This is a genomic window from Pseudoalteromonas sp. SR44-2, from assembly GCF_014163745.1.
GTDB lineage: Bacteria > Pseudomonadota > Gammaproteobacteria > Enterobacterales > Alteromonadaceae > Pseudoalteromonas > Pseudoalteromonas distincta.
Genome location: NZ_JACJDW010000002.1, coordinates 173,014 through 230,684 on the forward strand (window position 1 = coordinate 173,014; position 57,671 = coordinate 230,684).

The 57,671-nt window shown below is 40.0% G+C and carries 45 protein-coding genes and 1 pseudogene (1 of these 46 running past the window's edge); 26 read left to right on the forward strand and 20 right to left on the reverse strand.

Annotated features, from left to right (window positions below; all coding sequences use genetic code 11):
• The first annotated feature begins 218 nt into the window (after nt 1-218).
• Both H5115_RS02040 and H5115_RS02045 read left to right on the forward strand, forming a co-directional pair.
• Nucleotides 219-962, forward strand: coding sequence for a FadR/GntR family transcriptional regulator (locus H5115_RS02040; protein WP_182671067.1), 744 nt, complete (start codon nt 219-221; stop codon nt 960-962).
• 232 nt (nt 963-1,194) lie between these two features.
• On the forward strand, nt 1,195-2,058 hold the full coding sequence (locus H5115_RS02045; RefSeq protein WP_182681551.1) for a DMT family transporter: 864 nt from the start codon (nt 1,195-1,197) through the stop codon (nt 2,056-2,058).
• Nucleotides 2,059-2,139: 81 nt separating this feature from the next.
• Here H5115_RS02045 and H5115_RS02050 read toward each other — a convergent pair whose 3' ends face one another.
• Nucleotides 2,140-3,336, reverse strand: coding sequence for an MFS transporter (locus H5115_RS02050; protein WP_182681550.1), 1,197 nt, complete (start codon nt 3,334-3,336; stop codon nt 2,140-2,142).
• A 75-nt stretch (nt 3,337-3,411) separates the two neighbouring features.
• Nucleotides 3,412-4,506 carry an NADH:flavin oxidoreductase/NADH oxidase gene (locus H5115_RS02055; RefSeq protein WP_182753372.1) on the reverse strand — a complete coding sequence of 365 codons (1,095 nt, stop codon included), beginning with the start codon at nt 4,504-4,506 and terminating at the stop codon, nt 3,412-3,414.
• A 478-nt stretch (nt 4,507-4,984) separates the two neighbouring features.
• Between H5115_RS02055 and H5115_RS02060 the strand changes: the two genes are divergently transcribed.
• The 4 genes from H5115_RS02060 to H5115_RS02075 all read left to right on the forward strand — a co-directional run bounded on the left by H5115_RS02060 (nt 4,985) and on the right by H5115_RS02075 (nt 11,132).
• Nucleotides 4,985-7,402: a TonB-dependent receptor gene (locus H5115_RS02060; protein ID WP_182753374.1), complete on the forward strand. Its 2,418-nt coding sequence runs from the start codon at nt 4,985-4,987 to the stop codon at nt 7,400-7,402.
• Nucleotides 7,403-7,487: 85 nt separating this feature from the next.
• Complete coding sequence (locus tag H5115_RS02065) at nt 7,488-9,071, forward strand: sulfotransferase (RefSeq protein ID WP_182753376.1); 1,584 nt, start codon at nt 7,488-7,490, stop codon at nt 9,069-9,071.
• A 325-nt stretch (nt 9,072-9,396) separates the two neighbouring features.
• Nucleotides 9,397-10,104, forward strand: a complete 708-nt coding sequence (locus tag H5115_RS02070) for an AraC family transcriptional regulator (RefSeq protein WP_182671234.1) — start codon at nt 9,397-9,399, stop codon at nt 10,102-10,104.
• 101 nt (nt 10,105-10,205) lie between these two features.
• Complete coding sequence (locus tag H5115_RS02075; RefSeq protein ID WP_182671062.1) at nt 10,206-11,132, forward strand: DMT family transporter; 927 nt, start codon at nt 10,206-10,208, stop codon at nt 11,130-11,132.
• A 362-nt stretch (nt 11,133-11,494) separates the two neighbouring features.
• Here the strand turns inward: H5115_RS02075 and H5115_RS02080 are convergent, their stop codons facing one another.
• Both H5115_RS02080 and H5115_RS02085 read right to left on the reverse strand, forming a co-directional pair.
• Nucleotides 11,495-12,472: a helix-turn-helix domain-containing protein gene (locus H5115_RS02080; protein ID WP_182753378.1), complete on the reverse strand. Its 978-nt coding sequence runs from the start codon at nt 12,470-12,472 to the stop codon at nt 11,495-11,497.
• 589 nt (nt 12,473-13,061) lie between these two features.
• Complete coding sequence (locus H5115_RS02085; protein ID WP_182672899.1) at nt 13,062-14,036, reverse strand: transposase; 975 nt, start codon at nt 14,034-14,036, stop codon at nt 13,062-13,064.
• Between the two features lie 85 nt (nt 14,037-14,121).
• Between H5115_RS02085 and H5115_RS02090 the strand changes: the two genes are divergently transcribed.
• The gene (locus tag H5115_RS02090) at nt 14,122-15,021 is read left to right on the forward strand and encodes an IS4 family transposase (RefSeq protein ID WP_182753380.1); all 900 of its coding nucleotides are present in this window, start codon (nt 14,122-14,124) and stop codon (nt 15,019-15,021) included.
• A 252-nt stretch (nt 15,022-15,273) separates the two neighbouring features.
• Here H5115_RS02090 and H5115_RS02095 read toward each other — a convergent pair whose 3' ends face one another.
• Entirely contained in the window at nt 15,274-16,155 is an 882-nt protein-coding gene (locus H5115_RS02095) for a LysR substrate-binding domain-containing protein (protein WP_182672897.1), read from the reverse strand.
• A 159-nt stretch (nt 16,156-16,314) separates the two neighbouring features.
• On the opposite strand from H5115_RS02095, the gene H5115_RS02100 reads away from it, so the two are divergent.
• The gene (locus H5115_RS02100) at nt 16,315-16,992 is read left to right on the forward strand and encodes a pirin family protein (protein WP_182753381.1); all 678 of its coding nucleotides are present in this window, start codon (nt 16,315-16,317) and stop codon (nt 16,990-16,992) included.
• Nucleotides 16,993-17,134: 142 nt separating this feature from the next.
• Entirely contained in the window at nt 17,135-17,674 is a 540-nt protein-coding gene (locus H5115_RS02105; RefSeq protein ID WP_149604845.1) for an NADPH-dependent FMN reductase, read from the forward strand.
• 363 nt (nt 17,675-18,037) lie between these two features.
• Here the strand turns inward: H5115_RS02105 and H5115_RS02110 are convergent, their stop codons facing one another.
• The 3 genes from H5115_RS02110 to H5115_RS02120 form a co-directional block, all read right to left on the reverse strand.
• Complete coding sequence (locus H5115_RS02110; protein ID WP_182753383.1) at nt 18,038-18,709, reverse strand: hypothetical protein; 672 nt, start codon at nt 18,707-18,709, stop codon at nt 18,038-18,040.
• Nucleotides 18,710-19,001: 292 nt separating this feature from the next.
• Nucleotides 19,002-19,349: a hypothetical protein gene (locus H5115_RS02115; RefSeq protein WP_182753385.1), complete on the reverse strand. Its 348-nt coding sequence runs from the start codon at nt 19,347-19,349 to the stop codon at nt 19,002-19,004.
• Between the two features lie 432 nt (nt 19,350-19,781).
• Entirely contained in the window at nt 19,782-20,186 is a 405-nt protein-coding gene (locus H5115_RS02120) for a hypothetical protein (protein ID WP_182753387.1), read from the reverse strand.
• 267 nt (nt 20,187-20,453) lie between these two features.
• Between H5115_RS02120 and uvrA the strand changes: the two genes are divergently transcribed.
• Nucleotides 20,454-23,012: an excinuclease ABC subunit UvrA gene (gene uvrA / locus H5115_RS02125; protein ID WP_182753389.1), complete on the forward strand. Its 2,559-nt coding sequence runs from the start codon at nt 20,454-20,456 to the stop codon at nt 23,010-23,012.
• 52 nt (nt 23,013-23,064) lie between these two features.
• Here the strand turns inward: uvrA and H5115_RS02130 are convergent, their stop codons facing one another.
• The 5 genes and pseudogenes from H5115_RS02130 to H5115_RS02150 form a co-directional block, all read right to left on the reverse strand.
• Complete coding sequence (locus H5115_RS02130) at nt 23,065-23,253, reverse strand: DUF2798 domain-containing protein (RefSeq protein WP_231615234.1); 189 nt, start codon at nt 23,251-23,253, stop codon at nt 23,065-23,067.
• A 293-nt stretch (nt 23,254-23,546) separates the two neighbouring features.
• Nucleotides 23,547-23,819, reverse strand: a complete 273-nt coding sequence (locus H5115_RS02135; protein WP_223231579.1) for a DUF2798 domain-containing protein — start codon at nt 23,817-23,819, stop codon at nt 23,547-23,549.
• 80 nt (nt 23,820-23,899) lie between these two features.
• Nucleotides 23,900-24,517, reverse strand: a complete 618-nt coding sequence (locus tag H5115_RS02140) for a LysE family translocator (RefSeq protein ID WP_182673667.1) — start codon at nt 24,515-24,517, stop codon at nt 23,900-23,902.
• Between the two features lie 71 nt (nt 24,518-24,588).
• A pseudogene (locus H5115_RS02145) lies at nt 24,589-24,813 on the reverse strand (alpha/beta hydrolase family protein); the annotation flags it as partial.
• Between the two features lie 50 nt (nt 24,814-24,863).
• The gene (locus tag H5115_RS02150; protein WP_182753391.1) at nt 24,864-27,326 is read right to left on the reverse strand and encodes a S9 family peptidase; all 2,463 of its coding nucleotides are present in this window, start codon (nt 27,324-27,326) and stop codon (nt 24,864-24,866) included.
• Nucleotides 27,327-27,492: 166 nt separating this feature from the next.
• Between H5115_RS02150 and H5115_RS02155 the strand changes: the two genes are divergently transcribed.
• The 3 genes from H5115_RS02155 (at nt 27,493) to H5115_RS02165 (ending at nt 31,057) form a co-directional block, all read left to right on the forward strand.
• Entirely contained in the window at nt 27,493-28,488 is a 996-nt protein-coding gene (locus H5115_RS02155; protein ID WP_182753393.1) for a LacI family DNA-binding transcriptional regulator, read from the forward strand.
• Nucleotides 28,485-29,714, forward strand: a complete 1,230-nt coding sequence (locus H5115_RS02160) for a glycosyltransferase (RefSeq protein WP_182753395.1) — start codon at nt 28,485-28,487, stop codon at nt 29,712-29,714. Before H5115_RS02155 ends, H5115_RS02160 begins: the two co-directional genes overlap by 4 nt.
• Nucleotides 29,715-29,830: 116 nt before the next feature.
• Complete coding sequence (locus H5115_RS02165) at nt 29,831-31,057, forward strand: threonine/serine exporter ThrE family protein (protein ID WP_002960134.1); 1,227 nt, start codon at nt 29,831-29,833, stop codon at nt 31,055-31,057.
• A 64-nt stretch (nt 31,058-31,121) separates the two neighbouring features.
• On the opposite strand, the gene H5115_RS02170 is transcribed toward H5115_RS02165, so the two are convergent.
• Both H5115_RS02170 and poxB read right to left on the reverse strand, forming a co-directional pair.
• Entirely contained in the window at nt 31,122-31,493 is a 372-nt protein-coding gene (locus H5115_RS02170) for a hypothetical protein (protein WP_259396304.1), read from the reverse strand.
• 260 nt (nt 31,494-31,753) lie between these two features.
• A complete protein-coding gene (poxB, locus tag H5115_RS02175) occupies nt 31,754-33,478 on the reverse strand; it encodes a ubiquinone-dependent pyruvate dehydrogenase (RefSeq protein ID WP_182753397.1) in 1,725 nt (574 codons plus the stop codon).
• 315 nt (nt 33,479-33,793) lie between these two features.
• Here poxB and H5115_RS02180 point away from each other — a divergent pair, with 315 nt between their 5' ends.
• Nucleotides 33,794-35,449, forward strand: a complete 1,656-nt coding sequence (locus H5115_RS02180) for an RluA family pseudouridine synthase (protein ID WP_182753399.1) — start codon at nt 33,794-33,796, stop codon at nt 35,447-35,449.
• Nucleotides 35,450-35,626: 177 nt separating this feature from the next.
• Nucleotides 35,627-37,546: a GGDEF domain-containing protein gene (locus H5115_RS02185; RefSeq protein WP_182753401.1), complete on the forward strand. Its 1,920-nt coding sequence runs from the start codon at nt 35,627-35,629 to the stop codon at nt 37,544-37,546.
• A 36-nt stretch (nt 37,547-37,582) separates the two neighbouring features.
• Here the strand turns inward: H5115_RS02185 and H5115_RS02190 are convergent, their stop codons facing one another.
• Genes H5115_RS02190 through H5115_RS02200 form a run of 3 tightly spaced genes read right to left on the reverse strand, consistent with a single transcriptional unit; the run spans nt 37,583 to nt 38,399 of the window.
• Nucleotides 37,583-37,801 carry a DUF6500 family protein gene (locus H5115_RS02190; protein WP_007377212.1) on the reverse strand — a complete coding sequence of 73 codons (219 nt, stop codon included), beginning with the start codon at nt 37,799-37,801 and terminating at the stop codon, nt 37,583-37,585.
• A gap of 29 nt (nt 37,802-37,830) precedes the next feature.
• Entirely contained in the window at nt 37,831-38,085 is a 255-nt protein-coding gene (locus tag H5115_RS02195; protein ID WP_182753403.1) for a hypothetical protein, read from the reverse strand.
• Between the two features lie 59 nt (nt 38,086-38,144).
• Nucleotides 38,145-38,399, reverse strand: a complete 255-nt coding sequence (locus tag H5115_RS02200) for a hypothetical protein (RefSeq protein ID WP_182753405.1) — start codon at nt 38,397-38,399, stop codon at nt 38,145-38,147.
• Between the two features lie 331 nt (nt 38,400-38,730).
• Between H5115_RS02200 and H5115_RS02205 the strand changes: the two genes are divergently transcribed.
• Complete coding sequence (locus H5115_RS02205) at nt 38,731-39,156, forward strand: hemerythrin domain-containing protein (protein ID WP_182673675.1); 426 nt, start codon at nt 38,731-38,733, stop codon at nt 39,154-39,156.
• Nucleotides 39,157-39,249: 93 nt separating this feature from the next.
• Here the strand turns inward: H5115_RS02205 and H5115_RS02210 are convergent, their stop codons facing one another.
• Nucleotides 39,250-39,663 carry a hypothetical protein gene (locus H5115_RS02210; RefSeq protein WP_002960120.1) on the reverse strand — a complete coding sequence of 138 codons (414 nt, stop codon included), beginning with the start codon at nt 39,661-39,663 and terminating at the stop codon, nt 39,250-39,252.
• A 418-nt stretch (nt 39,664-40,081) separates the two neighbouring features.
• Between H5115_RS02210 and H5115_RS02215 the strand changes: the two genes are divergently transcribed.
• The 10 genes from H5115_RS02215 (at nt 40,082) to H5115_RS02260 (ending at nt 56,610) form a co-directional block, all read left to right on the forward strand.
• A complete protein-coding gene (locus tag H5115_RS02215) occupies nt 40,082-42,442 on the forward strand; it encodes a TonB-dependent siderophore receptor (protein WP_182753407.1) in 2,361 nt (786 codons plus the stop codon).
• Between the two features lie 10 nt (nt 42,443-42,452).
• Nucleotides 42,453-44,606 carry an FAD-dependent oxidoreductase gene (locus tag H5115_RS02220; RefSeq protein WP_182673677.1) on the forward strand — a complete coding sequence of 718 codons (2,154 nt, stop codon included), beginning with the start codon at nt 42,453-42,455 and terminating at the stop codon, nt 44,604-44,606.
• A 2-nt stretch (nt 44,607-44,608) separates the two neighbouring features.
• Complete coding sequence (locus H5115_RS02225; protein ID WP_182753409.1) at nt 44,609-45,427, forward strand: DUF547 domain-containing protein; 819 nt, start codon at nt 44,609-44,611, stop codon at nt 45,425-45,427.
• Entirely contained in the window at nt 45,414-46,748 is a 1,335-nt protein-coding gene (locus H5115_RS02230; protein WP_182753411.1) for an ABC transporter substrate-binding protein, read from the forward strand. The genes H5115_RS02225 and H5115_RS02230 overlap by 14 nt, the downstream gene beginning before the upstream one ends.
• Entirely contained in the window at nt 46,745-48,499 is a 1,755-nt protein-coding gene (locus H5115_RS02235) for an ABC transporter permease (protein ID WP_182753413.1), read from the forward strand. Before H5115_RS02230 ends, H5115_RS02235 begins: the two co-directional genes overlap by 4 nt.
• Before the next feature lie 55 nt (nt 48,500-48,554).
• Nucleotides 48,555-49,193: an ATP-binding cassette domain-containing protein gene (locus H5115_RS02240; RefSeq protein ID WP_182753415.1), complete on the forward strand. Its 639-nt coding sequence runs from the start codon at nt 48,555-48,557 to the stop codon at nt 49,191-49,193.
• A gap of 32 nt (nt 49,194-49,225) precedes the next feature.
• Nucleotides 49,226-49,906, forward strand: coding sequence for a CDP-alcohol phosphatidyltransferase family protein (locus tag H5115_RS02245; protein WP_182753417.1), 681 nt, complete (start codon nt 49,226-49,228; stop codon nt 49,904-49,906).
• The gene (locus tag H5115_RS02250) at nt 49,899-50,690 is read left to right on the forward strand and encodes a sterol desaturase family protein (protein WP_182753419.1); all 792 of its coding nucleotides are present in this window, start codon (nt 49,899-49,901) and stop codon (nt 50,688-50,690) included. The genes H5115_RS02245 and H5115_RS02250 overlap by 8 nt, the downstream gene beginning before the upstream one ends.
• A gap of 260 nt (nt 50,691-50,950) precedes the next feature.
• Complete coding sequence (locus H5115_RS02255) at nt 50,951-53,611, forward strand: glycoside hydrolase family 16 protein (protein WP_182753421.1); 2,661 nt, start codon at nt 50,951-50,953, stop codon at nt 53,609-53,611.
• A gap of 65 nt (nt 53,612-53,676) precedes the next feature.
• Complete coding sequence (locus H5115_RS02260) at nt 53,677-56,610, forward strand: TonB-dependent receptor (RefSeq protein WP_182753423.1); 2,934 nt, start codon at nt 53,677-53,679, stop codon at nt 56,608-56,610.
• A gap of 51 nt (nt 56,611-56,661) precedes the next feature.
• Here the strand turns inward: H5115_RS02260 and H5115_RS02265 are convergent, their stop codons facing one another.
• Nucleotides 56,662-57,671, reverse strand: the 3' portion of a protein-coding gene (locus tag H5115_RS02265) for a S41 family peptidase (RefSeq protein ID WP_182753425.1). The gene runs 463 nt beyond the window's last position; 1,010 of the gene's 1,473 nt are visible here — the last part of the coding sequence; its start codon lies off the right edge, out of view; it ends in the stop codon at nt 56,662-56,664.

Below are 57,671 nucleotides of genomic sequence, written 5' to 3' on the forward strand. Positions count from 1 at the left end.
CACATAAAAACATTACCAATCAAGCTGGCCAATTACATTATTTTAAACTAAATTGGTAATACAAGAATACAACCGTTGGTGTATAGTGGTTTTTAACCCTAACATCGCGTTAGAATTTTGACATAATAGTGAATTTTAAGGTAACCTCTGATATTAACAGTTGGTTTTGACTTATAGGCCCCAGAGGCCATTATTCCTTAAGGTAATGAAGGTAAAGTATGGGTAATCGTCGCTTATTTTGGCGCATAGTTGATAAAATTGAGTCTTTAATAAATCAAGGCGAATTTTCTGCTGGGAGTCGTTTACCACCTGAACGTGAACTTGCAGAAATGTTTGATGTAAGCCGCCCTACCATTAGAGAAGCTATTATCGCATTAGAAGTACGTGGCCGAGTTGAAGTTAAAACTGGCTCTGGTGTTTACGTAGTAGAACAAAAAAATGCATCTATAAAATCAAAAGAGATCAGTGCATTTGAACTTACTCAAGCTCGCGCATTAATTGAAGGCGAAATTGCCGCTTTAGCTGCTCAAAGCATTACAGAAGAAGAACTAGAGCAACTAAATAAAACATTAATTGCCATGCAAAAAGGCCTTTATGTTGAGCAAGCCGACCGTGAGTTCCACGAAATTATAGCTAGAGCAACGCGCAATAAAGCACTTGAATTTGCAGTGTCTAACTTGTGGGATTTACGTTTAACAAACCCACAAATTGTTGCTGACTATGGCAGTGTGTGTAAAAACAATGACGAGTGCGTTATGGATGAACACACCGCTATTTATACAGCCCTAAAGTCGCATGATGCAAATGCAGCACGTACTGCAATGCATAAACATTTTAACCGCTTAATTAATGCTTTATTTGACGCTGTAGAATCGCGCGCACTTGAAGAAATTAAACGCAAAAATGATGAAAAACGAGGTCTTTACTCGCTTGATGGCTTAGTTAATAAAAGTGCCCACTAAGGCCTTTTAACCAACTGATTAAAGTTAGCAAACGCCTGTTTGCTAACTTTACCTCTTACTTTATTTACCTGCCCTATTTAATATACTTTTAATTGCGCTATTTTTGGTCGCAAACACTTACCTATAAATTAAAAAAAAGATACTATGCCGCCATTAATATCGGGCGGGTTTAGCTTTTATACTCCCTGCATTACATAACTAATTGATAGAGTTACTCAACTCAAGGATTAAAATGCAAGCATCTTCAAAAAGTTATTTACTGGCTATCGTGTGTGTACTGCTTGCCATGATGACCATTCAAACGGGCGCGTCATTTGCAAAGCAGCTTTTTCCTATTGTTGGCCCTGAGGGTACGACGGCCCTTAGGCTTGGTTTTTCTGCCTTTATACTTTGCTTAGTGTTTAAACCTTGGAAACACTTACCCACTACGGGTAATCGTATTCCTATAATTGTGTATGGTTTAAGTTTAGGCGGCATGAACATTTTGTTTTATTACGCTATTGAACGCATTCCACTAGGCATTGGTGTAGCACTTGAATTTACAGGCCCGCTTGCTGTTGCCTTATTTTCATCTCGCCGCAAACGTGATTTATTTTGGGTTGCCTGTGCTATTGCTGGTATTTTGCTTCTGCTTCCTGATATGAGCGGCCAAGATAGCCTTGATCCATTAGGTGTAGCGCTTGCGCTTGGTGCTGGCGCGTGTTGGGCAGGTTATATATTATTTGGTAAAAAAACCGGCACACAAAGTTCTGGTGGAGCCACTGTCGCATTGGGCATGACTGTTGCCGCTATAGTGCTAGTGCCTTACGGCGGCATTATGCAAAGCCCCGCGTTTACATGGGAAATTATCCCACTGGGTATTGGTATTGCTATTTTATCAAGCGCACTGCCTTACACACTTGAAATGGTTGCACTGCGTAACATGCCTTCACAAGGGTTTAGCGTAATGATGAGTTTAGAGCCTGCAATAGCTTCGCTCGCAGGGTTTATTATACTGGGTGAATTGCTTACTTTGTGGCAGTGGCTCGCTATTTTGCTTGTAATTATTGCATCTGTTGGTAGCTCGTTTTCAAACGCAAAAAAACAGGCTACTTAGTTAACTACCAAACTAACCTAAACAACACAATAAAGTCACCATACAACATGGTGACTTTATTGTGTTGTATCCGGTAATTTTTTAACTCACAGCCTTACTTTGCTTTTTAGTTGTAACCAAATAACCAATCAACGAAATAAGCGGCATACCCGTAGCCACCAGTGCAATACCAGTCCAACCACCCACTTCATATAATGGGCTGGCAATAAGCGAGCCTACTGCGCCACCTACAAATATGCTAGTCATATAAATAGCGTTTAAACGCGCACGGCTTTGTGGTTCTAGTGCGTACACTGCACGTTGACCCAATACCATATTGGCCTGCACAGAAAAATCAATAAACACACCGGTTAATGCCAATACTATAATGCCGTAAGGTAACTCAAATAAGCTTGGTAAAAAGCACAGTGCTGCAATGAGTTTGGCCAGTAACGATAACTGATGCGTATAGCCCTTATCAGCCAAACGCCCAACAATGGGAGCTGCTACAGCACCTGCGGCGCCCACTAGTGCAAACAATGCTATTTCTGATTGGGATAAACCATACTCACGGGCAAGCACAACCGGTACACTCGTCCAAAATAAACTGAACGATGCAAACATTAACGCTTGAAAAAGTGAACGTTGGCGTAGCACTGGCTGGCTTATCATTAATTGTTTCAGCGATTTTAATAACTTAAAATACGTTGTTTTATGGGTTGGTTGCCTACTTGGAATAGCAAAATAAATTACAGCAGCAATAAACACCATACACCCTGCTGCAAAGTAAAATACAGCGCGCCAACCAAAGTGATCGGCTATTAAGCTCGATATAGGTCTTGCTAGCAAAATACCTAACAACAAACCCGCCATAATATTACCAAGAACTTGTCCGCGTTTTTCGTCAGACGATAAATGCGCAGCAAGTGGAATAAGCACCTGAACAGAAACCGAACTTATACCTATCATCAAACACAAAATAAGCATTACATTAGGTGAATCAGCAAGTGCCGTACCCACTAAACTCAAAAACGACACACCAAGAGTGACCAACATAAGCTTTTTATTTTCAACTAAATCAGCTAGTGGTACTAAAAAAAACAACCCCAAAGCGTAGCCTATTTGTGTAAGCGATACGATAAGGCTAGCACTGCGTGAACTTAATCCAACTTCTGGGGCAAGTAACTCAATAATAGGTTGAGCGTAATAAATATTGGCAACAATAAGACCGCAACACAAAGCAATAATAGTAACGAGTGTATTGCTAAGAGGTTGCGCTGAAACGCCTGTTTGGGTCATGTGTGTCTCTACTTTATAAAAATAATAAAACCCAACCCGCAAACGCGGGTTGGGTTTCTACAAAAAAACTAAACTTTATTTTATTGGTGATGGCTGCCCATGTGGGCTTGAGCGTAAATACTGTTTAGGTGCAGTTACTGTAGCGCCAAGCTCTGCAGCTGCATGCCACGGCCAGTGCGGGTTATATAAAATACCACGCGCTAGTGCTACGCCATCGGCTTGCTGCTCACTAATAATATCTTCGGCTTGTTGCGCCTGTGTAATTAAACCCACCGCTATAACAGGCATTTTAACCGCTTCTTTGATGGCTGTTGCAAACGGTACCTGAAAATTAGGTTTTACTGGTATTTGTTGCTCAGGGCTTAAACCCGCCGTACTTACATGAATAAAATCACAACCTAGTTCATCAAGCGCTTTACTAAGCACTATCGATTGCTCTAAATCCCAACCGCCTTCAACCCAATCGGTTGCCGAAATACGCACACCTACCGCTTTATTACTGGGGAATACCGCTCTTACCGCTTTAAACACATCAAGCAATAAGCGCATTCTGTTTTCTAGGCTGCCACCGTAGTTGTCATCGCGCTTGTTTGAAAGTGGCGACAAAAATTGATGTAACAGGTAACCGTGCGCACCATGTAGCTCGATTAAATCAAGGCCGAGTTCATCAGCGCGTTTAGCTGCACTTACAAAATCTTTAATTAGTGAATCTATGTCAGATTGGCTCATTGCTTTTGGCACTGGGCTGTTAGCGTCGTACGCAATTGCCGAAGGTGCAAGCGTTTGCCAGCCATTTACATCATCAGGTGCAATGGCATCACCACCGTCCCATGGTTTTTCAGTTGATGCTTTGCGCCCAGCATGCGCTAACTGAATACCAATAGGCATAGGGCTGTATTGCCTTACTGCTTTTAGGCTTTTGTCTAGTGCTTGTTGAGTTTCGTTATTCCAAAGCCCTAAATCGCCGTAGCTAATACGCCCTTCTGGGTTAACAGCTGTTGCTTCTAAAATAAGTAATCCTGCACCACTTAAACTCAATTGGCCCAAATGAATAGTATGCCAATCGCTAGCAGCGCCATTGTTTGCTGAATACTGGCACATGGGTGCAATAATAATACGGTTATCTAACGTTACTTTCCCAAGTGATAAAGGCGAAAATAGTTGGCTCATTGTTAATCCTTAAAAACACGCACAAAAAAGTGCGGACAAAACAAAAAAAAGAATACGAAGCGGCAATCAAACACGCTCACTCAATAACTTACACAGTTATTTATAATTCCGACTTAACACTCTTAATGGGGATAAAAACATACTTTAATAGTGCTGATAAAAGCATAACTAATGACATTATAAACTATCAATTTTAATGTAATAATTTGTTTAACGAGCACATCATAAAGCCATTTTTAAAAAATGAATGACTATTTACCTTTAAACAAGAGTATAATTTTTAACCTAGCTGTACCTAATAGGACTAAGCTATTGCTTATATTGCCTATTAAATAAATAAAACCTACACAAATAAGCCATATTTATTCTATATAAGTGAATTAAAATTCAATTTAAATATTCCAAGCTACTTCACTCCCTGATAAACTGCTCAACTTAATTTACTAATGTAAAACATTTGAACTGGGGATCACTTTTTATGTTTAAACCAAGCTTGTTAACCTTGGCTATTTCGAGCGCTGTTTCCAGCGTATTTTTATTGCCTAATGCCGCACTTGCTCAAGAAGAAGTTGCAGCTAAAAACAAATCACTCGAAGTAATCGAAGTTACAGCAACAAGGCGCAGCGGCTCTGTGCAAAATGCACCGCTAAATATTACAGCCCTTGATGCAGATATTATGAAAGATCAAAATATCAATGAGCTTGCCGATGTAGCCCGCTGGGTGCCTGGTTTAACAATTACCGATCAAGGTGGTCGCTCAGGCTCGCCTATTATTGTTCGTGGTTTAAATACAAACTCGTCTGGTCCATCATCAGATGGCGGCACGGTATCTACTTACATTAACGAAATTCCGGTTTCGGTAGATATGCGCCTAGTAGATATTGAGCGTGTTGAAGTATTAATTGGGCCACAAGGCACCCTTTATGGTGCAGGCACATTAGGCGGTGCAATTCGTTACATGCTTAAACAACCTGAGCTCGATTTTACATCGCTTGAAATTTACGGCGACCTGTTTCAAACAAAAGAAAGTGACTCTCTAGGTGGCGAAGGCGGCTTTATATTTAACCTTCCACTCATTGAAGACAAACTTGCAGTACGCGCCAGCTTAAACGTATATGAAGATCCGGGTTTTATCGATTACGGTTACGTAGTGCGCGAGCCTGGCGTATCGTTACCAGATCCTGATTGGAGCGACAGCTCAGCAGTTAATAACAACCTTAAAAATGTAAAAGACGCCAACGGCGAAACCACCACTACAGGTCGCATTTCTGTTCGCTTTAAACCAAACGAATCGTTTGAAGGTACGCTTAACTACTTTTACCAAAACCAAGATAGCGAAGGCCGCTCGATTGTTCATTACAACAGCCTTAATTCAAACAACGGTTTAAGCGACGTAATAGGTAAATACGAATCGGCTTATCGCTTTGAAGAGCCGCGCGAGAAAAAAGACCAATTACTAAGCCTTGAACTAAAAGCCGACCTAGGTTTTGCAGAGCTAGTATCGGCTACTGGTATTTCGAGCTTTGATGCCGACGGTCAACGCGATCAAACAGATTTACTTATTCGCCTTGATTACGGCTATGAAGAATTCCCTTCGTTTTCAACGTTTACCCGTGAAATAGACGAAGAAGATACCTTCACTCAAGAGCTGCGTTTAGTATCGCAAAGCGACAGCGACTTTAACTGGATTGTGGGTGGTTTTTACAACAAAACAGAAACCGAAGCGTCAAGCAGAGAGTTTACCCCTGGGTTTGACCAATTCGCTATTGATAACTTTGGTGGCGAGCAGCTAAGACCTGACTCATTAGAATACTTAGAGCTTACAAAAAGTAAAGTCACTGAGTCTGCACTATTTGGTGAAGTTGGCTACCAAGTAACCGACAAATTAGATGTGACCATTGGTGCCCGTTTTTACAAGTACGATATAGAGTCGCAAGCGGCTTTTGACTTCCCGCTAGCAAATACATTGTATGGTGGAGTAGATCCTGACAAAATCACCGTTGCATACGAAAAAGACGAAGCAGGCGATAACGGTAACTTATTTAAATTTAATGCTAAATACCAGTTCACTGACTCTGTAATGGGTTATGTAACCGTAAGTGAAGGTTTCAGAATTGGCGGTTCAAACGGTTTAGTGTCTTGTCCTGATCCTATTGTTGAGGATCAACAAACAGGTTGTGGTAAACCTGACGAATTATTATATGAAGCCGACACCACAACAAACTACGAGCTAGGCTTTAAAAGTACATGGTTTAGAAGCCAGCTACACTTTAACGCCGCATTATTTAACGTAGATTGGGATGATGCACAAATTACAGGCGCTACAGATATAGGTCAATTAACGTACCTTTCAAACGCAGGCAGCGCTAATGCAAAAGGGGTAGAAATTTCGACCCGTGCCATTTTATCTGACTCGTTTTCAGTTTACGCAACTTATGCCTACACAAAAGCAGAGCTAACATCAGACGCACCATTTTTGTTTAATGCCGATGGTACCGATGGCGCAGAAGACGGCGACCGTTTACCAGGCTCACCTGAAAATCAATTTTCGATGGGTGTAAACTATCAAACAGACGTGTTTAACGACAAAACGCTTGATATTAACTACGGTTTAACTGCGCAAAGCGACGTGCTTTCAAGAGTAGGGCTTCGTGATAACGGTGAAACACTACCCGGTTACAGCTTAAGTAATATATCAGCTAAATTAACAGCTGATGCATGGTCAACTACCCTATATGTTGATAATCTATTCAACAAATACGCGGTTACATCCGTTCGTCGTTCAGATGCCGATATAACATCAGCAAATGGTGCCGACATACAACGTAACTACGGCCATTACATTAATCGCCCGCTTACGGTAGGTGTTAAATTTAACTACAAATTTGAAATATAATTTATAGTAATTTTTAAACAATGTTTTAAGGCTCAAATTTATTTGAGCCTTTTTATTTTCTTTCACAAAATAATTACCAAAAACCATGCAGCCAAATTTAAAGCAACTTCATCAAAGCGCAATACACTCCCTAAACCAAGGTAAAATAGAGCAAGCACACAAAGCCCTAGTGGAGTTAGTTACACTCAAACCAGACTTTGCTGATGGGTATTTTTTGCTGGCAATGGTTAATTTAACTGTTGGGCAAATACACAAAGCAATAAAGCTCATCGAAAAAGCCCTCACCCTTGGCCAAAGTATTGAATACACCGCGCAACTTGCTAAATGTTACGCACTTACTGGCGAATTACAAAAATCAAAAAACACCGCACTATCGGTGCCATTAAAGCAAATAACTAAAGCACTTGATGCCGACACACTCGGCGTTGCACTTACTCAAGCAGGTATTCACGAGCAAGCACTTAACTACTTTGAGCACGCTATTACACTGTCTACAGCAGCTAACAAAGCTCAGCCCCCGTTTTATTATAACTACGGTGTAAGCGCTAAGTTTTTAGGGCTATTTGATAAAGCCCAACACGCTTTTGAAAATGCCATAGCGCTTAACCCGCTGCACCACCAAAGTCATTTTGCATTAAGTGATTTAACTAAAGTAAGTACACAAAACAATCATATTGAGGGCTTAAAAAATGTATTTGAGCAAGTAACACACCCCGATGCAAAACTGCATATTGGCCATGCACTCGCAAAAGAGTATCAAGACCTTGGTGAGTTTACTCAGGCTTTTAACGCGTTAGAGCAAGGTAAAGTAGCAAAACGTGCTGTACAGCCGTTTGATCATAAAAGCTCAACTGAGTTATTTGAACACATTAAACTCTTAAGTGAGCAGCACACACAAGCGCTAACACAAGGTAACCCAACGGCCGAACCTATTTTTGTATTAGGCATGCCCCGCTCTGGCACCACATTGGTTGAGCGTATTTTATCGAGCCACAGCGACGTGCAATCAGCCGGTGAATTACAAGACTTTGGCCTAAGTGTTAAAAAGCTGAGCCAAACACAAACACCCCATGTGCTCGACACTCAAACGCTCAGTAAAGCCTACGAGCTTGATTTTAATCAGCTTGGGTCAACCTATTTAAACGCAACACGCGTAATAACAGGCAGCCATAAACACTTTATTGATAAGCTCCCGTTTAACTTTTTTTATATCGATTTAATAGCCAAAGCACTGCCAAACGCCAAAATAATTTGTATGCTGCGCGATCCAATGGACACCTGTATTGGCAACTATCGCCAATTATTTACCATTAATAACCCCTACTACGCGTACTCGCTCGATTTACTCGACACAGCAAAATTTTACAGCCGTTTTTACAAACTAATGCAGCACTTTAGTACCCTGCACAGCAATATAAAATTAGTAAAATACGAAGAATTAGTCGCACAGCCCGAGCAACAAATTAAAGAGTTAGTCAGCTTTTGTAACTTAGAGTGGCAGGAGCAATGTATAGATTTTCACTTAAACACCGCACCAGTTTCTACCGCCAGTAAAGTACAAGTACGCCAACCACTTAACAATAAAGCAATCGGCCGTTGGAAAGCATTTAAGCCACATACTAATAAAGCAGTGGAGTACCTTTTAAAGCAAGGTATTAGTATTGAGTAAACGCTTTATTTTACCGGTAAGAGACGCCAAATAAGAGGCTTTGTGTAAGTGTAGATCGGTTAAGCGAAGCGCCATCCGACACAGTAAAATACCTTGCCAATTATTATCTATATTTTATGTTGTGGAGTGGCGGAGAATGCCAACAGCAGATATTACCTTTCAAAGCCTTTGAGTGGGACTGCTAAGCCATGTGAATTCACACACCATTGCAGTCATTGAGGTTTAAGTTAAAGAGCCAATAAAACTAACACTTCACTTTGTCATCCATTGCTCTACTATGTATAACCAAAATCAGGATGAAATAAGGCCATACATTTCTGTTATTATGAAAAATCTATTATCCATTCGTTCTTATAGCACAAAACCAACCCGTCACTCACATCACTTTAATCAATTGGTTTTACCTTTACGTGGTGTCATAAATATATGCGTTGGTGATTTCAATGGTAAAGTTGCGCCAAGTGGATGTGTTGTAGTTAAAGCCAATGAAGAGCACTTGTTCACTGCAGATACTGAAGCTAGATTTGTAGTTGTGGACATGAAAAACCTACCCCTAAATATTTCATCTTCTCACTGTATTGTTTTTGCAATTAACTCATCCCTTAAAAGTTACTTAACCTTTATCGAAAACCAATTAGAAAATAAAGTTAATGCTCAATTAGAACAGGCGATGTTTGAAATGTTCAGTTTACTGCTTGCAGAGCAACCTTTATTGCCAAAAGTAGATAACCGTATTGGTACAGCAATATCCTTCATAGAGCAAAATATTGCAGAGCAACTTCACATTAAACGCCTGGCTGAATCTGCTTTTCTAAGCGAAACGCAGTTTAAGAAACTATTTAAGCAACAAACAAATATGACTGTGATGAAATACGTAACCAAACTTCGTATGGAAAAAGCGCAAGCTTTACTAACACACACAGATTATCCACTATCAATCATTGGTGAAAAAGTAGGCTGCAAAGAGCCGTCAGCCTTTAGCCGAAAGTTTTCACAATACTTTGGCCTACCACCTAATAAATTCAAAAAGTAAACTTAGTCTTTATTGTCAACGATAGCGTCTTAATTGTTAAAAACTCCTTTCATCATTAGCATACAATTTCTGGATTGAAATAATAAAAAACAGGTTTCACTATGCAAAGTCATCACGGAAGTTTTAAAGGTGTAATTGCTATCATTATTGCTAGTTTTTTGTGGGGAACAACAGGCACCGCAGCAAGCTATTCCCCTGATGTGAGTTCGTTTGCAATTGGTGCATTCTCTATGGGAACAGGGGGAGTGCTACTTGTTATTACAGCACGAAAAACGTTGTTTATAGATTATAAGCTCATGATTTCACAGCCTAAGGTATTACTTTTAGGTGCCGCTTCTGTCGCTATTTATCCATTAGCATTTTATACTTCAATGCGTTTATCAGGTGTTGCAATTGGCACTGTAGTTTCAATTGCTACGGCACCTTTTTTTGCTGCAATCCTTGAAAGCCTAATTAGTAAAAAAAATATATCACTGGAATGGGTACTGAGTTTTGTTATTGGAGCTATAGGTATTACTTTATTAACGTTAGGTAGAGATCAGAGTAATGATCCTTCATACAGTATTAATCAACAGAGCCTGGGTATTCTTTTGGGGTGTATTGCAGGATTAACCTATGCAGGTTATTCATGGGCAGCAAGGAGTTTAATTGAAAGTGGAGTTCATTCGAAATCGTCAATGTCAGGACTGTTCGGTTGTGCTGCTTTATTGTTACTCCCTTCATTATGGTTTACAGGTGATAACTTATTTTCAAGCGCAACCAATGCATTGGTATCTTTGTATATGGCAGTAATTCCAATGTTTTTAGGATACTTACTATTTGGTTTTGGCTTGAATTATATAAATGCAAGTAAAGCGACATTAATTACCTTAATAGAACCATTAGTTGCAACTGTTTTAGCCGTTTTCGTTATTGGTGAAAGGTTTAAGATAATTGGTTGGATAGGTGTGGCTTTGGTATCACTATGCCTATTAATGCAAACCATCAAACCTCAAAAGCAATTAAGAGTACCTATTAAATCTATGTAGCTTAAGAGCATTGACAATGCTTTTAAAAGCTTACCATAGGGTATAATTCATTTATATAAAGTAAAAAACATGAACGCTCGTAACGAACGTTCATAAAATGTAATAACCAAGGAGACGAGTATTGACTTCATACATCATAATTTCTCACAGTCTGCCTCACGCTCACAGCCGAACTTCGCTAAAGTGCCATTTATAGTATTTGAATTTAGGTCTAGATTGATGATCGTAAATGCCAGCATAGCGGTTGTTCAAGTATTTATATTTAGATGACTTATTTGTATCCCCCTAATCTCTGCCATATTAGAAAGTTACTGGTTAAGATTAGGTTTTTGTATCGCTGATAAAGATGCATATCATGTTCATCACTCTTCTTTATCCAGCAACTCCATTAATCCAACCAGTGCAGCGAAAAATACAGCCCCTACAGGCCAAATTATCCAAGTTACGCCCCAATCCATAGTCCATAAGCTCCAACCAAGAAAGATAGCGATTAGCAAAGGCCAGTAGAATGCAGCGAGTTTTTCAGCACGTTTTACACGTCTACTCTTTACGGTACCTAGAGGCCCATCTTTTAGAATATTGTTATAAGCCTCGTATTTAGCCGCAACAGGAGACACAATGTATATCCCAGCGGCTATGATGAGCATAAGCACAATTAGCATCATTAGAGTTATACTTGGGCCTCTGAAAAGCATACTAGCAAACATAAGAGGTGCAAAACTGATAATGAACATAAATATACCCAACGATAATCTTCGATTATAGGTAGGTCTGAACTTTGTTAATTTTTCATTGAAAACACCGTGTACACCATAGGCTAATTCAAATGCTTCATTATCTATTACCGCTATATCGCTTTTATATTGGTTGGCTCTGAGAAAAAAATTTATTCCCATAGAGACCATAACTACAATACACACAACTCCTATCGCTGCTGCGATATTGCCTGTCAGGTTCAATCGATTGGTTTCAGCCATTGCCAAGAAGAAAAACAAAGGTACTACTGAGCATAAACAAAGTATAACTCCTTTAGTGATTAAGGCTGACACTTCCATCTTATTTTCAATATATTTTGCTGCTTGTTCTAAACTAATTTGAATGATATCAGGCTTTTTATTTTCATCATGAGAATCAAAAGCTTCATTCTCATCTCTTAGTAGAAAGTCAGTAGACACGTCAAAAAGCTCCGCCAACATAATTATCCTATTTAAATCAGGTATGCTATTAGTGCTTTCCCACTTAGACACTGACTGCCTAGAAACATTCATCTTTTCAGCCAATTCTTCCTGCGACCAACCAACTTGTTTTCTTAATCTAACAATCTTTTCTGCTAAAATCATAAAGTTCATTCCTTCATTTGTTGTTGAGCGGTAAGCATAGAAAGTCAGGTAGTTGCAGACTAGCAAGTCAAGTTGTTAATTTGTCAACCAGCGGTTGCAATTAGGTTAAACAGCTAAATTTAAACATTTTATTTGGTGCTAGCAAGTTAGTTTTTCATTTTGAGAGTCGAACCAAATTAGACATCCTAAATATAACTAAGCTGTCAATCTATGGCAAAATTTCCCCATCAGGCAGGTCTTCCAGCCCAAAAGCTTTAAAGGTGCCCGTTTGATCCAATTTTGTCACTCGCTTAGGGAAGAGTTTAGTGTTTAATTGCTAAAATCACCTATAGCATAACTAGGGCATCCATAGTTAAACCTCCTCAAAAAAAGCGACCGGCGAAACTAGACAGCCACTTTAATTATACATACCAAACTGTGTCATAAAATTTATCTTTTAGGTTAAAAATTTACCTTTCCTACTGGATTACTTTCATTTCACCTATTAAATAAGTCATTAACTCTATTAAACCTAAATCACACGCATAAAAATGGCTGCATGGTGCAGTTGTGATTTATTACTGAATAGTTTTACTGAGTAGCTTAAGTTTTATGCAAGTAGCTTTTCGCAGTTACTGATATTCGCCCGTCGCTTTCTGTTTAAATTTTCACAGTAACTTGCTTGTGAACTTGGCCTGCCTACTGCACCATGAAATACACGCGTAAATTGTGTGGTGAGTTTTAACCAGTTTTCGGGGGATATATTCACTCTTTCGAGTAAGGGTAGGTGCGAACTTTCAATATAACCTCGTTTGTCTTCTCGTATACAATGTCCAGTTAACTCAACAAGTTCAAGGTACGATTTAAGCTTAAACGGCAGCCCTTTTGGCATAATTTGACGTGGCATACCTGCAAAGCGCAGTAGTTGTTTTGGTTGCTTGCCATCCTTTACATACGTTAAACGCTGTTTGATGCTGGTATGGTCTGACTCCTCTGGGGTGTTAGCCATTTTGGCTCTAATTGGGTTTAAATCGACATACGCCATACAAGCAGCAAGTGCCGCTTCATCCAGAAGTGCTTGGGACGTAAAACGTCCCTCCCAAAACCTACCTGTGCAATTATCTTCTTTGTTCGCTCTGCGGGCAATATCTTCATTTAGTAATCGCATAAACCAGCTAATACTGGATAGGCGCTCGCGGTAGTCGTTTACTGTTTGATTGAAAAAGATAAGTTCGGCTTTACTTAGCTTTTCACCTTGTACATATTTTTGCGTAAGTACAGTGCCTTTACAGAGCTTATGCCAGCGAATGATAATCGCTTTATCGTTTAATCGATTCGCTTTTTTATCATCAACATACAGTACTAAGTGGGTGTGATTACTCATAACAGCGTAAGCACATACATCAATACAAAATACCTTCGCTAATTCAAGCAGCTTATCTTCAACCCAGCCTCTGCGGTGCTCGTAAGATTTGCCTGTAAAACAGTCTTCGCCACATAAAAATGCACGACGAACACAGCGTGAAATACAATGGTAATATTTTGTATCAACCAAACTTATTTGACGCTTTCTTGCGATAGCCATGAGACACTCTGCTTGTTTTTTACACTAAATAAAGCCTAGTACTTCTTTTCATAAAGTGCAAAATTTAGAGTGGGTGTCCATTCTATTGTTTCTTGACTGGAGCGGTGCCTGTGGTCACGACTATCACTTACTGCGAGCAAGCTTACTTGTGGATGGGCGCTCTATCGTGATTTATAACATGATTGTTGAGCAGAAGGATTTTGATAGCCCAGCAACCAATAGCCTGTTTTTAGATGAACTTTATGAAGTGCTTGGACGACATCCTAGTGTCTATATTGTAACAGACGGCGGCTTTCTTACGCCTTGGTATAGTAAAGTACGCGAACTTGGTTGGCATATGATAGGTCGATTAAGAGGCTCAATGAAGTGTAAACTAGCCATGCAATCACAATGGCATACATTACAACAACTTAGGGCTGGTGCCAGCGATATACCTAAGGCGTTAGGTCAAGCACGACTAACTCAGTCCAGCCCGACAGCATGCGATGCATTTTTACACGTATATCATGGAAAAAATAAAGGAAGAAAAGGAAAAAGCAGATTTACGAAAGATACAAAAATGTATCAAAACTTAGCTAAAGAGCCATGGTTACTCGCGACATCAGACAATACAATGACGAGTAAGCGAGTAGTTGGTTTATATAGTAAAAGAATGCAAATAGAGCAAAATTTCCGCGATGACAAAAGTTTGAGATATGGTTTTTCGTGGCGTTTTAGTAAAAGCACCGGCATAAATAGAATAGGAATATTATGCTTGATAGCCACAATAGCGAGCACTGCGTTATGGTTTATAGGGTGTGAAGCAGAAAAAAGAAAGTGGCATATAAAATTTCAAGCAAATAGCGTTAAGAATCGCCGAGTTCTTTCATTTTTAACCTTAGCCAAGCAAGTCATAAAGCTATGTAAGAGACGTATTACACAAAGCTATATAGAAAAAAGTTTAAAAAACTTTATTTTGAATTACGAAAAAGAGGCCGCTGGATAAAATGGGGATCCCTCAGCCCGAAGGGTTCTTCCTAGGGGCTATTTACTCTTTGTTGCCTACATGGATGTAAGTAAGGGGGCGTGAGCAGGACGCGGAAGCTTTGCTCGGTTTTTACTTATTCTTACATGGATGTAAGCCAGTAGGGTAACGCAGGAGCAGTTACCGAGCCCACTAGGTTACAAATCTCGCGCCGCGATTAAATAGCCCCTAGTTTGAACAAATTTTAATCCGCAAAGATCAACAGTCCCCAAATTACAGACTCTTACGCAGTTTATTAATAAACCATCTTGTAGCTTTCCCTTTATTGTTTGTCCGCCAACCAAGGAACAAAGGTGTTACCGGTGCATCTTTATTAATTGGTAAAGGGATTAAATTTCCTACCTCCAGTTGATTTATAATTCGATGTGTTGGTAAAAAACCAACGCCCAAACCTTTTACCTGCGCTGTTATTTTTTGCTCTAATGTGGCAACACGCATCACTGTTTGTTTTTCGAATATCCTGTGCGTCATCGGAGGCAACTTTTTTGAAGAGTCCCTGATCACAATTGAATGATATGGTTTTATATCCTCCTCAGATAGAGGAAGCTTATATTTTAGCAAAGGGTGGCTTTTACCGACTACAAACTGCCAATCTGCGCGCTTAATTTCTTCAAATTTAATCCCTTGAGTATTCACATCTGGAAAAGGTGCACCGATAACCAAATCAGCTCTATTTTCAATAATCGCGTCCCAGCTACCCCCTAATACTTCTTCTATAATGTTTACTTCAACATCTGTGTTAAGTTTATAAAACTCTGCAACAACCTCGTATAGTTCATTTATATCGTAAATAGTATCAATGGCAATGGTAATGCGGGACTCCCAGCCCCTGTCTACTTGTTTAGCTACTTCAACAATGTTCTGAGCTGCTTTTAATAACTCTCTACCTTGCTCAAGTAATACCTTACCCGCAGGCGTTAAAATAGCTCTTCTTCCCTCGCGTCGGTAAACAATAATACCTAAATCTTCTTCTAACTTTTGCACCGTATAGGTAATTGTTGATGGCACACGATATAAAGTAGCCGCAGCGGCTGCAAAGCTGCCTTTTCTATCTATTGCGTCTAGTACTTCACACGCATCTAAGGATAATTTCATTAGCTCACCATCAAATTTAATTGTTCAGTATATTCGAACCTATTTATCAATGTAACTCAATTTAACTACAAATTATATTGTCTATAATAGATTCATAGTTTAAAAATTCAGAACATTTCGATTCTTTTATTTCAATTAATAATAGATCAGGAGCTTAAAATGCAAGTATTACACAAAGATTCATTACATAGAGGCGGATTTGCAGGGTTAAAAGAAACACGCCTTGTCGTTGATAATAAAATTGGCGGACGAAATGATACATGGAATGGACTTGGTAACTTTATATATTTAGCTGATGCACGCTTTTCACCTAAAGGCGAAACAGGTATGCATCCTCATCAAGAATTAGATGTTATTTCGGTTATGCTTGAGGGACGCATAGAACATAAAGGCTCTATGGAAAATGGGAAATCGATGCATGCTAATCAAGTGCAAGCACAGCGAGCAGGCGGCGAAGGCTTTGTTCATAACGAGATTAACCCAGACGATGTAGAAAACAGAATGCTGCAATTATGGGTTTTACCTGAAAAATCAGGTGAGCCTGCAAGTTATAGCTTTTTTGACTTAAAAAGAGACGAAATGGTGCGAGTGTACGGTGGTGCCAAATCTCAACAAGACACACTAGATAGTCAGACTATAATCGAAATTGGTCTAATCAGTAAAAACCAAAATATCACTCACGAAGGCGAATTTATTGCTTATGTTACCGGTGGTGAAGCTATTGTAAATGGTGTTGAAGTAAAAGACGGTGATTTAATTCGTGACGATAAATTAGATTTTACAGCGCTTAGCGATGAGGTTCATTTATCATTAATTTACTTAAATAAAGCAAGCTAAAAGCTTTATCACGACTAATATTAATAGCAATAAACAAAACCGAAGCTACGTTTAATTTAGCGCAGCGTTCAAAATAACTTAGCATACCAACAAGGTGGCCCTTAAATTAAGTAAGCAACCTTGATATATAGGAATTTAAATAATGAAAAAAATACTAACCGTATCGGGAAGTAATAGTAAAAACTCTATCAATAGAACATTATTAGAGTTGGCATCAAGCAAAATTGAAGGTCATGAAGTGACCACGCTAGATATTAGAGATTACCCAATGCCTTTTTTTAGTTTAGACAGAGAAGAAAGTGAAGGCCATCCAGATGCCGCTAAGCAAATACGTACTTTATTTGCGCAACACGATGCTTTTATTATTTCATCTCCGGAGCATAACGGTGCAATACCTGCAGAGTTTAAAAATTTATTTGATTGGGTATCTCGTTTAGGTGACTTACAAAACCCAATGTTTGCAACAAATAAGCCTGTGTTTTTATTAAGTACATCACCAGGTCCTCGAGGGGGCGCGACCAATATACAAACATTAAGTCAAATAATGCCATTTTGGGGAGCTGATATTAGAGGTTCATTTAGTTTAGGTAGTTTCTACGACTACTTTGTAGATGGACAATTAAATGTTGAAAAAGAGCAAGAGCTCACAAGCGCTATAACCGACTTTACTGCCTCACTTTAATCGGCTAAGTGTTAGCCGCAAAGTCATCAAGAGCAAATATCGACGCCAGCTATCATAAGTTTTTACGGTCTACTCATTGTTAGCAGTTGAACTCCGTAAAAAGTGGCAAAAAAACATTCAAGGCGTACATCTGAAATCTGTTCGGTGGCGCCTTCGGCTTAAGCAACCTACCTTTATACGTAGGTCGGATAAGTGGCAAAGCCACGCCATCTGACAAAATGATGAATTCACCAGAGACAACCCAACTTACCGCGTTACTCTAAATGACCTTTTAAGCTCAAAGCTGAACTTCGGCAAAGTGCCATCAGCAGACAGTCAGGAGTTATAATGTCTGAAGTCTAGATCAGACTCCTTTAGATTTTGTTATGTGCTGCTTATCAATATACTTCTTACAAAAAAGCTAGATAATGCAATAAAACTTATTATGTATGGAAATAACAGATCTAGTGTTTCTCTATACTTAAAAAGAGCCTCTAATTGATACTTTGCCTCATATGATAATAATTTAAAGTAATCCTTTCGACCCCACTCATCTTTGTAAGTATTTAACTCAATATCGTTTTGATAATAATATCCGCCGTCATGTTCATCATGTTCTGTAGCTTCATAAGTTAAATTTCGTTGAAATATACCTTTAATTTTATAATTTGGTGATTGGATACCAGGTTCATCTCCAGGCCATATATCAATTCGCTTGCCTAATAACCCATTAATCTCTTCTTCCTTAGGGGTGTAACAAAATACTCTATAATCGCTAAGCATTCGTTTTGTCCAAAACAAGTATAGTTGATCATGATATGACTTAGCATATCCGTAATACCTGAGTGTTAGGTACAGAATAGATATTGCGAATAAATAAAGTATATTTTCATGGTTTGTGAATTTAAGTTTAAATATAAAAGTATTAGCTTCGTGAAGAGTTGCCCCTGAAAAATTTAACCCGATTAAAATCACACATAAACTAATTAATATCTTTCGTTTAGACTTTAAACCTTCATCGCTATCAATAGTTTTTCTAAATTCATTTATATCCATTTTACTTATATCAATCCTCATTAATACTCATAACTATAAGAGCACTTAAGAGGGGAATTTTCCTATTTTAGCGTGAAAACGTCCTTATTTTACTAGCTTCTATTATTATAAAAAAGTGTAAATCATTGCCAGCATTGAATATTATGCTTCGCAAAGGTGGCTTTAGGAAAAGTTACTAATTAGTACCGCTTAGCTAATACCAACTAACCCTGAATGACTATATCTAGCTCTTTGCCGAGGTTCGGCTCAGTACCGTTTCCGGGGAGTAATAAGCTTAATCACTTGCTAGTATTCATTTCAATATAAGCCCAACTAAATCAATGTATGTTTTTATCGCAGGTAAAACTAAGAATATGACTGTAAAAATTACTGCCCATTTTTTACTAAACCACCACTTTTTGAGATCCTGGTAGTGGTCAGGGAGAACTTCAAGTTTACTTTTCTCAAAAACAACACTCGGATAAATTTTTAATGTGATGTCTGTATCATATTTAACAAGGTTTAGAGTACGTAATTTATTTACAGACTCTTCAGAATAACAATCAAGTGCTTCTAAATCAGAAGTCATCATGTCGTCCCCTTTGTTAATAAAGTGCTCTGCCAAGTATTTTAAAAGAACCTTATCGTCTTCCGTGTACATTAAACCTCCTTGAGTACTCTTAATTAAATAGAGTACTAATCACGCATACTTATGCCGAAAGTAAGCTTATTTTCTACATTATATAGTTTTAACAAATAACCTAAAGTATTACTATCTCTGAGATTTCTAAACTTTTGAATAAAGTTAAATGGAACAAGATACGCGCGACGCTCGTTTTCTTTAATACATGCGAAAACGAAACCGTTTGACTGATATTTTAACTATTATGTTGGGTTAATCTCAATGACTGGTTATCGCTCTAAGCCAACTAGTAGTTACATGCAATTTGCAGATACTCAATACTCTAAAAAGCCTTTGCTATATTACCAAGCTGAAGAGTAACTCCAACAGCATACTATTTTTGCAATTACAAAATTGCCATTTAATACAATATACAACATGCCTATGGCAGCATAATTGCACTAATATTAGTTACAAATCGTTACTCGAATACACACTTAAAATAGGGAATTTATAATCGGTAAACGATACAGTTACCGATTGTGTTTCGTTGCCTTTAAAACCGAGTTTAAATTCCATTGGCATGAATCGGCTGCCATCAGCAAAAAGCGCAAGTAAGTGCTCCTCGCCTAATTCGCGATTGCCCGACGATAAGTTAGTTAGCGTTATAACAGCCCAGCGTTCGCCCTCTTCATTGCTCATTAATACATAATTAACGATTTTAAAATCCCCTTTTTTAGGGGTTATGTTGCTATCGTTTGCAAACGATAAGTGCATGCTATTTGGTACTGCACGGTCAACATTTAGCGCTTTGATTGTGTCGGCTTGGGTTGCCCACGAAAGCACCAATAAAATGATCACTAAGGCTTTCTTCATTGTGAGTTCCTTTTTATTACCTAGTAAAATACCTAGTAAATTACGTAACAAACTACATAACAATAACTGTTTAAATTATATTCGCATTCCATACCTATTGTGTAAACAAACAATCATCGTTATTTACCCAGCGCTTTGGCTGCGCCGCTGCAGACTAAGCGCTCATTCAGTGTGCTTGCGCTACTTTAGGGTAATAACGAGTGATAAGAGTAAATAATTCAAAGCTAACTTAAAGTAAAAAACGCGATTAAACAGGAGTATAAACGTATGGCAAGCACACATAAAAACTCAACAATGGATTTATCTGATCCCAGTAACAGCATTCAAGTAAGAGGGGCACGCGTTCACAACTTAAAAAATGTAGACGTTGATTTACCTCGTAACGCATTGGTGGTTTTTACAGGAATATCTGGATCTGGAAAATCGTCGCTTGCGTTTGGAACGCTGTTTGCTGAGTCGCAGCACCGTTATCTTGATTCAATATCGCCATACGCCCGCAGGTTGATAGATCAAGTTGATGAGCCCGATGTTGATTCTATTGAAGGGCTACCGCCTGCTGTTGCTTTGCAGCAGCAACGCGGGGCACCGTCGGTTCGCTCATCCGTTGGCAGCATAACAACTATTTCTAACGCGCTACGCATGCTTTACTCACGCGCAGGCGAATACCCCAAAGGGCAAGGTATACTTTATGCTGATGCGTTTTCGCCCAATACGCCACAAGGTGCGTGCCCAGAATGCTCAGGAATAGGCCGAGTGTTTGAAGTAACCGAAAAGCTACTTGTGCCAGACGATACAAAAACTATTCGCCAGCGCGCCATTGAAGCGTGGCCACCAGCATGGCAAGGTAAAAATTTAAGCCGAATTCTTACTTCCCTCGGATATAACATAGACACACCTTGGAACAAACTTTCTAAAAAAGCACGCGATTGGATTTTATTTACCGACGAAACACCTACCGTGCCGGTATACCCAGATTACACTTATGAGCAAACACAAAATGCGATAAAAAATAACGAAGATCCAAGCTACATGGGAACTTTTTCAAGCGCTAAACGCTTTGTTTTACAGTCTTTTGCTACTACCCAAAGCCCGCGTACAAAAAAGCGCGTATCGCAGTTTATGCAAATATCGCAGTGCCCTACTTGCCAAGGTAAAAAATTAAAACAAGCATCGTTAAGTGTTAAATTTGCAGGGCTCGATATTGGCGAGCTATCTCAACTTACATTAAACGAGCTTGCTAAAAAACTAAGTAACGCCGCCAATACCAAAGTAAATAAAAATACAAAAAATCCAGAGCAAGCCATTGTTACGCAGCGCATTGCCAGCGATATTCTTACCCGTATTGAAGCACTAACCATGCTTGGTTTAGGGTACTTGTCGCTAGAGCGTACAACGCCAACGCTCTCACCCGGAGAGCTACAACGATTACGACTTGCCACACAGATTCGCTCTAAATTATTTGGGGTGGTTTACGTGCTAGATGAACCTTCAGCGGGTTTACACCCTGCAGACACACAAGCACTTTTAAAAGCGCTTGATGAGTTAATAGCGGCTGGCAATTCTGTATTTGTTGTTGAGCACGATGTTAGTGTTGTTAAACATGCCGATTGGATTGTTGATGTAGGCCCTGATGCAGGTGTGCATGGTGGCGACATTATTTACAGCGGCCCTGTTGAAGGGTTAAGAAAAATACAAAATTCGCACACCGGCCGCCACCTTTTTGCTAAAAACACCAGTCAAAAATCTACTCAAAATAGCGCTCAAAAAAAGGAGCAAAGGCAGCCAAAAGCGTGGTTAAAATTAGCTGATATTGAGCGTAACAACCTTAAAAAACTCAATGCAGAATTTCCACTGGGTGTTATGACAACCGTTACTGGGGTTTCGGGATCTGGTAAATCAAGCTTAGTAAGCCAAGCGTTAGTAGAGCTTGTTTACGAAGCGCTCGGGCAAAAAGTAATAACACAAGCGCCAACCGACGAAGCCGACTTACTCGAACAAGAGCTGCAAACACACACCAGCGGAAAAGTCATTGAAGGTATAAGCAATATAAGCCGCCTGATTACCGTCAATCAAAAAGCGATTGGCCGTACCCCTCGTTCAAACTTAGCTACCTATACGGGTTTGTTTGATCACGTGCGTAAACTATTTGCTTCAACACAGAAAGCAAAAGAGCGCCGTTACGATGCTGGTCGCTTTTCGTTTAATGTTGCTAAAGGTCGCTGTAAAAACTGTGAAGGCGTTGGCTTTGTAAGTATAGAACTGCTGTTTTTACCTAGTGTTTATTCACCTTGCCAAGTGTGTCATGGCAAACGTTATAACGAGCAAACACTTGAGGTTACATATCGTGATAAAAACATAAGCGATATCCTCAATTTAACGGTTGAATCGGCGCATACCTTTTTTGAAAATGAACCTGCAATACTGCGAGCACTCGATGCACTTATGCAAGTTGGTCTTGGGTATTTACGTTTAGGGCAACCTGCCACTGAGCTTTCTGGCGGTGAAGCGCAGCGTATTAAATTAGCAACTGAACTACAGCGTACACAGCGCGGCAACACCCTTTATATTCTTGATGAGCCAACGACAGGCCTGCATCCATCGGATGTATCAATGTTAATGTCGCAGTTAAATAAATTAGTAGATGCTGGCAATACCGTCATTATGGTTGAACACGATATGCAAGTAGCCCGCAATAGTGACTGGGTTATAGATGTAGGACCCGGTGCTGGCGAAGAAGGCGGCTTAATTGTAGCGCAAGGTAAACCTACAGAGGTAGCTCAATCTAAAATAAGCCGAACAGCACCTTTTTTGAATGACGCAATTTAAAGAGCAGGTAAACACTAAATAACAAAAAAGAGCCAATGGCTCTTTTTTGTTATTAGCTTTTTAAAAAGCGTTCTATTTTAGGTTTTACCGTAACCGACATTATCAGCATTATAGTTAAACCTATTGGTAATGCAGCTAATAATCCTTCAGCCCATCCAGTTACAAATACACGCATATCTGCATAGCCAATATTATTAGTAGCGGTAACAAACGCCATAACCGACTCCATGATCAGCGCCATAAAAACACTAATCACTAAATTACGTTTTAGCTCGTTACTAGGGCGTGTTTATCTTTGTGGATTGAAATTTGTTCAATCTAGGGGCTATTAAATCACGGCGCGAGGTTTGTAACCTAGTGGGCTAAGTAAAAACCGAGCAACAAAGAGTTAATCGTCCCTAGAAAGAACCCAAAGGGCAGCGCATGTTTGGTATTTATGCTGCTTTATCGCCTATTTATGGGGAGTAACCACACTACATAGGCTCTGCCTTGCCTAAAAACCAAACACACTGCTGCAAATTCAACCACCAAAGGTCAATACGCCCTAAGTAATAACTTATTAACTAGCTTATGCATTAAGGTCATCATTACAAAACCAACAGGCGCCATAACCAATACTGCACTTATAAATGAGGTAAACCAATCTGCATAAAAATGCTCTGTAACACCCACATTCACATAAGTCATAATGCCAGTTAGAGTACCGCCAATTAAGGTAATAATACTTACCATAACCAGTATTTTATAAATTACAGGTGTTTTTTTAGGCTCAACCATTACTGGATTTGCTGATACGGGTGTACTCATTTTTGGGCATGCCTTAAGCGTTAAATAGATGATAAAGTCAACTATATCAAATTAATTGATAATATCAACTACTTTTTGAACTAACCAAAAATAAGCCAAATTCCAACTAACCCCATTAAGCTACCAGCGATACGGTTCATCCATTTTATATTATCACCACGGCTTAAAAATAAACGTAAGCTTTTACCGCCTGTTGCGTAAGCTAACATACTTAAAAACTCGGTGGTCATTATAACGCCAAGCAATACTAAAAGCTGAGGGGCTACAGCATGCTCAACACTTATAAAGGGTGGCAGTAGTGAAATCATAAACGCCCACCCTTTAGGGTTAGCAATTGCGGTTACAAAACCTTGCGTAAATAACGACTTCCTACTTACGTCACTTGGTTTTGAGGTATCGACCGACATTTTTCCTTTGGCTCGCCACATGTTAACGCCAATATAAATTAGGTACGCACCGCCTACCCACTTTAAAATAGCGAACGCTTCAGGGTAATTTAGCATTACGCTTGCAACACCTAATACCGCAGCTATGGCAACACTTGCAACACCTAACAGCTCGCCTATCATCATCCATAATGTGCGGCGCACGCCAATGCTCATACCGAGTGTCATGGCAAGGGTCATACACATACCAGGCGTTATCGACACAAAAAAGAACGTAGGAATAAAAACCGCAAGTGCTGCTACATCAATCATTAATTTACTCTCATATTAAAAGCAAAAACGCGGCTATAAGTAGCCGCGCTGTTACTTACTCATTTTTATTACTATTGCCCAGCACTTACCACTGGTTCGGTAATTACTTTTACTGGCTCTGCTGTATCATTTAACAAATACTTATCTAACCACTGTTCTTGTTCCCACAACACATGTAATAAGCTTTTACGCGCACGGTAACCATGTGCTTCGTAAGGGAGCATTACTAAGCGAGCATCTTTACCTAAACCTTTTAGAGCTGCGTACATGCGCTCACTTTGCATTGGGAAGGTTCCGTGAGATTGAGGGTGGGTCTTCTTGCACCCCACCGCATATGTAAAAGCATCTATTGCCCAGCACTTACCACGGGTTCAGTAATAACCTCTACTGGCTCTGCTGTATCATTTAACAAATACTTATCTAACCATTGTTCTTGTTCCCACAACACATGTAATAAGCTTTTACGCGCACGGTAACCATGTGCTTCATAAGGGAGCATTACTAAGCGAGCATCTTTACCTAAACCTTTTAGAGCTGCGTACATGCGCTCACTTTGCATTGGGAAAGTGCCAGAATTAGGGTCTTCTTGACCGTGGATCATTAGCATTGGCTCGTTAATTTTTTCAGCATGGAAAAACGGCGACATATTAGCGTACACACTTTGTGCTTGCCAAAAATCACGCTCTTCTCCTTGAAAACCAAACGGCGTTAATGTGCGGTTATACGCGCCACTGCGGGCAATACCTGTTTTAAATAAATCGCTATGAGCCAATAAGTTAGCAACCATAAATGCACCGTATGAGTGCCCTGCTATGACAATATTGTTTTTATCGGCAATACCTTTTTTAACTAATACATCAACAGCTGCTTGCGCACTTGATACTAATTGCTTTCTAAAGTTATCGTTTGGCTCGCTGCCATCAATACCTACAATTGGCATTTTAGGGTCGTCAAACACGGCAATCCCTTTGGCAAGGTAAGGCATTGGGCCCCAATAACCAATGTAAGTAAATGCATAAGGCGATTCGCGTACTTGTGATGCTACGGCTTTATCTTTGTATTCAAGTGGATAAGCCCACATAAGTACCGGTAACGGGCCTTGTGTTTTATCGTACCCTGGTGGTAAATAAAGCGTGCCCGAAAGCTCAACACCGTCATCGCGTTTATAACGTAATTGCTCTTTAGTTACGCCTTTAAATGCAGGGTACGGATGCTCAAATGTCGTTAGTTGCGTTAACGTGTCGTTATCTAAATCACGTATAAAAAAGTTAGGTTGCTCAGTTTTAGATTCGCGAATAGTAATAAAGCGCTCACCTTCGTCATCAAGCAGTGCGCGAACACGCTCGTAATACGGCGCTTCTGATTGCCATAAACGCTTGCTGCTATTTGTTTTAACATCGTACCTATCTAAAAACGGCACATTACCTTGCTCTGAAGCACCATTACCGCGCAGGTAAATATAACGCCCGCCTACAATTTTAATTACGTTTGCGCCTAAATCGTTGCGCTCGTAAATTGCATTACCCGGGTCTTTGTACGCATCGTTGTAACTACGCTCTGAAAATAGCACGCGGTTTTTGTCGGCATCTCGTGGTTGTACAACAAAGGTGCGTACTTGGCGATCGCTAAAGCGCCAGTCTGTCAGCATTGCTACGTTTTCGTTGCCCCACTCCATTCCCGCATAACGGCGCTCTACTTTGGCAAATAATTTAGGCTCGCGTTTAAATGGTGCACGTAAGCTGTAAACATAATCATGATGTTCAACGTCGGTTTTCATGTCACCGCCATCTTGTGCTTCTGCCCAAATAACTTCAGCGCCTTGATCGGCTCGCCATTCAAAATCGCGGCGGCCAGTGCGTACGCTGTCGTAGCCTTGTGGAATATTATCGGCAAGTGGCTGTTTTGCCAGCTCTGCTAATGCATAGCCGCGCATGCCCCATATTTGCCACGTGCTTGCAAAGCGGCTGTAAGGCACTTGATACGAAAACGGCTCATTAATACCGGCAACTAAAATATTGGTAGAATCAGGTGATACCGAAAACGATTTAAATAAAGAAGGGCTACCTATTGTTTGAGTATTGCCATCAAGCGTTATGTAAGCCAATTGCCCTTGGCCGTAAAACTTAAACTGTGATTCATCAAACGGGCTGGTTAATAAATTTTGGTAAGTACGTGCTGGTGCTTTTTCGCCAGTACTTTGTTGAATAACAGGCACTACATTTTGGCTGTTATTTTCAAGCCTTGGTTTACCAAAATTAACAGCAAGATTTGCAATAATGGCGCTGCTATCTGGCAGCCATTTATATGGCGATGCAGTTAGTACCGAATTTAACACAGCACTAGTTAACTCTTTTGATTGTTTGGTTTCAACGCTGTAAAGCCATAAGTTGGCTTGGGTTGGTTGCTCAACAACAAAGGCTAAATATTTACTATTAGATGACCATTTAGGTGAGCGGATAATGCCATTAGGTAAGTTGTTAATGCTAATAACCGACCCGCTTTGAACATGCTTTAGCTCCACGGCACTAAATTTGGCACTCACACGAGAGCGCGAAAAATTAGCGGGGTTTAGCTTAATACCAGCAAGCTTAAGCTCTTCTTTTGCAAGTTCATAAAGGGTTACTACACGTTTGCGTTCAAAAAGCGCTAGCCACTGGCCATCGCTCGATAAGTAACTAGTGGGTGCTAACTTAGCGTCAACCAATGCTGCAAGTTCAGGTGATGGGGTTTGATAGCCCTGCTCGGCGTAACTTGTTGGCACCAATGCCACACAACAAATAAAGGCAACTAACAGCCTAAAAGCGCTCATGTTTTTATCCTTTTGTTATTTTTTACTCTTATAGGCGTATATAAGCACGTTTTGCTTTGTTCATAAAGTATTAAGGTAAGTTAAACACCTCTAAAAGATGACTTAATAGTGCTGATTAAGCTAAACTACAGCGCTATTTATTCACCACTGCGGTACTTAAAATACAATGCATAACAAAGCCAAATCAGTCACCATTTTTGATGTTGCAGAGCGTGCTGGTGTATCAAAATCAACCGTATCCTTGGTACTTACCCACAGCGATAAAGTGGGCAATAAAAGTAAACAAAAAATACTAAAAGCGATAGATGAGCTAGGATACGTTTATAATCGTGATGCCGCTGCTATGCGCTCAAAACGCTCTAACTTAGTGGCCATAGTAATAAATGATTTAACTAACCCAGCTATGGCACACCTTGCTACCAGCTTACAACTTTTGTTAAACGACAATGGCTTACAAGCCATGATTGTAAGCAGTAATAATAGTCTTGAGCTACAAGCAAACGCAGTTAAAAGCTTAAAAGAATACAACGCGGCTGCATTTATTATTTGCCCCGTTGCTAATATTTGCCCCAAATGGCTTGATGCGCTCAGCGCGCAGCACAAAGTAATTACCTTAATGAGTGAAGTGCCCTTTAGCGCAGCGCCATGCGTACTTCCCGATTATAAAAAAGCCAGCCACGTAGCCAGTATGCATATACTCGCACAAGGCGTGACAAACATAGCATTTATAGGCAATGAACTTACTTTAAGTGATTCACAAGCACTGCAAAGTGGCTTTAATACCGCATGCGCGCAGCACAGCATTACACCATTAGCACCCATTGACTGCGCAGTAAACACAGCCCTTAGCGCTAAAAATGCATTTATAGAAGCATATAAACACAACCCCACATTAAACGCAGTGGTGTGTGCAAACGATATTATTGCTCAAGGTGTTATTGCCGCTATTAACTCATTAACTCATCACTCTATAAAAGTAGTGAGTTGCCACCACATTCCTAATAGCGCGGTTATAAATAATCAATTAACCACTGTGGCTATTAGTACAACTGATATAGCTAAGCGGTGCCTTTTAATACTGCAAGAGCTACTACAAAATACAGCCCCGCCAGTAAAAACACTGGTAAATGTAAACTTACAAATTAGAGATTCTAGCCAATGAAAAAAGTGCTGGTAATTGGCTACGTATGGCCAGAGCCAAATTCGTCTGCTGCGGGAACGCACATGATGTCGTTATTAAATGCATTTAGAGCGCAAAACTGGGACGTTGAATTTGCAACGCCCGCGCAGCGCACCGACCACATGGTAAACCTTGACGACTTCGGTATAACCAGCCAAAGCATTGCACTAAACTGCGATAGCTTTGACGAATACGTTAAAGCTTATAACCCAGATATGGTCATGTTTGACCGTTTTATGATGGAAGAACAATTTGGCTGGCGCGTCGATAAGCATTGCCCAAATGCCATTAAAATATTAGATACCGAAGATTTACAATGTTTGCGTAACGCTCGTCACGAAGCGTTTAAAGGTGAGCGCGAGTTTACAACCAGCGATTTACACTCAGACATAGCAAAACGCGAAATTGCCGCTATTTTACGCTGCGACCTAAGCTTAATTATTTCAAGTTATGAAATGAGCCTGCTAAACAGCGTATTTAAAATAGAGCCAAGCTTATTACACCATTTACCATTTATGGTCGATTTAAGCTCACTGCCTACAAGTACAAAAACGTTTGAGCAGCGCCAGCACTTTATGACCATAGGTAACTTTAGACACGCACCAAACTGGGATGCTGTACTTTATTTGCAAAAAATATGGCCACTTATTCGAAAGCAACTCCCAAAAGCAGAACTACATATTTATGGCTCTTACCCACCACCAAAAGCCACGGCACTAAATAACCCTAAAACAGGGTTTTTAATAAAAGGCTGGGCCGATAATGCGTTTGATGTAATGCAAAGCGCACGCGTATGTTTAGCACCACTTCGTTTTGGTGCAGGCATTAAAGGTAAATTACTTGAAGCCATGAACATGCAAACACCCAGCGTTACCACTAATATTGGCGCAGAGGGCATGCATAACGATTTACCATGGCCTGGTAAAATAGCCAACACCGCCGACGATTTTGCCAATGCTGCTGTTGAAATGTACACCAATCAAAATGACTTTGAGCAAGCGCAGCAAGATGGCAACACGCTCCTTAATACGCTTTACGATAAAGCTCAATTGAGCGCGGTGTTAATTAAAAAAATTGATTCAATAAGTAGTGATTTAGAGGCTCATCGCGAAAAAAACTTTACAGGCCAAATGCTCAAACATCATACAATGCGCAGCACTCAATACATGTCGCAATGGATAGCTGAAAAAAATAAAAAATTAGATTAAAAATGACTAGACACACACCAATTAGTGTTTAAAATCGCGCCCATCAAACGTGGGCAGTTTTAGCTGTATTGTCTATATTTTTAGCTTAGTTATCGCAATATTTGGTCCAAAAAGATTTGAAAACTGCAACCTTTACAGAAAAACGCAAATTTATCGTTAAATTGGGTAAAATGCTTCACAAGTATGGTACGCCTGCTTACCGACTAGAAGCCCACCTAATGGAAGTGGCTACATATTTAGGACTTAAATCGTCGTTTGTTATGTCGCCAACTTCGGTAACGTTTGTTATTTGGACTGATGGCCACGAAGACGAGTACACTCATGTTGCTCGTGTAGACCCTGGCGATCACGATTTAGGCTCACTTGCCGACACCGACGACCTTGTAAACCAAATGCTTGACGACAAGCTAACTTTACAAGAAGTTGACGCCCAGCTAGATGCTATCTACGACATGCCAAACCCATACAATAAACTTGTTACGGGCGTTGCCTTTGCAACTTCTGGTGGTGCGTTTGCAATGTTAATGGGTACTAGCTGGACTGATGTTATTTGGTCATCGCTTCTTACTTTAGTTGTTTATTTGTTTGTGCTTTGGTCGGGACGCTCAAAACGCGTAGCCCATATGCTTGAGCCATTAGTGGCCATAATATCAGCAATACTTGCCTGTGCAGTAAGCGTGTATATAACACCTGAAATAAACATACGCTTGGTGGTACTTTCGGCCATTATTGTATTTATACCAGGTTTAGCACTTGCGCTTGGCTTAGCAGAGCTTGCAGCGCGGCATTTAGTGTCGGGTACAGCAAGAGTCATGGACTCGTTTATGCTGTTATTTAAACTTTATTTTGGCGGTTTTATAGGCATAGGTATTGGCTTTGCACTCTTTGGGCAAGCTGACTTTGTACAACCTGAACCATTACCAAAGTGGACCGCATGGCTGGCTATATTTTTACTTTGTAGCAGCTTAATCGTTATTTTTAGAACCAAACTTAAGCACGCTGTTTGGTCTATTGCATCAGGGTTTATAGCCTATGGCACCAGTATTGGCTCGGCTATGTACCTTGATTACACGTTAGGTACGTTTGTAGGTGCTTTATCGGTGGGTATATTTAGTAACTTGTTTAACCGCGTTGCTAATGCGCCAGCCTCTATTGTGGCCATGCAAGGCTTAATTGTATTAGTACCAGGTAGCAAAACCTATATTGGCTTAAACTCACTCATTGAAGGCCAAGACTTTATATACGCAGAGCATATAGGCCAGCAAACGTTTTTAATATTTATGTCACTTGTTGCAGGGCTAATATTTGCAAACGTAGCTCTTCCGCCTAAAAAGAGTTTGTAAGTGATACTGAGCGCTCGCTTTACTTTAATTGAGTAAAGCGAGTAAAACGTTAAACTAAAAACAACTACCAAGTAGCAATTGAGGCCAATGCTAAGTGTTTTAGCTCATTACATTGCACTTGAGTCAAACTCAAAAACCTCATAGTAATCAAAAAAACTAGCCAAGGTAGGGTAAGCGCTGTTTCTTGATCCCAGCAAATTGTTACTGTTTGCGAATCATTTACTAAGCCCTTTAACCATTGGCGTGTTAACTCACTCCCTTGTGTGGAGTCGAATCTTTTTGCTCCGACCGGAAAGTTAATAGGTGTAGTAGCAATTAATGCTCTTGCTTGATCTTCGTTCAACGGAATAAGTTTATTTAGTGTATCTTTAGAAAAATCACCATAGGATGAGCTAATCCAGCACCATGCTAAAGAAAAGTCTTCAATTTTAATCAACGCTCTATACCTACTTTTATAAACACGTAATTGACCTTATAGGTTATTACTATTACCTACTCTATACAAACTTCATGTTATTTTACTTTTAGTTCAACAAGTTACAAGAGATCACTATGGTTTATTAATATTTAAGAAAGTATGTCAGACGTTTTTTACATTACGTGAAAGGTATACATTTTCAATAAGCAAATAATAGAGGACATTATTGCTTTATACTTCCCTATTGAGCAAAAGTACTCAATAGGGAAGTAACTCACTTAGCGTGACCAGTTAGTTTTGGCAAGCTCTACAATCTCGTTTCCTTTGCCATTTATTAACGCCTTCATCATGTAAACACTAAAGCCTTTTGCTTGCTCTAATTTGATTTGCGGTGGCATTGAAAGCTCTTGTTTTGCAGTATCGACTTCTAAAACAACAGGTCCTGAGTGGTTCATCATCTCGTTCATTGCCGATGGTAATTTTTCAGGGTCATCCACATGAATCCCTTTTAAGCCGCAGGCCTGTGCAATGTTAGCAAAACTTGGGTTTTCTAAATCGGTATCGCTTGATAAAAACCCACTGGCTTTCATTTCCATAGCCACAAAACTAAGTGAGCGATTATTATAAACAACAATCTTTATTGGTAAATTAAGCTGCTTAAGTGAGATTAAATCCCCCATTAACATCGAAAAGCCACCATCACCACACATTGTAATGACTTGGCGGTCTCTATCAACAGATTGAACCCCCATTGCCTGCGACATCGCATTTGCCATAGAGCCATGATTAAACGAGCCAATTAAGCGACGCTTACCATTCATTGATAAATAACGCGCAGCCCACACTGTTGGCGTACCTACATCACAAGTAAAAACAGCATCGTCAGCTGCTTGCTCGTTGAGTAAACGCGTTAAGTATTGCGGGTGAATTAAATTTTGCGAGGTTTTACCACTGGCAAGTTCATCGAGATCTTGTCGAGACTCTTTGTAGTTTTTAACACATTTTTGTAAGTGCGAACTGCTCCGTTCACCTTTAATATAATCAAGCAGTGTGGTCACTGAATTTTTAGTATCCCCTAATACGCCACAATCAATTTGAACGTGTCGCCCGAGTGACGCAGCCTGATTATCAATTTGCAATATGGTGGTATTTTCAGGATAAAAAGCACGATAAGGAAAACTAGTACCAATCATTAATAACGTATCGGCTTCTTGCATTGCATGATAGCCCGATGCAAAGCCAATAAATCCGGTCATACCAACATCATAAGGATTATCGTATTCAATAAATTCTTTACCGCGCATGGCATGCACTATCGGTGCTTGTAATTTTTCGGCTAACGCAACAATTTCGTCGTGGGCATCCTTACAACCAGCACCACACAATAAGGTTACTTTTTTACTTTTATTAAGATGAGTCGCCATTGCTTCAATATCAGATAAAGCGGGGGTATACGTTGCTGGCTTTGGCACGTTCCATTTTGGTTTGATAGCTTTAGGCATATCTTTTAATGCAATATCACCAGGTAGCACAAGTACACTCACGCCTTTGTTTAATATTGCTTGTCGCATTGCGGTTTCTAGCAGGTATGGCATTTGCTCAGGGCTCGACACCATTTCACAATACACACTGCATTCTTTAAATAATTCTTGCGGATGGGTTTCTTGAAAATAACTACTACCAATTTCAGATGAAGGAATATGTGCGGCAATTGCTAATACTGGTACATTATTGCGCTGACAATCAAATAAGCCATTAATTAAATGAAGATTACCTGGCCCGCAAGAACCCGCACATACCGCAAGCTCGCCTGATAAATGGGCTTCGCCACCAGCTGCAAATGCGGCAACTTCTTCATGTCGCGTTCCTAGCCATTCAATTGTTCCCATTTTTCGCAGACTTTCACTAATGCCGTTAAGTGAATCGCCAGTTACTCCCCAAATACGTTTTACGCCAGCTTGTTCAAGGGTTTTAGTAATAAAACTTGCGATATTTCGACTCATAATATAGAACTCCTAAATATTCAGTTATTCTGTAAATTGATTTTTCGTCTCTGATCTATCAGGTAAGTCATCGTTTCGAAATGCGCTCAATTATTGAGAATCGATAAGCTTAAATATTTTGATAATGATAGATATATTACTACTGAGACTTTACTAACAAACGCCTAAGTCTGCTGCGCCCCATACTGATACATAAAACATGAATGTCCGCTTTAAAGTGTTTATGAATATGCGGGTGCGAGATTTTTAGTGGCTTAACTATGAATATGTTATTATGCGCTCAATTATTTTACTGAATGCTTTTCTCTTACTTCTATGCCAAATTCTGCTTCTTGCTTTACATTATTTTCTCAAAACATTGATGCTCTCGCGCTTCCTGAAAAGTTTACTTTCCCTTTTTATTACGAGCCGCAACCATTAGCTGTAGCAGCCACTAAACAATTACAGCAACAACTTGAAGCGTTAACGCATTTAAAAGCAGAAAATGCAGGTAAAATGTTTGGGGTTTTAGTGGTGCAAAATGCTAAGCAACAATTAGGCTTTTTAAGTGCTTATTCGGGACAAATTGAAGGTGATAAAGCCAATATTAGCTTTGTGCCGCCTGTTTCTAGCATGCAACTTCAAGACGATACCTATTTGGCTCAAAGTAAAATAATTAACGATATTAATGCTCAAATTGAGCAATTAGAAAATAGTGAACAACTGCTTGAAGTTAATAGCAAACTTGATGATGCAACAAAGAGCTACCAGCAAGCGCTATTAGCTCAACAGGCAGTAATGCAAGCCGGTCGTCAGCAACGAAAAATACAACGTACCGAAGGTGAATTAGAACTTAGCGAAAGTGATTTTGAGCAGTTAAAAAATAAGCTTGCAGGGCAAAGCATCGTAGAAAAAAAGCAACTGCTGGCACTTAAAGCCTATTGGCAAAATATAATCGAGTCACTGCAGCAAACACACATCAATATTTCTGATGAAATTGCTCATTTAAAAAAGCGCCGTAAAACGCTTTCTAAAAGCTTACAAAAAAAGCTATTTGCACAGTACCAATTTTTAAATGCAAATGGTGAAACTACAGATTTAAATGCTATTTTTGCAGCACTACCTGAGCACACTCCTCCTTCGGGTGCTGGCGATTGTGCAGCGCCTAAATTATTACAATACGCCTATAAACATGACTTAAAGCCACTTGCTATGGCAGAGTTTTGGTGGGGAGCAGCACCTAAATCAGCAATTAGGCAGCATAAGAATTACTACCCTTCTTGTTACAGTAAATGCCAACCAATACTTGGGCATATGCTAAAGGGTTTAGATGTTGAAGATAACCCACTACTTACCAACCCTGCTCAGGGTAAAGATTTAAGTATTGTTTATAAAGATGACGACTTACTTGTGGTAAATAAGCCCGCTGAGTTTTTATCGGTACCTGGCGTTAATATTGGTGACTCAGTTTATATGCGAATCAAAACGCAGTTTCCAGAGGCATCAGGGCCACTAATTGTACACAGATTAGATATGTCGACTTCTGGGTTATTGATGATTGCGCTTAATAAACGCGTGCACAAAGCACTGCAAAAGCAGTTTATTGAACGCACCATAGATAAACGTTATGTCGCATTAGTTAATGGTAACGTAGCTGAGGATAGCGGAGTAATTGATTTGCCCTTAGTGCTCGACTTTGATGATAAACCGCGCCAAATGGTGTGTTACACACACGGTAAGCCATCACTTACTACCTGGCAGGTTTTAGAGCGTAACAACAATATTACCCGATTACAGTTATACCCTAAAACAGGGCGAACTCATCAATTAAGAGTGCATTGTGCGCACAGCTTAGGTTTAAACATGCCAATTATAGGCGACACACATTACGGGCAAAAGGCCGATAGATTACATTTACATGCAGAATACTTAGCATTTACTCACCCTATTACGCTTAAACGATTAGAGTTTGAAGTAGCCGCTGATTTTTAATAAAACACTTTGCTATAACAGCTATATTATTCAATGTGTTGGTTTTTATTAAATTTAATTGATATTGTTTGTGGTCTTTTTCTTCAATGATGAGTATAAAAAACTGTTCAAACCCAAGTTTATTAAGCACTGTGAATAAGTATTTCAATAATAAAAATAAATCAGCAAAGGATTAACATGGCTAACAATACACAAATAAAGATTTTAGGTAATACTTTATGGGCAAAGTATATTGTTCTCCTTTTATTTTTACTTTTTAGTAAACTTGCCTCTGCTAACGGCGATTCATTAAATGCAACTTCACATGCGCTAGACTTTGACACGACTCAAACTCTCATCAATAACATAAAACTAAATGAATTAGACTATCTTCAAAATGAAGACAAACTCACTCAAGCGTTTAAAATAAGCAAAGATCAAAATTGGGAAAAGCTTCATCTAGAAGCGGCCGCTTTGTATGCGGAGTTACTTTTTAGACAAGAAAAATACGCAGCATTAAATACTCACTTATCCTATTACTTAAAGAACAAAGAGTTACCAAACCAAAAAAGTGTGTATTTATTATTTCTCGAATCACAACTCAAGTCTCTAGCGAGGGATGCAAACCCAGCTCCAGCACACACGCTAGCCACAAAATTAGAAGAGAGCTTGCAACAGCATTCATCTAAAGAAAAAATTATTATTTTACGAGCACTTGCTTACTATTACACAGATACAGACGCATTGAAAAAGACCCTAAATGTTGCACTAGAAGGGCTAGAATTAGCATTAAAAGATGACGACTCAGCATCTCAGGGATACTTTTTTAGAAAAATAGCCGATGCATATAATTATCTAAACGAAAAAGATAAAGCCATATATTATGCAAAAAAAGCGGTTGCAGCATATGAGCAAACACAAGATGGGCTTTTTACTGCAAAAGCATATTGGAGTTTAGGCAATATATTGCTCGAGATAAAAAAACCTAAAGATGCCTTAATATACCTAGACAAAGCATTGCTCTATTTTAAAAAAGCTAATATGCAAAAAGGCTTAACCTTTGCCCAATACTCAATTGCTAGCATTGAGTACTTACAAGCAAACTACGATAAAGCTTTAACTTTAACTAAAGAGAACATTGAGCTTGCGCGTTCTGCAGGTGTACACGACATGCAACTCGCATCGCTCATTTTGTTAGCTGACATATATATAAAACTAGATTTACTTGATCAAGCAAATGAAGCAAACGATGAGGTATTTTTAAACTTAGATAAATTCAGCCGCAGTATTTATAAAGCCGATTTTTTAAGTAAACGCTATGAGCTAAAGCGACGCCTCAACTACACTAACGAGGCTTTTGAAGCAATTGAACAAAAGCTCCTTTATACAAAAAAACACTACGAAGCTACCAGTGAAAGTAATATAAAAACACTACAGGTACAGTTTGAAGTAAAAGAAAAAGAAGAAAAAATACAGCAACTAGAGTACGCAAAAGATATTAGTGAACTACAAGCTAAAGAAGAGTACCAACAAAAAATAATTTGGCGACTCAGCGCTGCTATTGCGTTTATTTTAGTGATTGCTTCATTATTTTTATTTTATCGGCAAGCTCGACAACGTCAAAAATATCACGATATTTCATTAACAGATTATCTAACAAATAGCCCTAATCGCAGAGGAATAATGCGCGCCGCAGAAGCAAAGCTTGATGAAGGTAAAATGACGATAGCAATTGTTGACTTAGACTACTTTAAAAAAGTTAACGACCAATTTGGTCACGATGTTGGAGATTTAGTTCTTATTGCCTTTGCAAAGGCTGCAAAAGAAACACTAAGTGGTGATCATCAGTTTGGCCGCTACGGCGGCGAAGAATGGTTGTTTGCACTAAATTCGGTTGACGAACTAGCTATTCGCGATATATTTGACCAGCTAGCCACTAGGTTTACCGAGCATTGTAGTAATATAAAAGACCTTCCTAGTAATACAAAAATCACTTTTAGTGTGGGAGCCTCTGTAAGTAGCCCCTTAAAAAGCACACTAGATGTTCTTATTAAGCATGCAGATAAATTACTTTATAAAGCAAAAGAAAACGGAAGAAACCAAGTCGTTGTTGATTAGATAAATACAGCTAAAAGTACTTGCTCAGTTAATTGACTAAAGTCCATCTAAAACCATCTGTTTAATTTTATGTGCTTTTACAAAATGATCTAATTTATGAGTGTGTATCCACCAAGTAGCGGCCTCCATAAGTAGCTCTGGGTCGTCGTTTTTATTGGCAAAAAATGCATAAAAAGAAAGCCCTACATTTTCGCCTTTAGCTGCTATTTTTTTATCGCACACAGTAATTATTTTTGCTCTTAGTTCTTCCCTCATACATACCTTATTTAATTATATTTTTACTATTAAAATACGCCATTTAAAAAGCTAACGATTAGCTGTAAAAGGCTTCTATCAACCAAGCCATGATTCTCAAGCTCTTTATTAGGCGTATTTACTTTTGTAGCTTTGCATTCATTATCTAATGTCTCATTTTTAAGTGTATCGGTTTCGTATGCAATATCTGCTTGTTCCATACATTTTGCTGAGCCTGCGTAAGGCTGCGCCGCACAAGCGCTTAGTAATAAAAAAAGTGAAATTGCTATCAATAATTGCTTCATAACTAATCCTATTTTTACGCAACTTATTTACTTTAAATTACAGTTGCAAGTTAGCCTATTTACTTTTCTACCACCATTACAAAAAATTCAAAAAAGAACGTACCGATGGCATCAAAAAAAGTGTTATTTTTTTCATCCTTTTTAATTTGTGCGCTAATGCATTGATTATCAACCTGTGAGCTTGTTTGAGCGCCATTTCGATCAACCATTTCAGCCTCTTCAATACATAAGTTAGGGTTAGAACGCGGGGCTGTACTACATGCACTCAGTAAAGCGCACAGTAGTAATGCGGCGACGGGGCTTTTTATGTTCATCCTTAAACTATCTTATTAAGTTAACGTGCTACCTGCATTTATGTGTGAGAGTAATATATAGGTTGTACCCAAATAACACTGACACTTTATCACTGCTATAAAATAAACAACCAGTAAATATTTGTAAGGTTCTGTAGGAATTTATACTCACTTTTATAATTGAACTACGCAAAAGCCTGAAATTATTGCATTCATATCACTGTAAAATTTACAGTGATCGCAGCCAAAGAATAAAAAATTAAATTAAATTTATTAAAATACAATAACTTAATATTTGGCATTTAGTTTGCTAGTTAATAATATAAGCAAATAAATTGTAAAAGGACTAGTTATGAATATTTTTGAAGCACTACGTCATGACCATGACAAACAACGAGAATTGGTAGATGCGCTTATTCAAACACACGGCGACACAGAGCAGCGCCACAAGCTAATGGATGAGCTAAAAACAGAATTAGAAAATCACGCAAAATTTGAAGAACGTTACTTTTATAACCCACTTATGTTTGATGACTTAACTCATGAAAAAGCGCGCCACAGCGTAGCTGAACATCACGAAATTGATGAATTAATTGAACAACTTGAAGATACCGAAATGAGCTCGTCTGCATGGTTAGTTGCAGCTAAAAAGCTACACCATCTGGTACATCATCATTTAAGTGAAGAAGAACACGAAGTGTTTCAATTAGCGGGTAAAGCACTTACCGAAGGGCAAAAAGAGAGCCTTGCTGAGCAATACAACGACGCAATGCATTAGTTGCATAACACGCAAACCGACTTCCACACACTCCCTGTGTACTTATTGGTTATAAGCCTTATGGCTTATAACCAATTTTTTACATGTACTTTATTACTTTACAGTAAATTTCACGTCTTGGTCGCGTAATAAGTAAAGTGCAAAACACGCAGCCCACATTGGCCATGCAGTAAAGAATAATAAGTTATTAAAGCCATCTATGTACTGGTTGTAAGAAGAAAGCGTAGATAAGCCATGCATTACAAAAATGATACCGTACGTTATACGCTTTTTAATACCTGCTAAAAATGCTAAAACAAGCACTAACTGCACCGCACCAATAATGTAAGCCACTATATCTGTAGAGCCACTAATACCGTAAAAATGTTCAAAAATACGTGCGCTATGCCCAGGATTAACAAACTTATCGAATGTCCACATAACCATTACAATAAACACGCCTAAACGCAAAGATAAAAGTGACCACTGCAAACGGTTTTGCACATCAGAATTCATTGAACCTGTCATAAAATTTCCTTAAATGAATATTAATAAACGTAGAAGTAAGCTAGACCGTATAAGTTATTTTTTATTTCAAAAATTTTTAATTAAATTCATTAATTAAGCCATGCAGTACTAAAAGTGAAGCTTATTTAAGTAATTTAAAAATGCTGCATAAAAGTTAACTCTTTTAAAATGTTAGCAGGTTGAAAGTAGTCTATAATTAATAAATCCTATTAAAAGCAAACATTTACTTTCACTCTAATACAATCGCCCTATTAATATTTTATCGACTAATAAAACAATAGTACTTAATTACCAACTTTGTAATGCATCTGTTTTGTTATGTTCTAAAAAACAAAAAGAATCAAAATTTTACTGAAAGTTATTTTTAATCCTTTCGGTCTTTATCGCCAACAACATTTTAACCGTAGAGAGAAAACGTTTGAAACACGCATATTTAGCACTTTCCCTAGCCACCATATTAAATACACCACTTAATGCTTTTGCAGCCGAAGAATCAAAAACAGCAAAAAAAGGCGCAATTGAGCGTATTGAGGTGGCAGGCCAAGTTATTAAATCTCAAGATCTTTCGGTTAAAAATGCCACTGTAGACGGCCCTTTTGGCGACAACTTAGCTCTACGAGATATAGCCCGATCAGTAACACCAATTTCAAGCGAGTTAATAGAACAACTCAATATTACGACTTTACAAGATGTACTTGCAGTAAGCCCTAATACCTATTCAGCCAGTGGTTTTGGGGCACCAAGTTTACCTACTATTCGTGGGCAACTAGGTGAGCTTTTCCAAGATGGTACACGCCGCCAAGCAGGTAATAATGGCTTTGGCGTGCCGTTATCGTTCAACTCTATAGAACAAATAGATGTAGTAAAAGGCGCGCCACCGGTATTATTTGGTTCAAGCCAACGCAACGGTGGTTTTGTAAACTTACATTCTAAAAAAGCATCAACTGACGACAGTAAAGGCAAAGCAACGGTATCGGCAGGACGATGGGATCAGTACAGCGTTTTAGTTGATTACAGTGCACCTATAGTAAAAGACAAAGTAGGTTTTAGAGTAAGCGCTGAACACATTGATAACGGCAGTTACTACGACTTTTCGGGCACGAAAAGCGACAGCTTATTTGCAGCACTTAGGGTGTTACCTGATGACAAGAGCAGCTGGGATATTAACTTTGAGTTATACCATGTTGAATTTACCGATAACGCAGGTATTAACCGCCCTACTCAAGCGCTAATAGATAATGGCCTTTATATTACCGGCCAAGGCGTGCAAGTAAATGGCAGCACAGTTCCAGCGGCAGGTTCTATTGTTTCACCTACTGGGCAAGTAAAAATAGACCGTAGTACAGTACTTACCGACCCTGACAATCAAAACGAAGCCACTACTTATTTACTACACAGCATTTATAAGCGTGAACTTTCAAACAATGCATCAATAAAAAACATTACGTATTTTCAGCACTTACAACGCGAAGAAATTGCACAAAATAGCTTTGTTGAAATTATAGATGGTGCCGATACCGCGCAAAACCGTACCGAATTGACTTACCAATGGAGCAACGAACAGCAAACAATTTTTGCTTTTGATGTGCGTTACAACCGCGTGCTAGGCTACAGCCAATTTACAACAGAAGCCGACTTACCGATTGATTTAACTGGCCCAATTTCAAATCGCCGCATTCCTTTAACTGATGCACAACAAGCGCGTTTAATTGAAATTAGTCCAGGTGTATTTGTATCCCCTGGTGGTCAGTACGATATTAATAACGATGGCAGCGGCGACTTTAACTTATCAGACACTACCGATTCGCGCTCATGGCAAACGGGTTTTGCTATTCAGCAAGATTCAGATTGGACAGATAAGTTTCATACAAGTGTTGGCTACCGCATAGATTTTTATGACGTAGACGCGCACGACCCAATAGCACCAGAGGGTGAAATTGCAGCGAGCGATAGCATTAACGATAAGCTACATTCGGGGCAAATAAGCTTTAATTACCGATTAAACGGTGATTACACCACTTATGGTGCAGCAAGTTACAACGAAGCCACATCAAATAGTATGGCTGGCGGTACGTCTCTTGGTGGTGATAACACGATTAGCGCGCAAAACTTTTCAACCGAAAATACCTTAGTTGAATTCGGTTTAAAATACGCACCAACCGACAGTGATTGGTACGCCGATGGTGCAGTGTTTAGCCAACGTCGTAGTTTACGTAATCGTGATGGTAGTAATACCGGCATTCGTACTACCGGCTTTGAAAGCCAAGTATTTTATGATGCTTACCCTTATTGGCTAAGTGCTGGCTACAGCTATATTGATGCTCGCTACGATAATTCTGCAAGTAGCCAAGATTCAGCACAAGTCGCTGATGCATTTGACAACTCACGTCCAGATATTATTTCAGGTACCAGTGTTGGCGCACCTAGCTTTACCGCGTTTGCACCTTCAAACCGCCAAGTTCAGGGCATCCCTGAGCAATCTTTCAGCTTTAACGGAAATTATTCAATTAATTCGAAATGGCAAACGGGTTTTTCAGGTCTATATACAAAGAGTTACCCATTAGACTTTTTGGCGACAGTAAAAATTCGTGATCAGTACACCCTAAACGTAAATACTAGCTATGCTTTTACGCCTAATACCAAGTTACGATTAGATGTGAACAACGTGACGAATCAAAAAAACTGGCGCCCAGTATTTGAAGGCGGTTACTTTGGTGCAACTTTAGCTTTTCCTGAGTTGCCAATTAACGCCAAGTTAACCCTTACGCATAGTTTTTAAGAGAGAGAACATGATTAAAAAAATATTTCTATTATTGATTGCAGCGGCCGCCGTCGGCCTGTTCTTTCATTTTGACTTACACCAACTACTTACGCTTGATGGCTTAAAAGGATCGATGGATCAGTTTAACCAATACAAAGAGCAGTCACCGTTACTAGTTATTGGTGGGTTCTTTTTACTATACGTAGTAGTAACTGCTCTCTCTTTACCAGGCGCCGCTATTTTAACACTTGCCGCAGGTGCATTGTTTGGCTTAGTTGAAGGCTTATTGGTTGCATCTTTTGCCTCAACTATTGGCGCAACACTTGCCTTTTTAGTATCGCGTTACTTACTACGTGACACTATTAAACAACGTTTTCCTGAGCGATTAGCCGCCATTGATGCAGGCGTTGAAAAAGAAGGTGGATTTTACTTATTTACGCTTAGATTAGTGCCGGTGTTTCCGTTCTTTTTAATCAACTTACTAATGGGTGTTACTTCAATAAAGTCTTGGACTTATTACTGGGTAAGCCAAGCAGGTATGCTCGCCGGTACATTTGTATTTGTTAACGCAGGTACACAACTGGCGCAAATAGAAAGCTTATCTGGAATTTTATCATTCAACTTAATCTTATCATTCGCTTTATTAGGTATATTCCCATTCATTGCAAAAGGAATCTTAAACGTGTTTAAAAAGCGTCGCGTATACAAAAACTACACTAAGCCTAAAAAATTCGACCGTAACATGATTGTTATTGGCGCAGGCGCAGGTGGTTTGGTAACAAGTTATATAGCCGCTGCTGTTAAAGCAAAAGTAACCCTTATTGAAGCGGGCGAAATGGGCGGTGACTGTTTAAACTATGGTTGTGTTCCAAGTAAAGCAGTCATTAAAAGCGCTAAAATTGCAGAACAAATTCGCCATGGTGAAAACTACGGCCTAGAAAATGCGACACCGCAGTTTTCGTTCAAAAAAGTAATGGCACGTGTACATAAAGTTATTGCCGATGTAGCACCGCACGACAGCGTTGAGCGTTACACCAACCTAGGCGTAGATGTTGTAAAAGGTTACGGTAAATTAATTGACCCGTGGACTGTAGAAATTAAACTTAACGACGGTGGCACGCAAACACTCACCGCTCGTACTATTGTGATTGCCACTGGCGCGCGCCCATTTGTACCGCCACTACCTGGTATTGAAGAAACTGGCTATGTAACAAGCGATACGTTGTGGAATAAATTTGCAGAGCTAGATGAGGCACCTAAGAAACTTGTAGTACTTGGTGGTGGTCCAATTGGTAGCGAATTAGCACAAAGCTTTGCACGTTTAGGTTCAAGCGTTACGCAAATTGAAATGGCGGAGCGCATCATGATCAAAGAAGATCTTGAAGTGTCTACTTTTGCTCACGAAGCGTTAACCGAAAGTGGCGTTAATATTTTAACATCACACCAAGCACTTCGCTGTGAAGCTCGCGATGGTAAAAAATATATTGTTGTTAAACATAACGACAAAGAAATAGATATTGAATACGACGAGCTATTATGTGCCGTTGGTAGAAGTGCACGCCTTAAAGGTTATGGCCTTGAAGAGCTTGGCATTGAAACAAACCGCACAGTAGTAACTAACGAATACCTAGAAACACTGTACCCTAATATTTTTGCAGCAGGCGATATTGTAGGTCCATACCAATTTACACATGTGGCAGCTCATCAGGGTTGGTACGCAGCGGTAAATGGCTTATTTGGTCACCTTAAAAAGTTTAAAGTAGATTACCGTGTTATTCCGTGGACTACGTTTATTGACCCAGAAGTAGCACGTGTTGGCTTAAACGAGCAAGACGCAAAAGACAAAGGCATAGATTACGAAATTACTCGCTTTGAATTTGAAGAGCTAGACCGTGCAATTACCGACAGCGCTACAAAAGGCTTTATTAAAGTGATTACACCCAAAGGCAAAGACAAAATATTGGGTGTTACTGTAGTATCTGAACACGCAGGCGATTTAATTGCTGAGTTTGTACTGGCAATGAAACACGGCTTAGGTCTTAACAAAATACTCGGTACTATACACAGCTACCCTACTTGGGCTGAAGGAAACAAATACGCAGCAGGTGAGTGGAAACGCGCTCATGCACCTGAAAAAGTGCTTAACTTGCTTGAAAAATACCACACTTGGCGTCGAGGTTAATTATGTTTAAAACACCTCTAAAAGCATTGCTACTTGGTTCGGCTTTAGTTGTAACATCGTTTGCAACATCATTTTCGACCCAAGCCCAAAACATGCACGATAGCTGGAATGCATTATTAAATAAGCATGTTGTCGCTATTAATCATAATCACAGTACTGAGGTTGATTACGCTGCTATAAAACGTGAGCATGCACAGCTAAAAACGTATTTAGATTCGTTAACGGCTGTAACGCAAAGCGAATTTGACGCATGGGAAAAGCCTAAGCAACTCGCTTTTTTAATCAATGCTTATAATGCGTGGACTGTTGAACTTATATTGACTAAGTACCCTGATATTAAGTCAATTAAAGACTTAGGGAGCTTTTTTAGCTCACCATGGAGTAAAGAGTTTGTGCCATTACTTGGCAAAACTCGCAGCCTTGATGATATAGAGCATGGTTTAATACGTGGCAGCGGTAAATACAACGACCCACGTATTCACTTTGCAGTAAATTGCGCGAGTATTGGTTGCCCAGCGCTTCGAGAAGAAGCCTATACAGCCACTGATTTAGAGAGCCAATTGCAAGAGCAAACAGTACGCTTTTTATCAGATATGACACGCAATATGGCTCAAGAAAATACGCTAGGCGTGTCTTCAATATTTAAATGGTACGGCGATGACTTTGAAAACGGTTTTAGAGGTGCAAACACGCTACAGCAGTTTTTCCTGCAATATAGCGATGCACTTAAACTGATACCCGCTCAGCAAAAAGCACTTAAAAATGATGACATGAAAGTTAAATTTTTAGACTACAACTGGGATTTAAATGTTCGCCATTAAGTTTTGGCAAACACTGGCGCGATACAGCTTTTGCTGTGTCGCGTTTTGCGTTTGTGTAATCGCAAATTTAGCTGTTTTTTCGAGCACTGCGTTTGCTAATCCCGTTATCAACTCAAAGAGTGAAAGTAATTTAGTAATAAACACACAACAGGGAGCTCGCTGGCAACAAGTTCAAACACTTGGTAGTAATCAAGATGTTTACTTTTATGCATGGGGCGGCGACGCGCAAATAAATGCCTATATTCAATGGGCAGCGCAGCAAGTTAAAACTAAGTACAACATTAACCTAGTGCATGTAAAATTAAGTGATACCAGCGAAGCAGTAAGTCGTGTACTTGCCGAAAAATCAGCAAACAATAACAACCAAGGCAGCGTAGATTTAATGTGGATCAACGGGGCTAACTTTGCCACCATGAGTGAGCACTCTCTGCTTTTAAAGCAATGGGCAAATAAACTCCCCTACTTTGCATTAACCGATCCGGCTAACAACCCTGCTGTAACCTTTGACTTTGGTTTACCTACCAATGGGATGGAGGCTCCATGGGGGCAAGCGTCACTTACATTTTATTACGACAGCATTGCAATAAATGGTAAGGCAAACAATAAATTGCCTACTACATTAAACGAATTATTAAACTGGAGCGCGCAAAACCCTGGTCGCTTTAGTTACCCAAAGCCGCCTGACTTTTTAGGTATGAGCTTTTTAAAATACGCCTTAGTTGTACTGCATCAGCAAAGCAGCGAAAATATTAAAGCGCAGCTAAACCAACCAGCTACAACTAAAAATACAGCGCAAGTGTTAAACCCACTGTGGGACTTTTTAGATAAATTACACCCAACTCTTTGGCGTGGTGGCACTCATTTTATGCAAAGTGGTGCTCAAATGCGCCGCTTAGTAGACGATACAGAGTTGAGTTTAGCCTTTACTTTTTCTGCACCTGAAGTACCCGCAGCTGTAAAACGCTATGATTTACCAAACAGCATTCGCAGTTACGCAATGAGTGATGGCAGTTTAAGTAATACCCATTTTGTGGCAATCCCTTACAATGCAAGCCACCAGCAAAGTGCGCAATTAGTGGCTAATTTTTTACTCAGCCCTGAGGCGCAAGCTCAAAAACAAAAAGCGCATATATGGGGCGATAAAAGCGTACTTATTCAATCAACGTTAACGCCTGATCAGCAAGCTTTATTTAAAACAGCTAAACCGCATCCAAGTGCACTGCCTTTAAACAGTATTAAACGCACATTGAGCGAACCTCATCCAAGCTGGGTAAACGCCATTATGCAAGGTTGGCAAACTCGTTATGGAGTAAGCCAATGAGTGTTATTTCAAAAAGTGTACCGATTAATACCAAAGCAACAACGCAGTGCAGCACCGATATGTTTACGCGCATTGTAAAATTTAGCCCGCGATTTTTACTCGCTTTACTTATACTACCCGTACTTGGTGGCTTAATTAGCGTATTGCTGCCTGCCTTTGGTTATGCGCCCGTACTTGAGCAAACAACGTTTAGCTTGCAAGGTTTTAATGCCCTTTGGCAAACACCCGGCCTCACCCAAATGGTTACCTTAAGCGTTGCAACGGGCTTAATAAGTACTTTGCTTGCATTTATTATTACCTTAATGATTTTAGCTGCGTTTTTTAATAGCCCGTGGCTTAACCGAATTCAGCGTTTATTGAGCCCTATATTAGTTATACCTCATGCCGCCGCGGCTATTGCGGTAGGGTTTTTAATTGCCCCTTCAGGTATGATTTCACGCTTAGCGTCGCCTTGGTTAAGCAGCTGGGAACTTGCGCCAAACGGCATGTTTCCGCATGATTCATTCGGTATTAGTATTATTTTAGGCTTAACACTAAAAGAGCTTCCCTTTTTATTATTAATGGCACTGGGCGTACTTGCTCAACCTGAGCTTGGCAAAAAATTACGCCAACAACATAAGGTTGCGCTTAACTTGGGTTATTGCCCAATGACCGCCTTTTTTAAAGTAATACTGCCAAGCCTTTATCCGCTGCTGCGTTTGCCCCTTTTAGCCGTGCTTGCCTATGCAAGTGCCAGTGTAGAAATGCCACTCATTTTAGGCCCAAATACACCACCCACATTGGCCGTTGCAATAATGCATTGGTTTAACGATATTGATTTAAACCTGCGCATTAAAGCCTCAGCGGGCGCTTTATTACAACTGGCTGTTACAGGCGGGTTATTAGCCCTTTGGCTTGGCGCAGAAAAGGCCGTAAAAGTGCTATTTAGCGACTCTCTCACTAATGGAGTGCGCGAATACGGCGGATTTTATTGGCAAAAAATAACGGTCGTACTCACCACATTAGTAATTAGCTTCATATTGTTGTCACTTATTGGTTTAGTTATGTGGTCGGTTGCAGGCTTTTGGCGCTTTCCAGATGCAATGCCTGAGCAATTTACACTACTGCATTTTAAAAGTGCGCTAATGCAAATGAGCAGCCCGCTTTTTAATACCCTAGCAATCGGTTTAGTAACCACACTATTTGCCATTATTCTTACTTTATTGTGTTTAGAATCAGAGCAATTGAGTGATAAACCGATTTCTCGTTTTACCAGTTTAATTATTTACTTACCGTTATTAGTACCCAGTATTGCCTTTTTGTTTGGGTTAGTATGGATACAACAATTGGTAAATAACCAAGCCGCATTTTTTAATGTGGTACTTACGCATTTACTGTTTGTGTTGCCTTACGTGTTTTTGTCACTGGCGAGCAGTTATAGGCGCTTAGACCCTCGTTTTGCTCATGTTGCAGCAAGCCTAGGCGCAGCGCCATGCAAGGTGTTTTTTAAAGTAAAACTACCTCAGTTGTTTGCCCCTATTTTAATTGCAGCCGCACTGGGCTTAGCAATTAGTTTTGGACAATACCTCCCCACGCTTTTAGCTGGCGGCGGGCGCATAGCCACAATAACAACCGAAGCCGTTACGCTTGCCAATGGCGCAAGCAGACGCACCAGTGCCGTGTACGCTATTATGCAAATGGCGTTGCCACTTATTGGATTTATACTGGCATGGGTTTTACCTAAATATTTTTTCAAAAGTGCACGTGCTTAAAAGTGCACATATTTAAAGCCCCCATGTTTAACACTATCAGGGTTAAGGTTTTTTAATGCAGTCATCGTTACAAATTAAAAATTGTCAGCTTTATCGCCAAAATGAGCTGCTACTTAGCTTAAACGAGCAAGTTAATGGCGGTGACATACTTACCATTATGGGGCCATCAGGCAGTGGTAAATCAAGCTTATTAAATTGGCTTACGGGTACTTTACCAAGTAGCTTTAAGGCCAATGGAGAGGTGTGGCTTAATGGTCAAAATATCGATAACAGCCCTCCACACTTGCGCCATATTGGAGTGCTTTATCAAGACGCTTTATTGTTTTCGCATTTAACTGTTGCTGGTAACATTGCCTTTGCAATGCCAAAAAGTAATAAAAAACAACGCCTTGAAAAAATAGAACACGCACTTGAGCAAGTAGGTCTTAAAGATATGGGCAATCGTCACCCCGATAACTTATCGGGCGGGCAACAAGCCCGTGTTGCATTATTACGTATGCTGCTGAGCGAACCTAAAGCCATTTTACTTGACGAACCCTTTAGCAAACTCGACACCCAACTGCGTGTTGACACACGCGAACTCGTGTTTAGCCAAATACGCGATCATAAACTACCTGCAATTATGGTAACTCATGACCATAGCGACGCCGACGCTGCAAATGGCAAACTCATAACTTTAAATAGCACACTTTAATTCGTGGCTTTAATACGCATAAGGCAATAAACATGCTAGACAAATTTATCACCCCTGTAATTAAGCCACTTTTAACACCTGTGGTTATGCTTATGCATAAACGCGGCATAACTGCCGATCAGCTAACCGTGGTAGGCTTTTTAGCTGGCTTATTAGCCGTGCCATTACTGGCGTTTGAAATGTGGTACGGGGCATTAGTTGCCATTGCTTTAAATCGAATTTTAGATGGACTTGATGGCGCATTAGCACGCTATGCAAACCAAAGTTCAAGCGCGGGTGGCTTTTTAGATATCACACTCGACTTTTTATTTTACGCGGCTATTCCGCTTGGCTTTATTTTGGCAAACCCCGAGCAAAACGCCATTGCCGGTGCGGTATTACTGGCCACTTTTATAGGCACAGGCTCAAGCTTTTTAGCCTTTGCCATAGCCGCCGAAAAATTTAGGCTCGAAAAACCCCAGTTTAAATACAAAAGCTTTTACTATTTAAATGGTTTAACCGAAGGCACAGAAACCATAGCGCTGTTTATTGCCTTTTGTATTTGGCCGCAGCACTTTGCAGTTATGGCGAGCATTTTTGCTATTGCGTGTGGCATAACTATTTTTACCCGTATACATGGCGGTTATCACACGCTTAAGCAACAAGAAGCCGATGCTAACAAAGCAGCTGAAAACGTGCCTAACAGTGCAAATTCTGAGGTAATAAATGACTAATGAAGTATGGTGGCGACTCGGCTGCTTTTTTAGCATTTTAATTATAATGATGCTGCTTGAATGGCAAAAGCCTGCTCGCCAAGCACCTATTAAAAGCAGTACACGTTGGTTTGCTAATTTTGGATTAGTGTTTGCATCATCAGTTATTGCGCGCTTAGTGGTCCCTATTGGGTTAACCGCTGTTGCACTTTACAATCAAGAGCACGGCATTGGCTTATTTAATCAAATAGCCCTACCAAGCAGTTTAATTATTATATTGAGCATACTTTTACTCGATATATTAATTTATTGGCAGCATAGATTATTTCATCAAGTGCCTATATTATGGCGTTTGCACCGCGTTCACCACGCCGATGCACACGTAGATACAAGTACGGGCTTGCGCTTTCACCCTATCGAAATTGTACTGAGCATACTTATAAAACTCATTGCAGTAACTGCTCTTGGCGTACCTGCCATTGCGGTACTTATATTTGAAATAGCACTTAATGGTTTAGCATTATTTAATCATGCAAATATACGCCTACCTAATGCTATTGAAAAACCGCTGCGTTTAATACTAATGACGCAAATATTGCATCGAATTCACCATAGCCAAGTGGTTAGTGAAACCAACTCAAACTATGGTTTTAGTGTAATTTGGTGGGATAAATTATTTGGTAGCTATAAAGATAAAGCTAAAAAAACTGATGCAGATATAAATATTGGCTTAAAAGAATACGCAAGCCAAAAGCAAAATGCCTCGCTTTGGGGTTTATTGCTCATGCCATTTAAAAATAAGTAAACCGCGTACATTCTCGGATTAGTCCTATATTTAATAGGCTCTTATTAAAGAGCCTATTATCAATTAAGTAACACTAAAACGCCTCTTACCGTAAACTAATTGTAAATAAAATAAACAAATATGTTGACCATTTGCGTACTCCACAATATCATTTGTAAGCGCTTACAAAACACAATCTAAAATGTAAGCGCTTACAGCATGAAAACCAAGCTCAAAAAACAATTAATCTGACAATAATCTGTTGAAACCGGGGTTCAGTTATGAACATTGAAACAACGCACATTACACGTTTACTTGCCGCTATCTCTTTAGTTACGTTAGCTGGCTGTGGTGGTGACTCTGCCACTAAATCAAATTTTGAAAATGTAGATGCCTCTGAGCCAGTATCAGATTGGCAAATGGTTTGGAGCGACGAGTTTGAAGGCTCAGCCATTGATACAAACAAATGGAACTATGAATTAAACTGCGATGGCGGTGGTAACAACGAGAAACAGTGTTACACCGACAGCGAGCAAAATGCATTTATTGCAGACGGTGTGTTAAACATTGTTGCCCTACCAGCGACAGAAGGTGCTGAAAAGCCATACACTTCAGCGCGATTAAATACGCGTTACAACGCCGACTTTACATATGGTCGCTTTGAAGTGCGCGCCAAACTTCCATCAGGACAAGGTAGCTGGCCAGCATTTTGGATGCTGCCAACTGATGAAGTTTACGGCACTTGGCCTCGTTCTGGCGAAATAGATGTTTTAGAATCAGTAAACCTTAAAACACCAGATGAAGATGGCGGTATAGAGTCTAGTATCCACGGCACACTTCATTACGGACGTGCGTGGCCAGATAACAGCTACACAGGGCAAGAATACAAATTCCCTGAAGATACTAACCCGGCAGATGATTTCCACACGTATGCTGTTGAATGGCAAGAAGGTGAAATTCGCTGGTACGTAGACGGTTACCTTTATGCAACTCAGCGTCAATCAGAAGTTCGTACTAATGCAAGTGGTGAGGCTGTAGGCCTAAAACATCGTGGTTGGTTTGCAGAATACTTTGAACAAGGTTCTGGCGAACTTACAACGCATTGGGATAGCGCACCATTTGATAAAGACTTTCACTTATTGCTAAACCTAGCAGTAGGCGGTGACTGGCCTGAAAACGTAAATGATTTAGGTGTAGACGCTAGCGCATTTGAAAACGGCCAAACCTTTGCTATTGATTACGTACGTGTTTATCAATGTGCATCAAACCCTGAAACAGGTAAAGGCTGTGAAACTATTCGCCCAGGTTACAATAGCTTAGACGATGCTTTGCTTGAAGGCGATGCACCAATTCCTAGCCCACCTTCGACAGGCATTGCAACACCACTAACTATTTTTGGTGAATCATTTAATCCAAATTGGCCTGCATGGGATTGTTGTGGTGGTTCTACTCCCGCTATTGTTGCAGATGAAACCCAAGGTGATGTAGTTGAATTTGTAGTAGGTGCAGAACCCACTGTAATGGGCTTTATTAGCCGAGAAATTTTTATTACTGACGAAGCAGGAAAAGCCAGCCCGTTTGATGCATCTCCAATGCTGGATGAAGGTTACGTTCGCTTTAAAATGAAAGTAACAAATGCACCAGGCACAGCTGATGCAGCTTGGCTTGTAAAACTTGAAAGTAATGAAGGTTCTAGCGCAGTAGAAATGCCGATTACAGACAGTGTTGAAGGCGTAAGCCCTGTTGTTGGCCAATGGCAAACTTATACATTTTTACTAAAAGATTTAGATGCTGCAGATTTAGATATCAGTGCAATTGATGTGATCATGGTGTTTCCAACATGGGGCGCAGGTGAAGGCGCTGTTTATTTAATTGACGATGTTGAGATTACTCAAGATAACTTAGGCGTATCACCTGAACTTACTATTTTTACTGATGAGCAAAATCTAGCATGGCCAATGTGGGATTGTTGTGGTGGCTCAACCCCTGTTGAAGCTATGGATGATGAAGAACATGGTCTAACTGCAGAGTTTAGCATTGGTGCAGAGCCTACTGTGATGGGCTTTAATAGCCGCACATCGTCAGGAGGCGCAGGCGAATCGTTTGACGCTAGTAGCATTTTAAATGAAGGCATTATTCAATTTGATTTAAAAGTAACCTCTACTCCTAGCGATCCAGCTACACCGTGGTTATTTAAAGTTGAGTCAAATGGCGGCGACTCTGCAGTAGAGCTTGAATTAACGACAAGTGTTGAAGGCGTAGCGCCAGTTACTGGCGAGTGGCAAACATATACATTTAAGCTGTCTGATCTTGCAGCTGCTGGCTTAGATGTAAGTACTATAGATGTATTAATGATTTTCCCAGCGTGGGGGGCAGGTGAAGGCTCTGTTTACCGTGTAGATAACGTTAAGATTTATAATCCAAATGCAGCGCCAGCTGCAACGGGTGAGCTTACTGTATTTAAAGATGCAGCTGCCGATCAGTGGAGTATTTGGGATTGTTGTGGTGGCTCTACACCAACAACAGAAACCGATGATGACGCGCATGGCGCAGTAGCGCAATTTAGCATTGGTTCTACTGCTACAGTAATGGGCTTTATTGCTGATGAAGACGTATCGTTTGATGCCTCTGCAATACTTGAAAATGGTGTAGTTCAATTTGATATGAAAGTTGTATCAGCCCCTTCAGATATTGACGCTCAGTGGCTATTTAAAATTGAATCAATTGGTACATCGAGTGCCGTAGAGCTTGCTTTATCAAGCAGTGTTGAAGGCCAGGCACCTGTAACGGGCGAATGGCAAACATACACCTTCCCTCTTCAGCAATTGTTTGATGCAGGCTTAGACATTAGCGCATTAAACGTAATTATGGTTTTTCCTAGCTGGGACATGGGCGATGGCGCGCTTTACCGTATAGACAACGTGATTATTGCAAATCCATAAAACACACACCAATAGGCGCTTAGCGCCTATTGCTACACAACAACATTTTATAAAGCAGAGCTATTATGAACACATTCAATTTTAAAAAGAGCCAACTTGCGGCTTCTGTGTCTCTCATCATTGCTGCGAGCACATTAAACACAGCTATTGCGGCAGAAGCAGAAACAAGCGTTTCATCTGATGTAGAAGTTATTGAAGTAAAAGGTATTCGTGGTTCACTTATTCGTTCTATGGATATGAAACGCGACTCTTCTGGTATTGTAGATGCCATTTCATCTGAAGAAATGGGTAAATTCCCAGATACCAACTTAGCAGAATCATTACAACGTATTACCGGCGTATCGGTGAGCCGTGCAAACGGTGAAGGTAGCCAAATTACAGTACGTGGTTTTGGCCCTGAGTTTAACTTAATAACCTTAAATGGCCGCCAAATGCCGGGCACAGGTTATACACGCTCGTATAACCTTGAAAACATCGCCTCTGAGGGAGTAAGTGCCCTTGAAGTGTTTAAAACAGCACGTGCAGACGTGCCAAGCGGTGGCTTAGGTGCAACTGTAAATATTTCTACTGCACGCCCTTTTCAAAAGCTGGGTCAAAACTTTTCAGCTACCGTTAAAGCAAACCACGATTCGTCAAACGAAGCTGGCGATGACGTAACACCAGAGTTTTCTACTGTTTACAGCAATACTTTTGTAGATGACACTTTTGGCTTTGGTTTTTCATTTTCGCACCAAGAGCGTGACTTTCAAAAACAAAGTGCAAATATTCAAGGCTGGCAGGCAAACGTAGACTTACCTGAATTAGATAGCAGCAACGTCGTTGATAACCGCACAGACCCTGCAGGTAACTACTATTTCCCTAAAGACATGAACTACTCTATTGAAGATGTAGAACGTGAACGTACAAACGGACAAGTTACCTTTCAATACGCACCGGTAGATGGCTTTGTAGCAACACTTGATTACACAGCAAGTAAAGCTGTTACAGGTTCACAGAGTATTGGTTGGGGTATTTGGAACGACTTTGGTAGCAATATAAATGGCTACGAACTAGATGAAAATGGTACAGCTGTTTATGCTGATATTAGCGGTAACGATGCGTCATTCACTGCTAATAAAGGCACTACAGAAGTAAAAGCACGCTCACTTGGTTTAAACCTAGATTGGGAAATTAGTGACACGTGGCACGTAGAGCTTGATTACCACGACTCTAAAAACGAAACTGATAACGGCGCCGACAATGGTCTGGGAAGTGCCGGCCAAGTAATTTTAGGTTCTGATCAGCTAGCTAATAAAATTTATGATTACCGCACGGGCGAAGTACCCAGTGCACAAGTTAATTGGTTAAATGGCACAAGTGAATTAACGCCTGGCGAAATTGATTCAAACTTTAGTCAGTTTACTCACTCACCGGGTGAATCAAACATTGAACAATTACAGCTACATACAACATGGTATAACGAAAGTTATGACATTGGTTTAGTTAAAGTAAAATTTGGTGCATCACGTACAGAACAAAACACCGGTGGTTACACCGCGTGGAGTGGTTTAGTAGGTGGTCCAGGCTTTAACCCATCGTATACAGAAATATTCCCAGATAGCATGTTTACCCGTCACGATACATCGGGCCTTTTAGATCAATTTGAAGGGGGCGGCAGCAACTTACAACCTGGTTACTACTATACCTACGATTTTGACGAAGCTGTTGCACGCCAAATTGCTTACTTAACGGCAGATGTAACAGGTGGCGATGCATATGCTGCTAATGCATACGCAGACGGAATAGATAGCGAAAGCTACGTAGAAGAAATCACTGATAGCTTTTATGTACAATCAAGCTGGGAATTTGACGTAAGTAACTACTACGTAAAAGTAAATGCAGGCCTACGCTATGAGCAAACAGACGTAACCAGTACTGTACGTCAACGCGTTGAAGATCAAGTTAATTGGATCAGCGCTTCAGAGTGGATCATGCAATACGCTGCTGGCGGCGATGATAACTTCTTAGAGCAACAAGGTGATTACGATGTTTTACTGCCTTCAATCGACGTAAGTGTTGATTTAACTGAAGACGTAGTAGCCCGCGTATCTTGGGGTAAAACAATGTCGCGTGCACCACTGGGTAATTTAGCCGGTGGCCGCAGCTTAACAGGCAGTCCAAAACCAGGTTCTCGCACAGGTAGCCAAGGTAATACAAACTTATTGCCGTTTGAATCAACAAACCTTGATTTATCACTTGAGTATTACTACGCGGAAGGCAGCTACGCATCTGTTGGTTACTTTAAAAAAGACGTTGATAACTTTATTCAAACCACCATTACGCAAACTACTATTGATGGCTTGCACGATATTTTAAACGGCCCTCGTTACTTACAAGCCGTAAGCAATATTGAATCACGTGGTGAGCAAGCAACAACCGACGCTATTTTTGCACAAATGATTGCCAGCGGTTACGGCAATGCAAATGGCGTTATTGAGCCAAGCAGCGACGATCCGCTAATTACATGGAATATTAGTCAACCACAAAACACCGATAGTAAATCGGTAGATGGTTTTGAAGTTGCTGTACAACATCTAATTGGTGAAACCGGTTTTGGTATTGGTGTAAACGCGACGTTTGTAGATGGCGACGTTGAATTTGATAGCGAAAGCCTTGATCAACAAGCACCTCTTACAGGCTTAAGTGACTCAGCTAACTTTCAAGGTTTTTACGAAAAAGACGGCCTATCAGTTAAAATTACTTACGCATGGCGCGACTCATACCTAATTGGTGTTGGCCAAGCTCAAGGCTCAGCTGATGCGCCTCCGCAATATGCTAAAGCGTATGGCCAATGGGATATGAGCGTTAACTACGATGTAAACGAAAACGTAACGGTATTTTTTGATGGCATAAACTTAAATAATGCAACCGAAGAAGGTTACGGACGTTACGAAGAGCAGTTCTTATTTGCTAATCAATACGGTCCTCGTTACTCAATTGGTGCTCGTTACACGTTCTAAACTATTTCCTAGTTAGAAGGTTAAGCCGCTTGTTACAACAAGCGGCTTTTTTTATAGCGTTTTTATTTGCTCAAGCAACACATTAGTTGTCCAATCAATGCCGTTATATGCAATATCTGGCTTGTAGTAAGCCCCAGCCCCTCGCGCTCTATTCACATATACTTTATTTGGCACTACAACTTTACCTAAGCCTGAAGGTAAGTCGGCTAAGCGTACCTCCATATACATAGAATCAGCGCTACTTGGTGCACCAAATAACGTTGTATTTTCAAAAAGCTTAAACTTATCAAGTGCATCTAAACAAGCACTCGCACATTGCGGCGGAACAATAACAAACACCTTGGTTTTAAAGTCACTCACTAAAGGCTTTTGTGGTATGTTATTTAGCGTATTAGTCTTTTCTTCTACATAAAACGGGGCATCATTTTCAAGTGATAGAGCCATGCCAGCAGCGACGGTTTTAAGAGTTTTCAGTACTCCGGGTTGATCTTTTACAACGCTAAATAAAGACTCTACATAGTCAGTATTATCTTTTGATGCTCTCCACCATACTTGCGTGTTTTGAGAAGTATTATTTGCTTTTTGCTCTACTACTTTTTGGCCCCATAATCCTTTTGCTATTTGTGAGCTCCAATAAGATGAGCCACCTTGGTTATGGCGCAAATCTAATACCACGGCTTTTGCAGTAAGTAACTTGCTACGTTGCTGCTGTATTTTTTCAAACACTTTATTGTAGGCAGCAGTTTGTTGATCGGTTGATGAAAAGCTAGGCATAGCAATCCAACCAATGTTTTTTTCAGGCCACGTTAAATCAATGGAGAGTTCATCACCGTTATAAGCATTTTCTAAATGCTTGCTTGCTGACTTAGGCTTTACTGACCAATTTAATACGTGTGTATAGGTATCACCATTGGCTTTAACAAATTCGCATTCTTTTAGGGGAGTTAAAAATGGATTACCCTCGTCAATTAGTAACCGCCAACCTTGCTGCCACCAGTGCCCAGGTTGTGCAACTTCACCATGAAACTTAAATATTCTCTTGCGCATTAAGGTATCAGTGC

What these genes read in the sequence shown, in the direction of transcription:
- H5115_RS02190 (WP_007377212.1), bottom strand. Translation starts at nt 37,801, where the DNA reads ATGAGGGAAGAACTAAGAGCAAAAATAATTACTGTGTGCGATAAAAAA.
- H5115_RS02210 (WP_002960120.1), bottom strand. Translation starts at nt 39,663, where the DNA reads ATGACAGGTTCAATGAATTCTGATGTGCAAAACCGTTTGCAGTGGTCA.
- H5115_RS02185 (WP_182753401.1), top strand. Translation starts at nt 35,627, where the DNA reads ATGGCTAACAATACACAAATAAAGATTTTAGGTAATACTTTATGGGCA.
- uvrA (WP_182753389.1), top strand. Translation starts at nt 20,454, where the DNA reads ATGGCAAGCACACATAAAAACTCAACAATGGATTTATCTGATCCCAGT.
- H5115_RS02075 (WP_182671062.1), top strand. Translation starts at nt 10,206, where the DNA reads ATGCAAAGTCATCACGGAAGTTTTAAAGGTGTAATTGCTATCATTATT.
- H5115_RS02110 (WP_182753383.1), bottom strand. Translation starts at nt 18,709, where the DNA reads ATGGATATAAATGAATTTAGAAAAACTATTGATAGCGATGAAGGTTTA.
- H5115_RS02105 (WP_149604845.1), top strand. Translation starts at nt 17,135, where the DNA reads ATGAAAAAAATACTAACCGTATCGGGAAGTAATAGTAAAAACTCTATC.
- H5115_RS02150 (WP_182753391.1), bottom strand. Translation starts at nt 27,326, where the DNA reads ATGAGCGCTTTTAGGCTGTTAGTTGCCTTTATTTGTTGTGTGGCATTG.
- H5115_RS02250 (WP_182753419.1), top strand. Translation starts at nt 49,899, where the DNA reads ATGACTAATGAAGTATGGTGGCGACTCGGCTGCTTTTTTAGCATTTTA.
- H5115_RS02050 (WP_182681550.1), bottom strand. Translation starts at nt 3,336, where the DNA reads ATGACCCAAACAGGCGTTTCAGCGCAACCTCTTAGCAATACACTCGTT.
- H5115_RS02245 (WP_182753417.1), top strand. Translation starts at nt 49,226, where the DNA reads ATGCTAGACAAATTTATCACCCCTGTAATTAAGCCACTTTTAACACCT.
- H5115_RS02100 (WP_182753381.1), top strand. Translation starts at nt 16,315, where the DNA reads ATGCAAGTATTACACAAAGATTCATTACATAGAGGCGGATTTGCAGGG.
- H5115_RS02220 (WP_182673677.1), top strand. Translation starts at nt 42,453, where the DNA reads ATGATTAAAAAAATATTTCTATTATTGATTGCAGCGGCCGCCGTCGGC.
- H5115_RS02040 (WP_182671067.1), top strand. Translation starts at nt 219, where the DNA reads ATGGGTAATCGTCGCTTATTTTGGCGCATAGTTGATAAAATTGAGTCT.
- H5115_RS02060 (WP_182753374.1), top strand. Translation starts at nt 4,985, where the DNA reads ATGTTTAAACCAAGCTTGTTAACCTTGGCTATTTCGAGCGCTGTTTCC.
- H5115_RS02115 (WP_182753385.1), bottom strand. Translation starts at nt 19,349, where the DNA reads ATGTACACGGAAGACGATAAGGTTCTTTTAAAATACTTGGCAGAGCAC.
- H5115_RS02225 (WP_182753409.1), top strand. Translation starts at nt 44,609, where the DNA reads ATGTTTAAAACACCTCTAAAAGCATTGCTACTTGGTTCGGCTTTAGTT.
- H5115_RS02065 (WP_182753376.1), top strand. Translation starts at nt 7,488, where the DNA reads ATGCAGCCAAATTTAAAGCAACTTCATCAAAGCGCAATACACTCCCTA.
- H5115_RS02085 (WP_182672899.1), bottom strand. Translation starts at nt 14,036, where the DNA reads ATGGCTATCGCAAGAAAGCGTCAAATAAGTTTGGTTGATACAAAATAT.
- H5115_RS02130 (WP_231615234.1), bottom strand. Translation starts at nt 23,253, where the DNA reads ATGGCGCTGATCATGGAGTCGGTTATGGCGTTTGTTACCGCTACTAAT.
- H5115_RS02200 (WP_182753405.1), bottom strand. Translation starts at nt 38,399, where the DNA reads ATGAACATAAAAAGCCCCGTCGCCGCATTACTACTGTGCGCTTTACTG.
- H5115_RS02155 (WP_182753393.1), top strand. Translation starts at nt 27,493, where the DNA reads ATGCATAACAAAGCCAAATCAGTCACCATTTTTGATGTTGCAGAGCGT.
- H5115_RS02140 (WP_182673667.1), bottom strand. Translation starts at nt 24,517, where the DNA reads ATGATTGATGTAGCAGCACTTGCGGTTTTTATTCCTACGTTCTTTTTT.
- H5115_RS02195 (WP_182753403.1), bottom strand. Translation starts at nt 38,085, where the DNA reads ATGAAGCAATTATTGATAGCAATTTCACTTTTTTTATTACTAAGCGCT.
- poxB (WP_182753397.1), bottom strand. Translation starts at nt 33,478, where the DNA reads ATGAGTCGAAATATCGCAAGTTTTATTACTAAAACCCTTGAACAAGCT.
- H5115_RS02260 (WP_182753423.1), top strand. Translation starts at nt 53,677, where the DNA reads ATGAACACATTCAATTTTAAAAAGAGCCAACTTGCGGCTTCTGTGTCT.
- H5115_RS02080 (WP_182753378.1), bottom strand. Translation starts at nt 12,472, where the DNA reads ATGATTTTAGCAGAAAAGATTGTTAGATTAAGAAAACAAGTTGGTTGG.
- H5115_RS02205 (WP_182673675.1), top strand. Translation starts at nt 38,731, where the DNA reads ATGAATATTTTTGAAGCACTACGTCATGACCATGACAAACAACGAGAA.
- H5115_RS02240 (WP_182753415.1), top strand. Translation starts at nt 48,555, where the DNA reads ATGCAGTCATCGTTACAAATTAAAAATTGTCAGCTTTATCGCCAAAAT.
- H5115_RS02230 (WP_182753411.1), top strand. Translation starts at nt 45,414, where the DNA reads ATGTTCGCCATTAAGTTTTGGCAAACACTGGCGCGATACAGCTTTTGC.
- H5115_RS02135 (WP_223231579.1), bottom strand. Translation starts at nt 23,819, where the DNA reads ATGAGTACACCCGTATCAGCAAATCCAGTAATGGTTGAGCCTAAAAAA.
- H5115_RS02045 (WP_182681551.1), top strand. Translation starts at nt 1,195, where the DNA reads ATGCAAGCATCTTCAAAAAGTTATTTACTGGCTATCGTGTGTGTACTG.
- H5115_RS02180 (WP_182753399.1), top strand. Translation starts at nt 33,794, where the DNA reads ATGCCAAATTCTGCTTCTTGCTTTACATTATTTTCTCAAAACATTGAT.
- H5115_RS02120 (WP_182753387.1), bottom strand. Translation starts at nt 20,186, where the DNA reads ATGAAGAAAGCCTTAGTGATCATTTTATTGGTGCTTTCGTGGGCAACC.
- H5115_RS02160 (WP_182753395.1), top strand. Translation starts at nt 28,485, where the DNA reads ATGAAAAAAGTGCTGGTAATTGGCTACGTATGGCCAGAGCCAAATTCG.
- H5115_RS02070 (WP_182671234.1), top strand. Translation starts at nt 9,397, where the DNA reads ATGAAAAATCTATTATCCATTCGTTCTTATAGCACAAAACCAACCCGT.
- H5115_RS02095 (WP_182672897.1), bottom strand. Translation starts at nt 16,155, where the DNA reads ATGAAATTATCCTTAGATGCGTGTGAAGTACTAGACGCAATAGATAGA.
- H5115_RS02235 (WP_182753413.1), top strand. Translation starts at nt 46,745, where the DNA reads ATGAGTGTTATTTCAAAAAGTGTACCGATTAATACCAAAGCAACAACG.
- H5115_RS02055 (WP_182753372.1), bottom strand. Translation starts at nt 4,506, where the DNA reads ATGAGCCAACTATTTTCGCCTTTATCACTTGGGAAAGTAACGTTAGAT.
- H5115_RS02255 (WP_182753421.1), top strand. Translation starts at nt 50,951, where the DNA reads ATGAACATTGAAACAACGCACATTACACGTTTACTTGCCGCTATCTCT.